Below are 57,671 nucleotides of genomic sequence, written 5' to 3'. Positions count from 1 at the left end.
CGTTTGCACTTTTCCTCTATGTTGTTTACATTTTAATTAATGAAGACTTTTAGGAGGGTGTAAGCATGTTATCAGAAAAGAAGATGAAACGTATTAATGAATTGGCGAATAAAAAGAAAACAACAGGTTTATCAATTGAAGAAGCGAAGGAACAAACGCTATTACGAAAAGAATATCTAGAAACATTCCGTTCTAGTATGCGTGAAACGATTGAATCTGTAAAAGTGATTGATGCTGAAGGAAATGATGTCACACCTGAAAAAGTTAAACAAGCAAAAGGAAATCAGAAGCCGCTAAATTAATGACTAGTAGCTGATTAACATTGTAATTTTTAGAAAAATTGACTACACTAGAGTAGGAATACGTACCATAAAACACTCAGATGAGACAGGACGGAAAGGATGTACAGAATGACCGAAAAGATCGATCAACTGGCAATAACGACAATTCGAACATTATCAATCGATGCGATTGAAAAAGCAAATTCAGGCCACCCAGGCTTACCTATGGGGGCTGCTCCGATGGCATACACGCTATGGACAAAACATTTACACCATAATCCGGCAAATCCACAATGGTTCAATCGTGACCGTTTTGTGCTGTCAGCAGGACACGGGTCTATGCTTTTATACAGCTTGCTACACTTAAGCGGCTATGGTTTAACAATCGAAGATATTAAGAATTTCAGACAATGGGATTCTAAAACACCTGGACACCCAGAGTATGGTCATACAGTTGGCGTAGAAGCTACTACAGGACCACTAGGACAAGGAATCGGAATGGCTGTAGGAATGGCTATGGCTGAGAAACATTTAGCTGCTACATATAATAAGCCTGGATTTGACGTTGTCGACCATCATACATTCGCCCTTTGCGGTGACGGTGATTTAATGGAAGGTGTGGCAGCGGAAGCGATTTCTCTAGCTGGTCATCTACAACTTGATAAGTTAATCGTACTATATGATAGTAACGATATTTCCTTAGATGGCGATCTAGATATGTCGTTTTCTGAAAATATTAAAAAACGTTTTGAGTCATATAACTGGAACTACGTGCGCGTAGATGACGGGAATAATATTGATTCTGTTAGTAAAGCGATTGAAGAAGCAAAAGGAAATACGGGTGGACCGACAATCATCGAAGTGAAAACAGTGATCGGTTATGGTTCTCCAAATAAATCCGGTAAAGCCGATGCGCACGGAGCGCCACTGGGTGAAGAAGAAATGGCTCTTACAAAAGAATATTATAAGTGGACGTTTGAAGAAGACTTCCATGTACCAACAGAGGTATATGATAACTTCAAACAAGCTGCAGAAGAAAATGGTGTTCAAAAAGAGCAACAATGGAATGACTTGTTTGAGAAATACGAAAACGAACATAAAGAATTAGCTGCACAATTGAAACAGTCGATTGCGAACGAACTTCCTGCAGATTTAAAAGAGCAAATGCCAGTATATGAACTCGGTCAATCGGTAGCGACACGATCTGCATCAGGAGATTCAATTAATGCAATAGCAACTGCTCTTCCTTCTCTATTTGGCGGCAGTGCTGATTTAGCTGGTTCTAATAAAACAACGATAAAAAATGCAGGAGATTTCTCTTCTGAAGATTATAAAGGTCGTAATATTTGGTTTGGGGTACGTGAATTTGCGATGGGAACTGCACTGAACGGAATGGCATTACATGGTGGTGTATCCGTCTTCGGTGGAACGTTCTTCGTCTTCAGTGACTATGTACGACCGGCTATCCGCCTTTCCGCGTTAATGGGCTTGCCAGTCACGTACGTATTCACACATGATAGTGTAGCGGTGGGAGAAGATGGTCCTACACACGAGCCAGTAGAACAGCTTGCTTCATTACGAGCGATGCCTGGTCTATCGATCATTCGTCCAGCAGATGGTAATGAAACGTCGGCAGCTTGGTATGCGGCAATCACATCAAAAGATACACCAACAGTTCTTGTCTTGTCTCGACAAAATCTAAACGTATTGCCTAATTCAAAAGAGTTAGCGCTGGATTCAGTTCAAAAAGGTGCATATGTTGTGTCTCCTGCTACGAAAGAGCAAGCGGACGGTATACTAATTGCTAGCGGCTCCGAAGTGAACTTGGCAGTAGAAGCACAAGCGGCCCTGAAAGAGCAGAATATCGACGTCAGTGTCGTTTCTATGCCGTCTTGGGACTTGTTCGAGAAACAAGATCAAGCGTATAAAGAGTCTGTGCTTCCTAAGTCAGTGAAGAAAAGAGTAACGATTGAAATGGGTGCTTCTATCGGATGGCATAAATATGCTGGTGATGAAGGTGCTGTGATGGCAATCGATACATTCGGTGCTAGTGCGCCTGGTGAGTTAGTCATTGAGAAATACGGCTTTACTGTAGATAACGTAGTGAATCAAATGACAGAACTTGTCAATAAATAAGTAGTTATCTAACATACTACACATCTCTCTTCGTAAGTAGACGAAGAGAGATGTGTTTTTTCATTGCAATTTCCATTCGTAGCTTTACGACAATAATAGTTAGGAAGTTTTCCGTGAAGTGACATGATTTTAATGTGACAAGCTCTATGATTAAGTTCAGGGGGTGTTCGTCATGAGGAAATACGAAATCTTTAAAATTAAGTCTGAATATCAATCCTTTATTATGGGACGTGAACGTTTATTATTTGAATTGTTAGCAGTTGGTCCTTCAACGAACTATCAAGAGATTGAATATTTATGTGATCAGCTGAATGAAATGGAAATCGATCAGATTATACGTCATAAATTAAGTAAATGCTTTGATAAGATAGATTCCCACCGTAATGAATATCGCTTGACGCATTTAATTAAAGGAGAAGTATTTATCAAGTTGGGGACCCATTGCATCGAGGTGTATTGCCAAGGTTCTCGCATGTTGGACTTGGATTTATTTGTAGCATTATCTACCGCAACCGACCGTTTTTTTGCGGTGATGAATGAACAGGAAGAGTGTGGTTGGCTAAAACCTGTCAAATATTCTGAGCGTATGATCCTAGAAAATACATTGGTGTGAAAACTTCCGCATAATTCAACAAGAGTCATTGCTATTCACTGCTGCTATGTTGTATAATCCTTCTTGGTAGTATATAATCGAATCATTTTTAGTGAAGGAGGTATAGCAGCAATGAATTTAGTACTAGCGATTGTCTTGATCGTCGTTGCATTGATCGGTGGAGTAGCACTTGGCTTTTTCATCGCACGTAGATATATGATGAAATATTTGAAGGAAAATCCGCCTATTAACGAGCAAATGCTTCGAATGATGATGATGCAAATGGGACAAAAACCTTCACAAAAGAAAATTAACCAAATGATGGCTCAAATGAACAAAGTACAAGATAAGCCAGATAAAAAGAAATAAGTAAAACTCCGTGATTAGCTAACGCTTACACGGAGTTTTTATTTTTGCGTACGTTATGATAGACGAAATCGATTTAAGAATGTCTGGACAACACGTTCATATTCTTCGGTATTATCATTATATGATTTCGCATGCGCACCTTTAGCGAACAGCTTTATCATTTTATCGCCTTCTTTTAAATCATACAGCTCTTCTGTCATATGCGGGAGGATGAACTTGTCTTCTAAACTGTGTATAAACAACACAGGCTTATCAATGAATTTCATGACTTCTCTTGGTGATACAGCAGCCGATGTGTAGCCGTCACGGATTTTCAAAAACAGATTGGCGACACGCAAACTCATGGAAGTCTTAAAAGGCATTTCCGTACGAATGATATGCAGTAGTTGTTCAGAGAAATCTGAGAATGGACAATCCGAAATATAGAAATCAGCTTCATCCTCATATGTTCCTGCATATAAAAGTGTCGTTGCGGCACCCATAGATTCCCCGTGAATTCCGACTAGGGCACGTTTCCCGACTCTCTTCCGTACAGCCGAAACGACTTCTTTTAAATCCATCTTTTCATAAAATCCAAAACTTGTTGTCTTACCACCTGAGTCACCATGCCGACGATGATCAAAAATGACAGAATTAAATCCTAATCGCTCAAATAGTCGTGCGTATTTAATGGAATTCACTTTGTTTTCGGTAACACCATGACAGATTACGACTGTTCTCGTCGTATCTAATGGGCGTAAAAAAATGGCGCGTAAATTATAGCCGTTCGGAGATGGAATCCACATATCATCTTTACGCACGGTTTCAAACCATTGGCTATCAAATCGTTTAGCAAGCATCTCTCGTTGCAAGATAAATTCTGAATCCTTGATTTTAAGGTACATCATTCGATTCGTCACAAGGATCCCAAAAATTGTGAGGATCGCAGTGAAGATGCTTGAAATAATACCTATAATAAAAATAAATCTTCGTCTCAACTAACATTCTCCTTTCTCTTATATAACTGGTACATGGCCGTTTCGATTGGTCGGGAAAGGTAGGGTGCTACTATATCAACGGCCCGGCAAATAGCCTCTTGATCTAAGCCGGTTTCAATGTGCAAAGTTTCAAGCAAGTAGAGTACGTCCTCAGTAGCTACGTTGCCAGTTGCGCCAGGTGCAAATGGACAGCCCCCAAGTCCGCCAGCTGATGTATCAAAGCGATCGATACCGGCCTGAAGCGCAGCGTAAATATTCGTCAGACCCAATTTACGCGTATCGTGAAAATGAGCGGTGATCAATAAGTTAGGAAATTGTTCTTTCAACGAATGGAATAGTGAATAGCTGGCTGTAGGATTTGCCATTCCGTCTGTATCGGCTACACTTAATTCATTAACACCCATGTCGCTGAATAGCCGACATAATTCCAGCGTTTTCTCTGGTGCAATAAATCCCTCATATGGACAGTGGAAAGCCGTAGAAATACAAGCGCGGACGAAATAGTTATCCATTTTTAATTGGTCAATTAATGGCCGTAACGAAGCGACACTTTCTGCAGTCGTTCGATTAATATTTTTTTGGTTAAACGTATCACTAACGCCGACAAAAACTGCCATGCTCTTGGCGCCAGCATCTTTGGCTAGTGCAATTCCTTTTGCGTTTGGCGTTAAGACAAGTTGTCGGCCATTTTTTTCTATTTGTTGCATAATCTCAGTGGAGTCCGCCATTTGCGGTACCCATTTAGGTGATACGAATGAAGTAACTTCCATTTCCTGAATTCCTGCTTGCTGTAATGTGTGAATAAAGGATAGCTTTGCTTCTGTCGGGATACTGTTTTTTTCATTTTGTAATCCATCTCGTGGTCCAACCTCGATTAGTGTCACGTTTTTTGGTAAACTGAACATAAACATCCCTCCCTATTTCTATTGTACGTAATAACGAAGAATAAGGGCAATGCAAAACACTTACTAAATTTGAGGTATGGAAAGAAATTGTGTCAGACTATATAAAACATTAGAAAGCAGTGATTAATATGGCTAAGAAAATGAAAAAGCAACATAACAAACAGCAGAAAAATAATGAAAAACAGATGGTAACAGATGAATCAGCTACTTCTCTTTCGGATTTAGTAAGCGATGACGTACTAGCAAAGTTGAAAAGTGCAAAGCAACAATTAACAGCGGTTGAAGAGAAGAAAAAAGAGAAAGAAAAAGAACGAAAGATTCAAGAACGGAAAGACCGTGAAAAGAATAAAAGTTTTGAAGAGTTACTGGAAGAGTATGGGGACGCAGGGACAAAATATTAAGTAAAATTCTTATATAGTAGGAAGTTGGTCTGTAATAAATTATAAAGAGACAATAGGTTTTTAGGTAAATTATTATGGGGGGGATTTCATGAAGTTTCTATATATGGTGTATTGTGAAAAAAACGCTGTTCATCACCTTCAGTTGTCTAAAACAATGATATCGAAAGTCCACCAAGCGCCAATTGAACATCCTATCGTAGAATGGATCAGAAAAAATACAGTGTTGCCAATAGAAATTGATGGCGTCCCATATTATGATTTTCCTAAAGAAAAGATAGAACTATTTTACGACATCCTAACAAAAGCGCATGCGGAACAGTTTGCAAATTCATCACGCCCATGGAAGTATCTACCCATTCCTGATGAAACCGAATATCCTTATAAAATAGCAGAGTATGAAAAAGAATATGGCTCAATTTACTATGAGTCATTATATAAATACAAAACTGCGCTTGGAATCATTTTGAATATCTTTGATTTTGAAAACAAACGATTACTCATGTGCATACATTGACAATTTTAGATTATCAATAGTTTACTGGGATTCGACCAGAAACTGCACATGCCTCAACAAAATTAAGTTTAGATTTTACAAATATCCAGACATGCAGTACACTGCAACGAGCATTTGAAAAAGAATTTAAGATTGTGGCAAATTAAAAAGCCGGGTCATTCCATTATTATTATGGAATGACCTGGCTTTTACGATTATTGATTCTTTTCTTGAAAGTCTAACATGAATTGTTGTAATGCTTGGCAAGCTGCATATGGAACCGCATTGTACGCAGATGCGCGGCATCCACCGACAGAACGATGACCGTTTAATCCTACAAATCCAGCTTCTTTTGCTTCTTGTAGAAATTGCTTTTCAAGTTGCTCATCAGCTACACGGAATGTGATGTTCATGCGTGAGCGGCTATTTTTTTCAGCATGTCCAGTATAGAAACCATTGCTGTTGTCAATTACATCATAAATTAGGTTGGCTTTTTCTTCGTTTTTCTTTGCGATTTTTTCTAGTCCGCCTTGTTGCTCCATCCATCCTAACACTTCACCTAACATATAAATCCCAAAAGAAGGTGGTGTGTTATACAAAGAATTATTTGAAGCATGTGTGCTGTATTTCAAGATTGCTGGAATTGATGAATTTGCATTTTCTAACAAATCTTTACGAATAATTGCAACTGTTACACCAGAAGGTCCTAGATTTTTTTGTGCTCCAGCATAAATCATACCGAATTTACTAACATCTAGTGGACGTGACAAAATATCACTGGACATATCAGCGATTAATGGGACATTTCCAGTCTCCGGAAACTCTTGGAACTGTGTACCGAAAATTGTGTTATTTGATGTGATATGAACGTATGCGTCGTGCTCGTCAAACTGAATTTCTTCGGCTGAAGGCACGCGGTTGTAGTTCGTTTCTTTCGTAGAAGCTGCTTCATAAACTTCTCCAATTGTTTTACCTTCTTTAAGTGCCTTATCAGACCAAGCGCCCGACATAATATAGCTTGCTTTTTTACCTTCTGCAAGGAAGTTCATCGGAACCATTGCAAATTGAAGGCTAGCTCCACCTTGTAAAAATAACACTTCATAGTTTTCCGGGATTGAGAACAATGAACGTAAGCGTGTAATTGCTTGATTATGTACTTCTTCGTAAGTCGCGCTGCGATGACTCATCTCCATGATCGACATTCCTGATTCTTTGAAATCGACAAGCTCCGACTGTGCCTTTTCTAACACTTCGCGTGGAAGGGCAGATGGACCCGCATTAAAGTTATATACAGACTTTTGATTACTCAACAAAATCACTCCTTAATAAATTTGCAACACTAAAGTAAAGTATATATGAAAAAACGAACATGTGGAATAGATAACTGTCGTTTCACAACAAATACATTTTAAATAGCGTAGTTCTCTTGTTTGCTCACGTAGAAAGTTGGGTAAATTGGTATCAACTGCAAGGCAAATAACAAATATAACTTAAGGTAAAACGAATTGAAAGGTTGGAGAAGGTGCGATGAAAACAGATGGGCGGAGAAAAAGTTCAAATGTGGAAGATCGAAGAGGGAGAATTGGTAGGGGTGGAGCTATTGCAATAGGTGGTGGAGGTCTCGGTATTGTCGGAATCATTCTTTTCTTACTATTAGGCGGAAATCCTACAGACTTGATAGATAAGAGTGCAACCACACAGGATCAGCCATATGTAGTAAATGAAGAAGATCGTGAATTAGCTGATTTTGTCTCTGTAGTGTTAGCGGATACAGAAGACATTTGGACAGAACTTTTCCAGCAAGAAGGTCTTCAATACGAAAATCCTACATTAGTTCTTTATACAGGACAAGTAGAAACGGCCTGTGGCTACGGAAGTGCTGCGGCGGGACCATTTTATTGCCCGGGTGATAGGAAACTCTATATTGATTTGGAATTTTACAATGAGCTACAGTCTTCATTCAAAGCCCCGGGAGACTTTGCGATGGCATACGTAATTGCGCATGAAGTGGGCCACCATGTACAAACCTTACTTGGTATTTCTGATCAAGTTATGCCTTTACGTCAAAAGTTGAGTGAAGAGGAATTTAATAAATATTTAGTACGTTTTGAGTTACAAGCTGATTATTTTGCTGGAGTCTGGGCGCATCATGAAAAAGGACGCGGATACTTGGAAGAGGGAGATTTACAAGAAGCGATGACAGCAGCAGGAGCGGTAGGAGACGACACGATTCAAAAAAGAGCGAGAGGCTATGTCGTGCCAGAAAGCTTCACCCACGGCTCAGCGAAACAACGTATCTATTGGTTCGAACATGGATTTAAGTTAGGCACAATTAAAGGTGGAGACACGTTTAATCAAACAGAAAAGTAAACAAAGACCACTCATTCATAGTCTGAGCGAGTGGCCTTTGCTATTATTTAGTTGCCGCGACTTGTGGTGGTGATAGACGGAACAATTCGTTTTTTGACCAAATACTCTAGCATCAATCTATGCTGGTAAGGGGAAAAGTGAAGCAAAATCGACTACTAAGTGGATAGTATTGTCAATTCACTCAGTTGTTAATATTGACTTTAACGAATTTTTCAATGATACCTGCGTTGCCTAGTTTAATTCTTTCAGGATGCGTGTACAGATTAAAATTTGAACCACGAATAAAACCGACCGTCGTAATTCCAAGATCTTCAGCTAGTGTTAATGCTAATTCAGTAGGAGCAGATTTTGATAAAACAATTTCACAGCCGATTTTTGCTACTTTCAATAAAATTTCCGATGAGATCCGACCGCTGAATACAATTACTTTATTACGTACAGAAATTTGGTTCTTTAAACAGTGTCCATATATTTTATCAAGAGCATTATGTCGCCCTATATCCATTCTAGATAAAAGAAGTCCATCTGGATCACATAATGCTGCATTGTGGACACCACCGGTATGCCGAAACATTTCTGCCTGTTCTTCCATTTCGTCCATCAAGGAAAAAATTTGTCCAGGCGTGAGCTGTACTGATATGTCATTCATTTTTTTAGCAGTCAACGCGTCACTTGCGAAGATAAACCCTTGTCTGCTCATACCGCAACATGATGTGATATAGCGCTTATTCTGTAATTGTTCAAAGAAAGGATAGACTTTTTCTGTTTGTACGTGAATAAAGCCATTTTCCAAATCTAAATGAATGTCTTTAATTTGCTCCCACTTTGGCACAACCCCCTCAGATGCCAAAAAGCCGACCGTCATATCTTCGATATACTCTGGTGTACAGACGATGGTCGAGAATTCTTGGCCATTCAGCTTAATGGTTACCGCAAATTCCGTAGCCACTTGATCATTTTTTACACTACATTGTCCGTTTTGGTAGCGAATAATCGTCCGTTGTTGCTCCATTTAGCTTCCTCCTTTTAATCAATTGAGCGATCAAATAGAAATACTGAAACGGCAATATCATCATCAATTTTAAAATCGCTGAATAAGTGTAAAAATTTTGCTTCCACTAGCTCTTCTAATCCTTCTGGAGGTTGTTCATCATAGACCGCTTGAATCATTGATGTGCGCGCTCCATGTACAATGTTTTTTCCTTCTGGCGTTCTTGCAATAAATTTTTCAGTCGGAGTTAGATTGCCATATAAAGTAGATACCGCCATATTGTCGATAAAAATTGTGTGAATTCGTTCAGGACCTTTACCAAATAGGTCTTTTCTTAGCTTGCGAATAATATCATTGAACTCGTGAACTTTTTTCATTTTATATCTCCTTATCTATATTTACAGAATAATCGGAAACTTGTTGTGTGAGCATTGTATTTAATGCTCTATTACTTTATACTAAACAAAGAGCTGTTGGAACCCTGGTACGTGAATGCTAGGCTTTCATCTGTCTACTTGTAATAGTAAATACGGATTGGTTCTTTAGCAAGTCCTGTTAAGAAACTATTCCACCATGAAAAAATGCCGTTTTAACCGGTTTTTTCATGGTGGATTTTTATTTGATAAGGAGGATACCGAGATGTCTATTTCAATAAATGATAAACTTTTTGACTTCGAGGCGGGGTCAACATTAATACAAATAATAAATGCAAATAAAATAGAGCATCCACAAATCTGTTATTTGCCTGAAGTCGATCCAATTCAAACATGTGACACATGTATCGTGGAAGTAAACGGAGTATTAACACGTGCTTGTTCCACGAAAGCGGTAGATGGCATGGATGTCCAATTGGCTTCTCCGCGTGCGAAAGCTGCACAAACGGAAGCGATGGATAGAATATTAGAAAATCATTTATTGTATTGTACCGTATGTGATAACAATAATGGCAACTGTAAAGTTCATAATACCGTGGCGTTGATGGAAGTGGAACATCAAAAATATCCATATGAACCGAAATGTTCAAAAGATGCAGTGGATTTTACACACCCATTTTATCGTTACGACCCTAATCAGTGTATCGCATGTGGTCAATGTGTGGAAGTGTGTCAGAACCTTCAAGTGAACGAAACGCTATCTATTGATTGGGAGCGCGATCGTCCAATTGTATTGTGGGATGGTGGCGCAAAGATTAATGATTCTTCGTGTGTTGGCTGCGGCCATTGTATTACGGTCTGTCCGTGTAATGCATTAATGGAAAAAACGATGCTCGGTGAAGCTGGGTTCATGACGAAGATGAGCGACGAGCTGATGGAGCCAATGGTTGATTTGATCAAAGAAGTCGAGCCCGGTTACAGCAGTATTATGGCTGTCTCGGATGTAGAGTCTGCTATGCGTGAATCAAAAATTAACAAAACGAAAACAGTTTGTACATTTTGCGGGGTAGGTTGTTCATATGAAGTATGGACAAAAGACCGTAAAATCTTGAAAATACAGCCGGTATCTGATGCACCGGTTAATCAGATTTCTACATGTGTTAAAGGTAAGTTTGGTTGGGATTTTGTGAATAGCGAAGAAAGAATCACTTCACCGCTAATCCGTAAAGGCGAAGAATTTGTTGAAGCCTCATGGGAGGAAGCGCTGGATCTAGTTGCGGAAAACCTTGGAAAGATTCGTGATGAACATGGTAGAGATGGAATTGGTGTCATTTCATCCTCTAAAATTACCAATGAAGAAAACTACGTTATCCAAAAGTTTGCACGACAAGTGTTCAAGACGAATAACGTAGATAACTGCTCACGCTACTGTCAGTCACCTGCAACGGATGGATTGTTCCGAACAGTAGGAATGGGTGGCGATGCTGGAACGATTAAAGATATTGCACAAGCAGGACTCGTCATTATCGTAGGGGCAAACCCTGCCGAGGGGCATCCAGTTCTTGCAACTCGTGTGAAACGTGCACATAAATTACATGATCAAAAACTAATTGTAGCGGATCTTCGAAAGCATGAAATGGCGGAGCGTGCAGATATCTTTATGACTCCTCAGCAAGGTACCGATCAAGTCTGGCTAATGGCAGTGACAAAATATCTAATTGATCAAGGCTGGCATGATCAGAAGTTTATCGAGGAGAACGTTTTACATTTTGAAGAATTCAAAGCGGTACTTGATCGTTATACGCTTGATTATGCGGAAGAAGTGACAGGGATTTCAAAAGAGGTCTTGATCCATACAGCGGAATTGATTCGTGATGCAGATGGAACATGTATCCTATGGGGAATGGGCGTAACGCAAAATACGGGTGGATCTGATACGTCGGCAGCGATTTCGAACTTATTGCTGGCGACAGGGAATTATCGTCGTCCAGGTGCAGGTGCTTATCCTTTACGTGGTCACAATAACGTACAAGGAGCATGTGATATGGGTAGCTTACCAGGTTGGTTGCCAGGCTATCAACATATTACCGATGACGCGGCGAGAGAAAAATTCGAACATGCTTACGGTGTAGAAATTGAAGGAAAGCCTGGACTGGATAATATCCAAATGCTTCATTCGATTGATGAAGGTGTAATGAAAGGCATGTATATCGTAGGGGAGGATATGGCGTTAGTTGACTCTAATGCTAACTATGTACATGATGTTCTATCGAAACTAGACTTCTTAGTTGTACAAGATATTTTCTTCTCACGTACAGCACAGTATGCAAATGTCATCTTACCTGCTGTCCCTTCGCTTGAAAAGGATGGTACATTCACGAATACAGAAAGACGTGTTCAGCGATTGTATAAAGCCTTGCCGAATAAAGGTAACTCTCGTCAAGATTGGTGGATTATTCAAGAAGTCGCAAACCGTTTAGGGCAAAACTGGAACTATACACATCCGCGTGATATTTTTGAGGAAATGACAAGTTTAAGTCCAATGTTTGGTGAAGCTTCATATGATGTACTTGAAGGTTGGGGTAGTTTTCTTTGGGGTAGTTTAGATGGAAAGAGTACCCCGCTGTTATATACAGAAGGATTTAATTTCCCGGATAAAAAAGCACGTTTTGCATTATCTGATTGGGTAGAGCCCGTGAAGTTCCCAGATGAGTTTGATCTCCATATTAATAATGGTCGGATGCTCGAACATTTCCATGAAGGGAATATGACGAATAAATCTGAAGGGATTCAAGAAAAGGTTCCACATATTTATGTGGAAATATCACCGGAGTTAGCACAAGAGCGTGGAGTAGTGACGGGGACGTACGTTCGTCTAATATCTCCATACGGTGCGTTAAAACTACCAGCCCTCGTGACCGCGCGTGTACAGAGGAACGAGTTGTTTTTACCAATGAACTCTGTAGATAAAAAATCGGCTATTAACTTTTTGACTGGCCCTGCAAAAGATCAACGGACGAATACACCAGCTTATAAGCAGACCAAGGTTCGTATGGAAGTATTAGAACAAATAGGTGATAATCCATTACCAAAGACCAATCATCGAGATAAGAAACGTCATCCACAAAATGGTGTAGAAGTGAATCGCAAGTGGAATAGACCAGGGTATGTCCAGTTAACGGATCAATAAATAGTGAGGTGAATAGGTATGGCAGCACCAATAACTTCTATCAAAAGGACAGAACGTACAGAAATGGAAGTACAGCAAGAGAAATTGGCTGATCTGCAGAAGTTGATGGCAGAGCAAGAAGAATCCTTGCAAAAGATTATGGAAATCACTGGTGAGTTGCATAGTATAGGAGCCTTGGACGCGCTACAGGCAATGCTCCAAGCAAAAGAAAAGATTGCTGGCATTGCAGTAGGTCAAGTCTCTAGAGAACCAGTCACGAATATGCTGAATAACTTGTTGGCGGCTGCAGGAACATTAACTGCAATTGATCCAGCGACAGTCCAGCAACTTTCTCAAAGCGTCCAGCAAGGATTGAACGAAGCAGAGAAAGGTGTGACAGAAGGACAAAAAATAGGTGTACTTCAATTGATGAAGTCCGTAAATGATCCAGACATTAATCGTGCTTTAACATTTGGAATGAACTTCCTCAAAGGTATGGGTAAAGGTTTAAATGATTCAGCCGAATAACAAATCTTTGCGAAAAGACAGCAGATGCTTCATACTATAGTATAAGCTTAAAAAGAATTTCTCTAGTTACCTTTCTCTATGGAAGGAAACTGGAGAAATTTATCTGATTAGAAGTAAACGAAGATTCAACTTAACTAGTAGGAGATGGAAAATATATGTCAAACAAAAGTCAGGTAGCAACACAGTTAGAAGAACAATCTGCAACACTTAAAAATATCGGAAGACTGCTCGTCAAATGTTCAGACAAACCGGGTATCGTTGCAGCAGTTTCTACGTTTTTGCTGAATCACCAAGCAAATATCGTGGAATCCAGCCAATATTCTACAGATCCTGAAGGCGGCATGTTTTACCTTCGTATCGAATTCCATGCGGATAATTTGTTGCAAAAGAAAGAACAACTTGAACAAGATTTTCACAAAGTAGCAGACGAGCATGACTTAGAATATCGCTTCTCTTACGCAGTAGAGTTAAAGCGTACAGCTATTTTTGTATCTAAAGAGCCTTATTGCTTAATGGAACTTCTATGGGAATGGCAAAATGGTGATTTAAATACCGATATCGTCGTAGTCATCAGTAACCACGAAGATGCACGGGGTATGGTCGAAGCACTCGGCATTCCGTTTCATTATATACCTGCCAATAAAGACATCCGTCAAGATGTAGAAAAGCAGCAAATCAAGTTAATGGAAGAGTATGACGTCGATGTACTCGTACTGGCACGTTATATGCAAATTCTAACTCCAGATTTCGTTAGTCATTTCCCGAATCAAATCATCAATATCCACCACTCGTTCTTGCCTGCTTTCATCGGGGCAAAGCCTTACGAAAGAGCATTCGGTCGTGGTGTAAAACTTATTGGAGCAACTTCTCATTATGTTACAAATGATTTAGATGAAGGTCCAATCATCGAGCAAGACATCGAGCGTGTCGATCACCGTGACGATGTCATTCAGTTAAAGAAAATCGGCCGTACGATTGAGCGTCGCGTTCTTGCGCGTGCAGTGAAATGGCATATCGAAGACCGCATTATTGTAGAAAACAATAAAACAATCGTCTTCCATTAATAATAGGAAAGATCCCGCCTCTATTCAGTGGCGGGATCTTTTTAATGAATAGGAGACTTAAATGTAGCACCGTGTGTTTCTTGTGTGTTCATAATCGTTAAAAATGCCGATGGATCGATGTCGGTGGCGATTTGTTTGAGCTTGGAGATCTCGAGTCGAGTGACTACAACATAGATTACATCCTTCTCATTATCGGTAAAGCCACCACGACCATGTAATTTTGTAATGCTTCGGCCGAGTCGCAAACGAATCGCTTCACCCATCTCTTCATATTCATCCGAAATGATAATGACAGCTTTTGTCTCGTCTAATCCTTGAATGACGATATCAATCGCTTTGGATGCGATGTAATAGGTAATGATGGAATACATTGCTTTCTCTGGACCGAGTACAAAACCTGCCCAACCGAAGATGAAGAGGTTGAAGAACATTACAAACTCTCCGACGCTATATGGTATCTTACGCGTCAACAAAATGCCGAGAATTTCTGTTCCGTCTAATGCACCCCCGTTACGAATGATCGTTCCAACACCCGCGCCGAGTAATAAACCACCGAATACAGTCGCAAGTAATGGATCCGTCACGAAAGGTCCCAATTTTTTAAGTGGAAATTCAACAATCGCAAGTAAAGTGATCGCATATGAGGAAGAGATAAAGAAATTCTTCCCTATATGTTTATAGCCGAAAAATAGGAATGGAAGATTGAATAGTAAGATTAGGATTCCAAAAGGTACGCCTGTTATGAAATTCAGTATAAGTGCTATACCAATAATACCGCCATCAATGACCGAATTCGGTATAAGAAATAAATCCAATGCAATCGCTGTGACGACTACCCCGATAGAAATGAATAGATAGCGTCTAAGCAAATGTCCTATAGTTTCCTTTTTATGTTGTTTACTCATAAAACTCCCCTTTTCCACACCTCGTACTTTCTATTTTAACGGAATGCAAACCAAGAACCTAGTAGGAATTAAAAGTAATTCATTTTCTTCTGAAAATCATTACGAATCATTTTTCTTTTATGGGCATAAGATGACATATCACAGCCTACTTGGAGGAGATACGTTGGATATTATAAATCAGCTGCATAACTATCGTAGAGAAGAAAATGAATTGAAGTGGGAAGGAACATTTAAAGAGTATTTGGATTTACTGAAAGAACGTAAAGAAGTTGCACAAACGGCTCATTCACGAATCTATGAAATGATTGAGAGTGCGGGTGTAGAAAAGCAAGATGGACGCAAAGTGTATAATTTCTTTAATAAAGAGTTGTTTGGTTTGGAAGAGTCCATTGAACGTTTAGTGGAAGAATATTTTCATCCAGCAGCGAAGCGTCTAGATGTTAAAAAGCGTGTTCTATTGTTAATGGGACCTGTCAGTGGTGGTAAATCTACAATCGTAACGATGCTAAAAAGAGGTCTAGAGCAGTATTCTCGTACAGATGAAGGTGCAGTGTATGCAATTAAGGGTTGTCCAATGCATGAGGATCCGTTGCATCTAATTCCGACTTCATTGCGGGAATCTTTTTATAAAGAATACGGTATTCGTATTGAAGGCAGTCTATCTCCATTAAATAGCTTACGTCTGGAAGAAGAGTATGATGGGAAGATTGAAGATGTAGTAGTGGAAAGAATTCTATTTTCCGAGGATCGTAGAGTTGGAATTGGTACATTCACACCGTCAGATCCAAAATCTCAAGATATTGCGGATTTAACTGGAAGTATCGACTTTTCTACAATTGCCGAATATGGCTCTGAATCGGATCCGCGTGCGTATCGATTTGATGGAGAGTTGAATAAAGCAAATCGTGGCTTGATGGAATTCCAGGAAATGCTTAAGTTAGATGAAAAGTTTCTTTGGCATTTATTGTCTTTGACGCAAGAAGGAAATTTCAAGGCGGGAAGATTTGCGCTTATCAGTGCCGATGAATTGATTGTCGCACATACGAACGAAACGGAGTACCGCTCATTCATCAGCAATAAAAAGAATGAAGCGCTACACTCCCGACTAATTGTCATTCCAATTCCTTATAATCTAAAAGTGAGCGCGGAAGAAAAGATCTATCAGAAGATGATTCAGGAAAGTGATATTTCTCATGTTCACATTGCACCACATGCGTTACGGGTAGCTGCGATATTCTCGGTCTTGTCACGGTTAAAAGCTTCTAAGAAACAAGGCGTTGACCGCTTGAAAAAGTTACGTCTGTATGATGGCCAAAGTGTGGAAGGCTTTAACGATGCAGATACCGAAGAGTTGAAGAATGAATTTGTAGATGAAGGAATGGATGGTGTCGATCCGCGTTACGTCATCAACCGAATTTCATCTGCCATCATCCGTAAAGAAGTGCCAAGCATCAACGCGCTCGATGTATTGCGGTCATTGAAAGATGGCTTTGATCAGCATGCATCGATTTCTGCTGAAGATCGCGATACGTATATGAATTATATTTCCATGGCACGTAAAGAATATGATGAAATTGCGAAAAAGGAAGTCCAGAAAGCGTTTGTCTATTCATATGAAGAATCCGCCAAAACATTAATGGATAATTATTTAGATAATGTAGAAGCGTTCTGTAATAAAAATAAATTACGCGATCCGTTAACAGGTGAAGAAGTGAGCCCTGATGAAAAGTTGATGCGCTCTTTAGAAGAGCAAATTGGTATTTCAGAGAATGCGAAGAAAGCATTCCGCGAAGAGATTTTAATCCGTATTTCTGCCTACGCGCGGAAAAGCCAGCGTTTTGACTACCGTTCGCATGATCGACTGCGAGAAGCAATTCAGAAGAAACTATTTGCCGATTTGAAGGATGTAGTGAAAATCACGACGACCTCAGCCACGCCAGACGAGACACAACTCAAAAAGATGAACGAGGTCGTCGCACGCCTCGTAGATGAGCATGGCTATAATTCTGTCTCGGCGAATGAACTGCTGCGTTATGTGGGGAGTTTATTGAATAGATAAGACGAGAAAGAGTGTGTGAGAAGGATGCCGTTACTTTGCGCTTCAGGCGGAAGCAGTTCAGGAAGGCCCGCGGTGAGCCAACCGTTTGCAAGCACCCCTTCTGTAGCGAGAGACGTAACGCGGAATGGCTTTGCTCTAAATCCCGGAGCACCCACAGAGTATCCGTTTTGAATAGTCGTATTTACTATGCACAAAACAAAAAAACAAGGTCCCTCACCGGATCTTGTTTTTTTGTTTCTTCACCATTTTGTCAATATTTATATAGCTGTCGCATAGGATAAGGAAACAAATTGTTCGAGAGATAGGCGGGGATTCGAATGGAAGAACAAGAGAACAGTCGATTTGTTGTTACTGAAGAAAATTGGACTCTCCATCGCAAAGGCCACCAGGATCAGCAACGCCATCTGGATAAAATTAAAGAAGTGTTGCAAAGTAACTTACCAGACTTGATTAGTGAGGAAAGTATCGTATTATCTAATGGAAAAGAAGTAATAAAAATCCCAATTCGCTCATTGGATGAATTTAAAATTCGTTACAACCACGATAAGTCCAAGCACGTTGGCCAAGGGCAAGGAGATAGTGCAGTTGGTGATGTAGTTGCGCAAGGAGAGCAACAGGCACAACCAGGGCAAGGCAAAGAAGCCGGGGATCAACCAGGTCAAGACATCTATGAAACGGAAGTATCAATGGAAGAATTGGAAGAAATGTTTTTCAAGGAATTAGAACTTCCAGATTTAGAACAAAAAGAACAATCGGTTACGACGATTGAAGACATTGACTTTACAGACATACGCAAAAAAGGATTGATTGGCAATATAGATAAAAAACGTACGTTGCTTTCGGCTATCAAACGAAATGCGATGAAAGGCAAAGCAGAAATTGCTCCAATTATGGAAGATGATTTGCGATTTAAAACATGGAATCCCGTTGAAAAGCCACAGTCAAAAGCAGTCGTTCTCGCAATGATGGATACAAGTGGTTCGATGGGGAAATTTGAGAAGTATATGGCAAGAAGTTTCTTTTTCTGGATGACGAAGTTCTTGCGTACAAAGTATGAGACAGTGGATATCGAATTTATTGCACACCACACAGAAGCGAAAGTCGTGACGGAAGAGAACTTTTTCAATAAAGGGGAGAGCGGCGGAACGAGGTGCTCCTCGGCTTATGAGAAGGCATTACAAGTGATTAAGGAATCGTATCCGCCAGCTAGTTATAATATTTATCCCGTACACTTTTCAGATGGTGAGAATATGACGAGTGATAATCGTAAATGTTTAGATTACGTTGATGAATTATTGGCAATCTCCAATATGTTTGGTTATGCGGAAGTCAATGAGCACCGAAGAATGTCAACACTCATGTCGGCTTATAAATCAATCGAGCATCCAAAGTTTAATTACTATATTTTGCAGAAAAACCGCGATGTCTACTTTGCGCTGAAGAAGTTTTTTGAAAAGCGAAAGGAGGGATTCCGCTGACTGAACAACTAGCCTTAGAACGTGCGATTGCAGAGATTACGGAAATTGCCAGTGGATTTGGATTGGATTTTTACCCGATGCGCTATGAAATTTGTCCAGCAGATATCCTCTATACATTCGGTGCGTACGGCATGCCAACGCGATTTACACATTGGAGTTTCGGTAAACAGTTCCATAAAATGAAACTCCAATATGACGTTGGATTAAGTAAAATTTATGAGTTAGTCATTAATTCGAATCCTTGCTACGCGTTTTTATTGAATACGAATAGCTTGATCCAAAATAAATTAATCATTGCGCATGTACTCGCGCATTGCGACTTCTTTAAGAATAATATTTACTTCTCCAAAACACGTAAAGATATGGTAGAAAGTATGGCATCGACTGCAGAGCGCATTGCAGACTATGAAATTCGCTATGGCAAGCAACGTGTGGAAACATTTTTAGATGCGGTACTAGCGATTCAAGAGCATGTTGATCCAAGTTTGTCAAGAGATGCAAAGCCGGCCTCTTCTTTATTTGATCAACCGAAGCCTAAACGCGCAGCGTATGATGATTTATGGGACTTGGATCATCGTCCGATCATTGGACAGCAGGTGATTGAAATGAATAAGAAAAATCCACCGCAGCAAGAGAAAGATGTATTGCTATTTATTTTGGAAAACAGCCGAAACATAACAAATTGGCAAGCGGACATTTTGACGATGTTACGCGAGGAAATGCTTTATTTTTGGCCACAGTTAGAAACGAAAATTATGAACGAAGGCTGGGCATCCTACTGGCATCAGCAAATATTACGGCAAATGGACTTAACGCCAGCAGAGACAATTGAATTTGCAAAGCTCAACGCTAACGTTCTACAGCCTTCTAAGACTACGATTAATCCGTATTATCTCGGTGTGAAAATGTTCGAAGATATCGAGAAGCGCTATGATGCGTCGGCTAAAGAAGCAGAGCTTCGTGGAGAACGGACAACAACAGGACGTGAGAAAATTTTTGAAGCACGTGAAATTGAAAATGACACATCGTTCATCCGCAACTATTTGACCGATGACTTGATCAAGCAAGAAGATATGTACGTCTTTCAAAAGCAGGAGAATCTTTACAAAATATCAGACAAGCAAACTGACGCTGTCCGCAACCAGTTAATCGGCATGCGCGTCAATGGAGGCTTTCCTTATATAGTCGTAGAAGATGGGGATTACATGCGTAACGGAGAACTCTACCTCGTTCATCGATACGAAGACACTGAACTAGACCTACCTTACTTGGAGCATGTATTACCTCATATACACCATCTGTGGGGGCGTATCGTGCATATAGAGACTGTGCTAGAAAATAAGGCGCTAGTATTCTCATATGATGGCCATAAAGTGTTTAGACGGTCTAAATAAAATGTTCGACTAAAGAATAGACATCGGTCTATTCTTTTTCTATGCAAAAGTTATATTAATTAATGAGGTAAAGGCTTTTCATTTCTTCCGACTAATGTTATTTTTAAAGTATATTAACTCATTAACGCGATAAAGAGTTAGAAATAGGGGGAAACAAAGTGAAGAAAATAGCCTTTGCATTATTGGTATCTGCAATGCTTTTAGTAATTGCAGGCTGTTCGGACAAGTCTTCTGACGGAGATCAGTCAACGGATGCTGGGAAAGCCAAAGAAATCATCGTCGGCGTTGACGATAAGTTCGCACCAATGGGCTTCCGTGATGACAAGAATGAATTAGTCGGATTCGATATCGAAATGGCAACAGCCGCGGCTGAGCATATGGGTGCTACAGCGAAATTCCAGCCAATCGATTGGAAGACAAAAGAAACAGAACTAAGCAGTGGCCGTATTGATTTGATTTGGAATGGCTACACGATTACAGATGAGCGGAAAGAAAAAGTATTATTCACAAAACCTTATTTGGATAATAATCAAGTTGTTGTTACACTAGCTGACTCAAGCATCAACGCAATTGAAGATCTAGATGGCAAGGAAGTCGGTGTACAAGCACTGTCTTCTGCAGGTCCTGCACTAGAAAGTCACCCAATCCATGAAAAAGTGAAAAAAGTCACGGAGTTCGCGGATAATGTACTTGCATTAACAGATTTGAAAACAGGTCGTTTGGATGCAGTCGTTATTGATGAGGTAGTTATCGATTACTACATTACATCAGAAGAAGGTGTATTTAAGAAGTTAGACGGTTCATTAGCTGTTGAAGAATATGGAATCGGCGTTAAAAAAGGTAACGAACAATTGCTTGAAGATCTTCAAAAAGCATTGGATACAATGAATGAAGACGGAACAGCAGCGGACATCTCCACAAAATGGTTTGGTGAAGATAAAGTCCTTCGTTAAGTTATAAGAAATTATTATATGCCACGGAAGGCTAATGAGAGTTAACTTTCTGTGGCATTATATTATGAAGAAGTATAATGAACCGCAGAAGGTTTTTTGGAGGAATTTAAAATGACTTATGAATATTTCATGTCGATGCTGATCCCAATGCTTGAAGGAGCTAAAGCGACCGTTTTATTGTTCGTGCTCGCCATTGTGCTTTCGATTCCACTTGGTTTCTTGTTGACACTTGCCGTAAGAAGTAGTATTAAACCAATTTCTTTTTTGGCGCAGACCTATATTTATGTGATGCGTGGGACTCCTTTGTTATTGCAGCTATTGTTCTTTGTATTTGGTTTACCACTTCTTCCGGTAATTGGAGAATATTTAGTGTTAGATCGTTTTGTAGCTGCGACGCTCGCGTTTATTTTGAACTACGCAGCATACTTTGCTGAAATCTTTCGTGGTGGGTTACTGTCTATCGATAAAGGTCAATATGAGGCTTCACAAGTACTTGGGTTATCTAAATGGCAGACAACCGTTCGTGTCATTTTACCGCAAATGTTCCGCGTGACTTTGCCCCCGATTGCCAATGAATCAGTTTCATTAGTAAAGGATACGGCTCTGTTATATGCAGTGGCGGTTCCAGAATTGCTTCACTATGCACAGACCGTGGTCAATCGCGATTTCACGATCATTCCGTTTTTCATTGCGGCAGGGATTTATTTGCTAATAGCCTTTGGGTTGACGGTTGTGTTCAAATATTTAGAGAGAAAGCTGCAATACGATTGAGGGGAGAAAACTATGTCTTTCATTGAAGTGCGTAATTTACAAAAATCATTCGGATCACTAGAAGTTTTAAAAGATATTTCGTTTGATGTAGAACAAAATGATGTCTTGGCCATCATCGGACCTTCAGGATCAGGGAAAAGTACGATGCTTCGTAGTTTGATCCAGTTGGAGCAAGTCGGTGGTGGCAGTATTTTAGTTGATGGCGATTATTTGGTGAACAATGGAGTTTACACAAGTCCAGCAGATAGTAAAAAGATCAATGCAAAAATGGGAATGGTATTTCAGCAATTTAATCTATTTCCGCATCTGACTGTCAAACAAAACTTAGAGTTAGCACCAAAACTTGTGAAAAAAGAAAAAGCTAAAGAATACAGTAATCGAGCGATTGAACTGCTTGATAAAGTAGGTCTTGCTTCAAAAGCAGATGAATTTCCATCAAGGTTATCTGGTGGTCAAAAACAGCGTGTGGCGATAGCGCGGGCGTTAATGATGAACCCGGAAATACTATTATTTGATGAGCCAACTTCTGCACTTGATCCGCAGTTGACGAAAGAAGTGCTACACGTTATGAAAAATCTAGCAGAAGAACATATGACAATGATAGTCGTAACACATGAAATGGAATTCGCAAGCAGCGTAGCGAATCGTGTGATTTTTATGGACGACGGAATGATCGTCGAGTCGGGCAGTCCAGATGAAATATTTAAAACACCAAAAGAACAGCGTACGAAACAGTTTTTGAATTATGAAATGAATGAGTAAAATCATAAAAAGTAGCTTGTCGCATAGTAGTTTCTGCGATAGGCTGTTTTTTTTTGAGAATTTATTTGCAATATGGAATATTCCATTGACGGATAGCAAAGTAACGTGTAGGATTACGTATAATTATTGCCTTTTCTGAATATACCGACAGGCGATAGATATTATGTTAGGAGGATTTTGAATGATGAAACGTTGGGTGACTTATGCGACGGCACTTTTTAGTATTGTGCTCATTCTAGCTGCGTGTGGTGGGGAAAAGGAGTCATCAGGTTCAGCAACAGACGACCAAAATGATGATAAAGAGAATGGTAAACAAAAATATACGATTGGTGTTACGCAAATCGTTGAACACCCATCTTTAGATGCTGCGCTAGAAGGTTTCCAAAAAGCGATTGAAGATGCTGGTTTGGAAGTTGAATACGATAAGCAAAATGCGCAAAATGATAACAGTTCGAACGTAACAATTGCAAACAACTTAGCAGGCGCAGGAGTTGACTTGATTTTTGCAAACTCTACACCAAGTGCACAAGCAGCAGTAAGTGCAACACAGGATATTCCGATTATCTTCACTTCAGTAACGGATGCGGTTGCAGCAGAATTAGTAGCTTCTAACGAAGAGCCGGGGGGCAATGTCACAGGAACAATTGATAATCATCCGGATGCAATTTCAAACACAATGAAGTTTTTGAAAGATAGCTTGGGTACAAAAAAAGTGGGTATGATCTTCAATTCTGGAGAGCAAAATTCACGTCTACAAGTCGATTCAGTAAAAGAAATCTTGAAAGATATGGATATGGAAGTAGTTGAGGCGTCTGTTGCAACATCAGCTGATGTAAAACAAGCGGCAGAATCATTGATTGGATCTGTAGACTCATTCTATATCATCACAGACAACACTGTTGTTTCCGCTTTGGAATCTGTGATTTCTGTTGCGAATGACAATAAAATTCCGATGATGGTCGGCGAGTTCGATTCAGTTAAACGTGGTGGACTTGGTGCGTACGGTTTCGAGTATTATGACATCGGTTATGAAGCAGGACAGATGGCAGCGCAGGTTCTTACGGGAGAAGCAAAAACAGAGACATTACCTGTGCAAGTACCTCAAAACTTGAAATTACTGTTGAACCAAAAGACTGCAGAAGCAATCGGTCTTGAAATTCAAGATGATTGGAATGCAGAAATTGTAGAATAAACTAGGAGATGGTCGTGCATGTTTTCAGCTGTATTTGGCTCAGTTGAGCAGGGCATCATCTATGCGATTATGGCACTCGGAGTGTATCTTACATTCCGAGTGCTTGATTTTCCGGATTTAACAGTGGATGGAAGTTTTGTAACAGGTGCAGCTGTAGCCGCTACGATGATCGTTTTTGATTATCATCCGCTTGTTGCAACATTAACCGCTATTGTGGTCGGTTTTTTTGCGGGATGTATAACTGGATTATTACATACCAAAGGAAAAATCAATCCACTTTTATCCGGAATACTTATGATGATAGCTCTTTACTCGATAAACCTTCGGATAATGGGACTGACTACTGAAAGCTCAGTAGGACGTCCGAACATTCCACTTTTAAACGCAGAAACGATTTTTAGTAAGTTTCAAGGATTTTGGAGTAACCTTGGGGTAGACGAAGTGATTAATGGCTTATTGTCTGGGCTAGGAATTGAACATCTTCCTTCCACATGGGGTACATTGTTCTTGATGATTCTTGTAACGATTATTATTAAATTTATTGCGGACTGGTTCTTACAGACTGAATTAGGTCTAGCGATTCGTGCAACAGGTGATAATAAAAAGATGATTCGTAGTTTTTCTGCGAATACAGATACGCTAGTCATTCTTGGTCTAGGAATTTCCAATGCACTCGTCGCATTTTCAGGTTCACTGATTGCTCAGTATGGTAAATTTGCGGATAACGGCATGGGAATCGGTATGATTATTATCGGTTTGGCTTCTGTCATTATCGGAGAAGCAATCTTTGGAACGAAGACGATTTTCCGCACAACGTTGGCTGTCATCATCGGTGCAGTTATTTACCGAATCGTCTTGGGACTATCCTTGCGTGTGAAAATTCTTGACTCAGGGGATATGAAACTGATTACTGCGGTGATTGTAATCGCGGCTTTGATCATTCCACAGATTTTGGACAAGAGACGCGAAAAAGCGAGGAAAGCAAAAAGGCAAGCTGAACGAATGGAAATGAAAGCATCACAAGGAGGTCATCGCGTTGCTGAAACTGGACAACATCAATAAGATTTTCAACGAGGCGACCCCGGATGAAAAAGTGGCGCTAGATCAGATCAATCTTCATTTAAGACCAGGTGACTTCGTAACGGTGATCGGGAGTAATGGTGCAGGAAAGTCAACGATGATGAATATGATTTCGGGTGCATTGACTCCAGATTTCGGTTCTATCTGTATTGATAATAAAGACGTTACTCGTTTAGCAGAGTTCAAACGTTCGAAGATGATTGGACGTGTGTTCCAAGATCCAATGGCTGGAACGGCCCCAACGATGACGATTGAAGAGAATTTGGCGATGGCCTATTCACGCAATAAATTACGTTCACTACGTAGCGGAGTAGATAAGAAGCGCAAAGATTTATTCCGAACATCGCTTGAAACTTTGCACTTGAACTTAGAGAATCGGATGATGGCGAAAGTAGGATTATTGTCAGGTGGAGAACGTCAAGCACTTTCTTTGTTGATGGCGACGTTCACTCAGCCGTCTATTCTCTTGCTAGATGAGCACACGGCTGCACTTGACCCTTCACGTGCGGAGTTGATCACAGATCTGACTAAGCGTCTAGTCGAGCAGGATAAGCTCACGACGTTAATGGTGACGCATAATATGCAACAGGCGCTCGACCTTGGAAATCGTTTGATCATGATGGATAAGGGACAGATCATTTTGGAAGTCGAAGAAGAGCAAAAGAAAGATTTAACCATTGCGAAGTTGATGGCTGAGTTCCAGCGTATTCGCGGTGAACAATTAACGAGCGACGCTGCACTATTGTCGGTATAATACATGAAAGCCCCTGTTCCGTTGTTTAGGAAGAGGGGCTTAGTTTATTATTCAATTCTATTTATGCAAGTTTAGCTACCTGCTTTTTGATTACGTGTACCCAGCCAAAAGGATCTTCTTCTGCACCGGTTTGAATATGTGTCAATGTATTGTAGAGCTGTTGAGAAAGTTTGCCGGTCTCGCCATTGCCGATGACCATTTTATAGCCATCCCAGTTTAATTCGCCAACTGGGGAAATAACAGCGGCTGTGCCGGTGCCGAAAATTTCTTCAAGTTCACCATTTTCATAAGCATTTTTAATTTCTTCCATTGAAATCTTTCGTTCGGCTACTGGTATATTCCAGTGACGCAATAACTGTAGGATGGATTTTCGTGTGATACCTTCTAAAATACTACCGTTGATTGCAGGGGTAACAACTTCACCGTTGATTTTGAAGAAAATATTCATACTTCCAACTTCTTCAACATACTTTCGTTCTACACCGTCAAGCCATAGTACCTGTGAATAGCCTGCCTGAGCGGCCGCTTCTTGTGCTTTTAATGCAGAAGCATAGTTGCCTGCAGTTTTTGCACTACCCGTACCGCCCTTTGTTGCACGGACGAACTCATTTTCTACAAGGATTTTTACGGGGTGAATGCCTTCTTTATAGTAGGATCCAACAGGTGATAGAATCATAAAGAATTGATACTTTTTAGCTGGGGCAACGCCTAGGAAAGCTTCCGTTGCAATTACAAATGGGCGAATATATAATGAAGTCCCGTCTAATGTAGGAATCCAATCTTGCTCGATTTGAAGTAATTGATTGAGTGCGTAGAGCGCGTTTTCTTCATCGATTCTTGGCATGCACAGACGATCGAGTGAATAGTTTAGACGTTTCATATTTTCTTCTGGACGGAACAAACGAATTGTTCCTTCTTCCGAGCGATAAGCTTTCATCCCTTCAAATACGGTTTGACCGTAATGTAAGACGATGGCTGCAGGATCTAGAGTCAGAGGAGCGTATGGAACGATACGATGATTGTGCCAGCTTTTACCTTCTTCGTAATCTATGATGAGCATATGGTCCGTGAATGTCTTTCCGAAAATAAGGGTGGACGGGTCCGGTTTTTCCTTTTTGCTTTGTGTTAGTTGGACTTGCATAGGTAATCTTGTCATAATCATCAGATCTCCTCGGAGTGTAGAATATTCCGAAATCTTTTATTTCGAATAAAATAATTATACAGCTTTTCCCGAAAAAATAAAGTGAAAAGTTTGTTGAACTTGAAATGTATACAGTAAGGAGTGGGGTTTTTTGAAGAAAATTGTCATTATCGGTGCAGGAATTGTCGGAATTTCGACGGCTTATCATCTATCTGCAACAGATACAGAAGTGATTGTTGTAGATAGACAAGAGCCTGGCCAAGCAACGAAAGCAGCTGCGGGTATCATTTGTCCTTGGGCGTCGCAAAGACGTAATAAAGCCTGGTACGCACTGGCGTCAGCTGGGGCCGCATATTATCCTGAGCTGATCCGTTCATTGGAAGAAGAGGGAGAAAAACAGACGGGATATAAAAGAGTAGGTGCGCTAGCGATCCACACCGATGTGGAACGACTTCGTAAAAAGATGAAGTTACTTGAAGAACGAAGAATCTCATCTCCTGAAATTGGGGAAGTCCGCTTACTAGATGCCGGGCAGGCAAGAGAATATATGCCAATACTTTCTGATGAATATTATGCGCTTTGGATTTCGGGTGGAGCGAAAGTAGAAGGTAATAAATTGCGTGATGCATTGGAACGCGTGGCCAACAAGCGTGGTGTTAAGATTTTGAAAGGCACTGCCAAACCTTACATAGAAGAAGGAATCGTTTGTGGTGTTATCGTTGCTGATGAAATCATACGGGCAGATGAATTAATCGTGGCAGCTGGTGCATGGGCTCCTGAATTTATAGCGCCACTAGGTATAAAACTGCAAGTAGCTGGACAGAAGGCGCAAATCCTTCATTTGCAGACGAAACATGCGTCTTCTGGGGAGTGGCCAGTCATTATGCCGCCAAGCACGCAATATCTCGTACCGTTTCAACAGGGGCGCTTTGTAGCGGGGGCTACACATGAAGATACAGATGATTTCGAAATTCAGCCAACTGCAGGTGGTATACTAGAAGTATTGACGAATGCTTTACCGCTTGCGCCTGCTTTAAGTGAAGCGGAAGTTGCAGAAGTCCGCGTAGGGATTCGACCGTATACACCAAACTTTATGCCAGTAATTGGTGCGCTACCTGGTCATTCTAACATTTGGATAGCAAACGGATTAAGTTCATCTGGGTTAACCGTCGGGCCATTACTCGGTAAACTTTTATCCCAGTTGGTACTCGATAAGCCAACAGGATGGGATTTGGAAAACTATCAGATTTTGCAGATAATATAAGCGGACCATTGACTACATCTGTAGAATGATTATTATAAATATATAGATATTGATCGGTTAGGGGGAAGATTGAGTTGAGAAGATATGTTTCGTATTCAGATGAAGTTATTGAAGCGATGAAATATGATAAACCATTAGTCGCGTTGGAATCGACAATTATTACGTACGGTATGCCGTACCCGGAAAACGTTAGGGCGGCGCGTGAAGTCCAGCAAATCGTGCGAGATAATGGGGCGGTACCTGCAACGATTGCTATTATGGATGGTAAAATTAAAATTGGTTTATCAGATGAGGAATTAGAACGCTTTGGCGATAGCAAAGGTGTCGTGAAGGCATCAAGACGAGATATTAGTTATTTAATCGCAACGAAGCAACCAGGTGCGACGACTGTAGCTGCATCGATATTCTTTGCGGACTTGGCGAGAATTCGCGTGTTCACAACTGGTGCAATCGGTGGTGTGCATCGTGGTGTAGAAGAGACGATGGATATTTCGGCAGACTTGGATGAGTTCGCACGTACGAGTGTAGCGGTCGTCTGTTCAGGGGCAAAATCTATTTTAGATTTAGGAAAAACGCTAGAGTACTTAGAAACCAAAGGTGTACCAGTGATGGGTTATCAGACGGATATTTTTCCAGCGTTTTATACGAGAAGTAGTGCGCATCATGTAGATTATCAAGTAGATGACGTGGATATGATGGCGGAAATGTTGCGTGTGAAATGGAATTTAGGACTTGAAGGAAGTGCAATCATTGCCAATCCAATTCCAGAACAATATGCGATGGATGAACAGTATATGGAAAATATTGTTGCTGAGGCATTGGAAGAAGCAAGTCAACTAGGGATCAGTGGGAAAGAACTAACACCGCATATGCTGAAAAAAGTACAGGAACTTACAGGTGGAAAAAGCTTGGAAGCAAATATTGCATTAGTAAAATCTAATGCCGAACTTGCAGCGAAACTTGCAGTTAGTTTTAACGGCAATTAATAGTCGATTATTAGATGTGGATAGGTCGTGTTATGTTGAAAGTAGTTTCTTGGAACGTCAATGGTATTCGGGCGTGTGTGAAAAAGGGGTTTTCAAAGTTTTTTGATGAAATGGATGCGGATATTTTCTGTGTGCAGGAGATCAAATGCCAAGAAGGACAGATTGAATTGCCTTTTGACGGGTATTATCAATATTGGAATTATGCAGAGAAAAAAGGTTATTCAGGTACAGTGGTTTTCACGAAGCAACAGCCGCTGTCGGTGCAATATGGGTTAAATGATCTAAATCACGAACCAGAAGGCCGCGTGCTTACGTTAGAATTCGAACAGTTCTTTCTAGTGAATAGCTATACGCCGAACGCTCAAAGAGATTTAGCGCGTTTACCGTATAGATTGCAGTGGGAAGACGACATGCTTGCTCATTTAACTGCGTTAGATGCGAAAAAGCCTGTTGTCTACTGTGGTGATTTTAACGTTGCGCATGAGGAAATTGATATTTGCAATGTGAAATCAAATATAGGAAATTCAGGCTTTACCAAAGAAGAACGAGGGAAGATGACGCGTTTGCTTGAAAGTGGTTTTGTCGATACTTTCCGTTATTTGAATCCTACGACCGAAGGAGCTTATACGTGGTGGTCCTATATGCGAGATGTACGTGCCCGAAATATCGGCTGGCGCATTGATTATGTAATTGTTTCCAATCGATTGCAGTCGCTACTAAAAAGGGTTTCAATCCATGCAGAAGTACTCGGCAGTGACCATTGCCCTATTTCTGCTGAGTTAGATTGGTAAGTATACAGTTTCGCTTCATTGAACTAGTATGTTTTCCTGAATAGTGAATGAAGTGTTCAGCTATTTACTTGATTTTTGAATGTGAACTTAAAGAAAGCATCGTAAAGTTAATAAGTCATTTGATAACTACAATGAGTTATCAAAGTGCTTGTGGTCAGATCCCGGATCACTCATACGTTTCATATCCAAACGAAAGAGGCTAGGACAAAACCTCGAAAATGCATGAAGGACAATTAAATTGCCTCCATGCATTTTTCTTTTTGACTACGTATTTATAAACGTATCTTTTTTAAGAAACAGGAGCGTAAGGGAAGGGACTATTTTCTAGTAATGTCCCAGTCTGTTTTAGTTATAAAGCTTTTTCATTTGGAAATAGAAGTCGATCTTTTCCTGCACCCAGACCACTGATGAACAGTAATAACGCGATGAATAAAAATACATAAAGTGGAACGGTCCATGAGCCTGTCCAGTCATGCAAGTAACCGAACAGAACAGGGCCAACTGCAGCGAGTAAATAACCAACCGATTGCGCCATACCAGATAACGAAGCGGCTTCTTCTGGTGTTCTTGATCGCAATGTGAAGAACATCATCGATAAACCGAACGCTGCTCCGCCTGCTAGGCCGATAAAAATCATCCATAAAGCAGTTAAGCTCTCACTGCCAAATAAAACCCCACCATAACCAATTACATAACAAGTGAAGACTGTCACGACGAGTCCTTTTTGGTTGCGAACTTTATCCGCAATTACTGGTATGATGAAAACCATAGGTAATTGTGAGAACTGGACGAGCGATAACATCCAGCCTGCTGCTTCATCGGACATGCCACTATCTTGCAACACGACCGGCATCCAAGAGGAAGTCGTGTAAAATAGAAAGGATTGTAAACCCATAAAGAACGTAACGAACCAAGCGACAGGTGATTTCCAAAGTGGAATGGTTACTTGTACTTTCATCGTTTTGTTGATTTCCTTCTCTATTTCTCGCTTCACTCGGATTTGTGGAATCCATACAATGATTGCGATAAACGTAATGATACCCCAAATACCAAGCGCACCTTGCCAACCGTAAGACGTTTCGTTGGCGATTGGCACCGCAATACCTGAAGCGAGCGTTGCGGATATATTCATGGATACGGAGTATAAACCGGTCATCAAGCCGATATGTAGTGGGAAACTTAATTTTAATAAGCTTGGCAATAAAACGTTGGCAAAAGCGATACCGACACCGATTAAAAACGTGCCAAGTAGCAGTAAATTGCTCGAACCTTCAGAGCGTAGTAAAATACCTACCATTAAAATTAAAAGGGAATAAAAGAGCGTAGGCGCTAGTCCGAAACGTTTGGTTAGTCGCGGTGCAAACGGTGAGACAATCGCAAATGCAAGTAATGGAATTGTCGTCAGAAAGCCCGCAAGTGAATTGGATATGTGCAGTTGCTCGCGGATAGATCCGATAATTGGACCGACCGAAGTGAGCGGAGAACGAATGGTAGCAGCGATGAATAAGATGCCCGCTAATAAGATCCACTGACTCTTCGTGAAATGCAGATGTTTCGTAAGTTTCTCTTTTTCTAAATTCACCAAGATGAAGCCTCCTAAATTCTATGAAGATTATTCTGAGAAGCATATAGTTGCAACAGCCGAAAGGAGAGTCCTTTGTGGGGTACTTACTCATAGTCTTTGTAAATGTTATCACACCGATGTTAATTTTATTAGCAATTGGCGTAGTTTTGCAAATGAAATTTACTTTTAACGTCAAAGCATTAGGAAATATATTAACCTATTGCCTCATTCCAGCAGCAGTCTTTATGAATTTATACTATACCGTAATCAATGTCGAAGTTTTTCTCGAAGTGTTGATGTTTGTCGTATTATTTTCGACAACACTGATGTTCATCGGTCATTTATTTAGTAAAATGTTGCGGCTCAACCGTCAACAAACAGCTGTGCTGAAGAATAGTATCGTACTCATCAATTCAGGAAACTATGGATTACCTGTTAGTCAGCTAGTGTTCCATGCGAATCCACTTGGTGTATCGATTCAAATTGTCTTGATCGTTTATCAAAATCTGCTAACGTATTCTTATGGATTATATAATTTAGTTTCTTCTACACGGTCGGGTCCGGACATTTTTAAAGAATTCATCAAAATGCCAATTATTCATGCATTATGGCTAGGTGCGCTATTAAATTTGGCAGATATTCGACTGCCTAATTTTATTGAGTTGCCAATTGGTCATTTATCTGACGCTTTTATCGCCATTGCATTAATTACGCTAGGTGCACAATTAGCACAAATCCGAGTGAAAACGCTTTGGAATCGATTAATATTTTTAAGTGCTTTCGGAAGACTCTTTTTATCACCTGCAATTGCACTTGTTTTGATTGTAGTATTAAAAATCGATGGTGTCACCGCACAGTCATTATGGATTGCAAGTTCGTTCCCGACATCAAGAAATAGTTCTACATTAGCATTGGAGTATGATGTGGAATCGGAATTAGCGGCTCAAATTGTACTATTTAATACGGTAGCTAGTAGTTTCACAGTCGGCTTTATCATCTATCTTTCATCTATTGTATTTGTATGAATGGGGATTGAAAGTACTTCGATATCTGTCGTGATTACTAAAAAGGGGTGGCTGGTAAGGCGGTATTTTCCGCTCTGGTACACTCCGGTATCTTAAAAAAAGATACGTTTATAAATACACAGTCAAAAAGAAAAATGCATGAAGGCGAACTTCATGCATTTTTGAGGTTTTGTCCCAACCACTTGAATTACGGAAGAAAGGGTAAGGAAAGTGAAAAGGATGCCGTTACTCTGCGTTTTAGGAAGTCGCGTGTCTTTTGGGCCCGCGTCGAACCAACTGTCGGGTTGACGCTCCCAAAGTCGCTACCTAACACTTTACTTCGCTAGTGTTTTCTTCTGAAGTCAGTGTGTAAAATTATCAGCTTTGGATTTTCAGTTTTGTTGTAAACTTAAATAGTAGCGAACGTATAGTAAGTTGCTTGATAGCTACAATCTAATCCGGAATCACTACCTACTTTGAATCACAATAGTTACTTCTTACTACACTTTTTAGTTTCCCAGTCGATGTTGTTCATAGCGATGCTGAGTTGTTGCCTGCGTCAGTAATTTGACTAGTTGTGGATCGGTTGCTGTGTGATATGCATCGAGTGATTGTTGTAGTTGTTCAGCTGTGCGTGAGCCAATGAGCGCAGATGCTACGGTAGGCCGTTTGAGTGCGAATGCTAACGTGTATGCGTGTAAGTTGTCCGTTTGCTCCAATAAGGCTTGTACGGTTCGCTGTAGTTCGCTTTGTGCATAGGAAGCAAAGACATCCATCTTGGCTGCGCGTTTATTTCCTTCATTTGTCAACAACCCTTTTGCTAAGGTACCTCGTGTGACGACGGATGCGCCAAGTTTTTCAATCATCGAAAAATACTCTTCCGGACGGCGATCGAGTAAGTTATATTGCATCATTACAGAAACTGCATTGCTGTTTTTCAAAAAGCGTTCGATGACAGTCGGTCGAATGGAAGAAATACCGTACTCCCGTATGACGCCTTCTTTTTTTAATAGTTCAAATGCCTCAATCGTCTCATCTACGGAATCTTCCATCGTGCCACCGTGAAGCTGATACAGATCGATATAGTCTAGTTGTAATCTACGTAGACTTTCTTTCACTGCATGCATAATATGTTCTTTTGAAGGGTCCCATGTCCAGCCATCTTTTCCAGCTATCCATTTATTACCCGCTTTCGTCGCAATGATTAAATCATGTCTTTTTTCTTTTAGCACCTTACCGACAAGTTCCTCGTTTGTGCCTTTGTCGTATAGATCGGCTGTGTCGAAATAATTAATTCCACCTTCTACCGCAGCATCAAGTACAGAACGGGCCGCTTCTAGTTCGGTTGGCAAAGACATACAGCCTAGACCTAGTTCAGAAACATGCAATTTACTAGCCCCAAGTTTTCGCAACTTCATTTGCATCACTCCCTTACCTTTCATGGTACAATGAATAGTAGGTAGAAAACCAACGGAAAGGGTTGAAGATTGTATGAAATTTGAAGAGCGGACCCTCTCGACAGAACAGATATTTACAGGTAAAGTCATTTCCGTGCAAGTAGATGAAGTAGAACTACCAGACGGAAAAATCGCCAAAAGAGAATTAGTGAAACATCCAGGTGCAGTCGCGATTATCGCGCTGACAAGTGAAGGGAAACTGGTTTTAGTTGAGCAGTTTAGAAAGCCCCTTGAACGCACGATGATTGAAATCCCGGCAGGCAAAATTGAGCCAGGTGAAGAGCCTGAACTTACAGCGATTCGTGAATTAGAAGAAGAAACAGGCTACCGTGCCAATTCATTTACATACTTGCAGACCTTCTCGACCTCCCCAGGCTTCGCAGATGAAATCATTCACTTGTATGTAGCGAAGGATTTAGTCAAGGTGGCTCAGCCGGCTATAGGCGATGAAGATGAGTTTATAGAAGTACTGGAAGTATCTGTACAAGAAGCTGACGAATTAATCGCAAATGAACGAATTTATGATGCCAAAACAGTTGTAGCGGTATGGTACGCGAAAAGTCTATGATCTGAAAAAAATTGAGCTATTTCCTTCTGGACAAGCATATGTTGTACAAACGATGCGGAGGTGTCCTATTTATGGCTCGATCATTGTCTTTTATCTATTTATTCGTTATACTCGCAATCAGTTATATCGGAGGCGCTTTATTATTTAGGGAATGGCCAATTACATCACTCGAACAAATCGTTGGTTTATATGATCAACGTGTAGTGAAGGGAGCAGATGCGTCCATTTGGTCACCGATCATTGTAACGTTCAGTTTTATCACGCTGGCCATGATTCTTTCAAAATATAAAAGAGTCCGCTTTATCATTATGTTTATCGGTGCAGCGAAATGCGTATTGTTCGGTCTGTCGTCCACGTACTTTTTGTCGACAGGTATGAAATTGGTGATGTACACGGTTTGGTGGTTCCCATTTCAATTTATGGGGTGCTTAGTATTCCTAATCTTGTGCACCGTATTGAATCCGCCGTTCTTCACTTCACCGGCACATAAAAAAGATCGTCCACTATCTACTGTTCCGCTGTTGATTGGTTTACTTTTGATCATTCAGCTACTCGAATTAACAATCTATCATTTTATTACTTAATCTCTATAACAAGCTGAACGTTTCCTTTCTATTGTCATCTGGAAAGTCAGTTTGGTATACTAGAGACAATTGAGGGGGGCGTCGTATGGAAAGCCGAATTGAACGCATAAAGAAGCAATTGCACGGGGCCAGCTACAAGTTGACGCCTCAGCGTGAAGCGACTGTAGCGGTTCTTCTGGAAAATGAAGAAGATCACTTAAGTGCGGAAGATGTATTCCTTCTCGTAAAGGAAAAAGCGCCAGATATCGGGCTTGCTACTGTCTACCGTACATTGGAATTACTTACAGAATTAAAAGTAGTAGATAAAATTAACTTTGGCGATGGTGTGGCACGCTATGACCTTCGCGAAGAAGGTGCAGCGCGTTTCCACCATCACTTAATCTGTCTTGAATGTGGTATTGTAGACGAAATTCAAGAAGACTTGCTTGGAGAAGTGGAGAAAGTCGTGGAAAGCCGTTATGGATTTACAGTAAAAGACCACTGGCTAACTTTTCACGGGATTTGTAGTCGTTGTAAAGACGCAGAGAAAAAGAAAGAGGACAAGGGGATGGCATAAGTGCTATCCTTTTTTACTTTTCAAAAGAAAGGAGCACGGAGAGATGAAGGAAGCACATTTTGCATTGGAAGATTATTTGCACTTTCTAACAGTGGAGAGGCAGCTGGCACAAAATACAATCAAATCGTATAAGCGAGATCTAACAGCGTATATCCGTTTCATAGATAACCTGCCATTGGATATGCTTAATTCGATTGAACGTCCAACAGTTCTACAATATTTGCAGAAGCTGAAAGATAGCGGGAAATCTAGCAGAACCCTTTCAAGACATATATCCTCAATCCGCTCATTTCATCAGTTTTTAGTGCGGGAACAAGTGACGACACATGATTGTACGATTCACATCGAGCTACCGAAAATCGAACAGAAGTTACCTGATGTGTTGTCGATTCCTGAAATTGAACAGTTGTTGGATTCGATTGATTGCACAAACGCAAGAGGAATTCGTGACGTTGCCTTGCTGGAATTGTTATATGGGACCGGAATGAGGGTAAGTGAATTGATAGCGATCGATTTGGCTGATCTTCATTTGACGATGGGATTTGTCCGTGTGTTCGGAAAAGGAAGTAAAGAGCGGATTGTGCCTTTAGGTCGTTCGGCAGTAGATGCATGCACCCGCTATTTGAATGAATCGCGTTCTGTTTGTATCGGTTCTGGACAGGATACAGATGCATTATTTCTGAATATGCATGGGAGACGGCTAACTCGCCAAGGCTGTTGGAAGATTCTTAAGGATGCGGGACAGGAAGCGGATATTCAAAAGGTGATTACTCCCCACTTACTTCGGCATTCATTTGCTACGCATTTGATTGAAAATGGAGCTGATTTACGAGCGGTACAGGAGATGCTTGGTCATGCCGATATTTCCACTACGCAGCTATATACGCATGTCAGTAAGAAACGTTTAAAAGATGTATACAGCTTGTATCATCCACGAGCGTAAACTATTATTTGGAGGTTTTACTATGAAAAATTTACGTTATAATCGTATTCATTTAATCGTGTTAGACTCTGTAGGAATTGGTGAAGCGCCGGATGCAGCGGCTTTCGGTGATGTTGGATCGAATACACTCGGCCATATCGGTGAAGAGATGAACGGACTTAAACTTCCGAATCTTGAACGCTTAGGACTAGCGAACATTGGTCCGATTAAAGGATTAGCTGCGCAAGAGCAAACGCAAGGTTTCTATACGAAAATGGAAGAAGCATCTGTCGGTAAGGATACGATGACAGGACATTGGGAAATAATGGGTTTACTAATTGATAAGCCGTTTAAAGTGTATCCAAATGGTTTTCCAAAAGAATTAATTGACGAGCTAGAAGAGAAAACAGGTCGCAAAGTGATTGCAAACAAGCCGGCAAGCGGAACGGAAATCATTGAAGAACTAGGCGAAGAACATATGAAAACAGGCGCGCTCATCGTCTATACGTCTGCGGATCCTGTATTACAAATTGCAGCGCATGAAGATATTATTCCTATTCAAGAGCAATACCGTATTTGTGAAATTGCGAGAGAACTGACATTGCGTCCTGAATATTTAGTAGGTCGAGTCATTGCTAGACCGTTCGTTGGTGAACCCGGATCGTTCAAACGTACAACGAATCGCCATGATTATGCATTGAAGCCTTTTGGTAAAACGGTGATGAATGAACTAAAAGATCAAGACTATGACGTCATCGCGATCGGTAAAATTGCTGATATTTATAATGGGGAAGGCGTGACGGAAGCTGTTCGTACGAGTGGTAATATGGACGGTGTCGATAAATTAGTTACAGTAATGCAAAAAGAATTTGAAGGGCTTAGTTTTGTAAATTTGGTCGATTTTGACGCATTGTATGGTCACCGTCGTGATCCGATTGGTTATGGTAAAGCGTTAGAGGAATTCGATGCGCGTATACCGGAAATCATGGCCGCTCTTCAACCAGATGATTTATTGATTATCACAGCAGATCATGGGAACGACCCGGTTCACGAAGGTACGGACCATACGAGAGAATATGTTCCTCTATTGGTCTATTCCCCTTCCCAAAAAAATTCCGGAGCACTTCCAATTCGTAAAACGTTTGCGGACATTGGTGCAACAATTGCAGATAACTTCCAAGTTAATCCACCAGAACATGGCGAAAGTTTCTTATCTTTATTGACTGAGGAGGACTAAGAACTATGCTACGAATGGTAGATATTATTGAGAAGAAACGTGACGGGGGCTTGCTGTCAAAAGAAGAAATTGAATTTTTTGTTACAGGCTATACTGAAGGCTCAATTCCTGATTACCAGGCGAGTGCATTTCTAATGGCGATTTACTTTCAAAAAATGACCTCTGAAGAACAAGGATATTTGACGATGGCGATGGCTGAATCAGGTGATCAAATTGATTTGTCAGCTATTGAGGGTATTAAAGTAGACAAGCACTCCACGGGTGGCGTAGGCGATACGACGACGTTGATTTTGGCTCCACTCGTCGCGGCTTGCGGTGTTCCAGTTGCCAAAATGAGTGGGCGCGGACTGGGCCACACAGGAGGTACACTCGATAAGCTTGAAGCGATTGAAGGCTTCCACGTGGAAATTTCCACTGCGCAATTCATTCAGCAAGTCAATGATTTGAAAATTGCTGTTATCGGGCAAAGTGGTAATTTGACACCTGCGGATAAAAAGTTATACGCGTTACGAGACGTCACAGCAACTGTAGATAGTATTCCGCTTATAGCGAGTTCCATTATGAGCAAAAAGCTAGCTGCAGGTGCAGATGCGATCGTTCTTGACGTTAAAACAGGTGTTGGTGCATTCATGAAAACTTTGGAGGATTCCAAACGACTAGCGGATGCAATGGTTGCAATCGGTAATGAAGTCGGACGCAACACAAGCGCGGTCATTTCGGACATGAGCCAGCCGCTAGGACTAGCAATCGGCAATGCGTTAGAAGTTAAAGAAGCTATTGACACACTACAAGGCAAAGGCCCAGCAGACCTGACTGAACTATGCCTAGTGCTCGGGAGCAAGATGCTACTAGCTGCTGACAAAGCCACTGATGAACAAAACGCGCGTGCTCAGTTACAACAGGTCATGGAAAACGGTGACGCACTTCGCTTATTTGGTGAATTAATTCGTGCGCAAGGCGGCAATGCAGAAGTCATTACCAATCCAAACCTTCTACCACAAGCACCATTCCAAATCGATGTTCCTGCTAAACAAAGCGGTTACATTAGTCAAATTGACGCAGACGAAGTAGGAGTAGCGGCTATGCTCTTAGGAGCAGGACGCGCAACAAAAGAAGACGTAATCGATCTAGCAGTCGGTATCATGCTAAAGAAAAAAATAGGTGACTACGTGGAAGCAGGGGAATCAGTAGCTATTCTCCACTCAAACAAAGAACATGCAGACGACTCCATCAAACTACTACAAGACCATATCCACATTTTAACAGAAAAAACACAAGCACCCCCATTAATCCACATAATCTAATCAATAAACGCCATGTATCTGATGTATTCCAAGCAATTGGAACCTTCCAGACACATGGCTTTTTTTGACCTCCATGTGTAAATCCTACATTCCATGTCCATACTCTTGAATAGCTCCAGCTTTGAAGGTGCCCACGTTTAGAAAATAGTAGTAGTGAGTTTAGTTCCCTAAAGTTACTAAGTGGTTTTATTGTTCGTCAATGAGCAACAAAACTAAACTGTACTCAAAAGTGAAGGCGCAACTGCGGGGGCGGCCGAAGCCTTGAGACAGCTAGCATTTTTTTCTAGTTGGCCCATGGCGGGAGGCAATCCCCCACGCGCCGTAGCGATGAGAGGAAGTCAACTTTATTTAACTTCGGTATCTGCAAAAAAGTCGAGTAACGACAACAATCCAAGCAAGAATTCATTGTCACAAACTAAGAAGCTTTGTGGATAGGTGACTAGTTTTGTCAAACGTAAAGGATTCTGGTTCTAAATGTGCGACAATGCCTTCATGAAGGAGGCGTTTTTAACACATGGCAACTATTAACCAATTGGAAAACGGCATCGTCTTGATCACATTAGCTGGTGAACTAGACAACCACGAAGCCAACCAAATTAGAGCAGAAGTATCTACCGCAATCTTCACAGGACAAACACGCGCAATCATATGGGACCTCTATCAATTAGGATTCATGGACAGCGCGGGTATTGGACTCATCCTAGGAAGAATGCGTGATTTGGCACCCGTCAATGGAGAAACATTGATCCTGAATCCTTCCCCCACAATGGAGAAAATATTTCAATTTTCAGGCCTTGGGGATGCCATAAGACACTGCACAGTCGAAGAGGCAATCGACGAAATCGGAGGGGTTGTACATGAAAAATGAACTGACACTATCCTTTCTAGCGATAGAACAAAACGAAGCACTCGCAAGAATGGCATTGACTTGCTTCATCACACCACTAGATCCGACTCTTGAAGAAATATCTGAATTCAAAACCATCGTCTCGGAAGCTGTAACAAACGCGATTATACATGGCTATGAATGTGATGGCAAAAGCTTAGTTACTATCCATGCGACGATTGATGACCGATCGGTGAAAATGACTGTGACGGACGAAGGCATGGGGATTTTCGATGTTGAGCAAGCGATGGAGCCGATGTTTACAACCAAGCCGCAAATGGAGCGATCGGGTATGGGCTTCACCATTATGGAGAGTTTCTCTGATTGTATCCGTGTAGATTCTACCCTTGGAAACGGGACTATCGTGACATTTGAAAAGAGATTTTCACCTGTCACAGAAGTAAGTAGAATGAGGTGACATATGGAAGCATCTGTTGAGAAGCAACACGCTCTACTGTCACAAGAAAAAATGAGAGAACTCATCAAAGAATCACAAACGGGTGACAAAGAAGCTAGACGAATGATGGTAGAAGGTAATACAAGGCTTGTCTGGTCCATCGTTCAACGATTCGCTTCGCGTGGTGCGGATTTAGAAGATTTATTTCAAATAGGCTGTATCGGCTTGATGAAATCAATAGATAAGTTCGATCTTTCATATGAAGTGAAGTTTTCAACATATGCCGTGCCGATGATTGTTGGAGAAATTCAGCGCTATTTACGGGATGATGGTATGGTGAAAGTAGGACGAACGATTCGCGAGTTGAGCTATAAAATCCGACATGCGACAGATGATTTTATTAAGAATAATGGTCGCTCACCTTCTATTTCTGAAGTGGCGGAAATCTTGGAAGTGTCTGTAGAGGATATTATTTTAGCTACGGATGCGTTGCGGGATCCAGCTTCCTTGCACGAACAATTGTATGAAAGTGAAGGAGATAGCCTAACGCTGATGGATCAGCTTCGCGATGATCGTTCGGAGCGGGTGTTTGATCATATTCCATTGCGGGATATCATTTCACGTTTGAATAAACGTGATCAAACGATTATCTATATGCGCTTTTATTTGGATTACACACAAAGCGATATTGCCAAACGAATTGGCATCTCTCAAGTGCAAGTATCGCGATTAGAGAAGAAGATCCTAGCGCAGATGAAAACATGGATGGGAGTCAATCCGGAAGAGTTATTGGAAAATAGGAGGACATAATGTGACCACTACTCTATTTACGTCTATAAGAGAAGGGGAAAGGTGGTTCATCAACCAATTCGGCAAAGGTGAAACATTTGATGCGACGAGTCGGTTGATCCACCTGTGGGATAAAGAAGTACTTCTTCTCTATATGAATGGACTAGTAGATGGGGAGGTCTTAACAACCTTACTAACTGAAATGCAGTATCGTAATGAATTATTTAAACGAGGAACGTCAGAAGAAACAGATCATGCGATGATGGAGTATTTTCCGTATCATGCACTGGAAATTGTTGAAACCGAAGATCAATTAGCGAAGTTCATTTTAAGTGGATTAGCGGTTTTCATCATGCGAGATGGTTTTACGTTCACGTTAGACGTCCGCTCATATCCAGGAAGGCAACCGGAAGAACCGGATACGGAAAAAGTTATTCGCGGGTCGAGAGACGGTTTCACGGAAAATATTTTAACGAATACGACGCTGATCCGCAGGAGATTACGCACGACTGATTTGCGATTTGAAATGCATGAGACATCTGTAAAAGGAAAAACAGATATAGTCATTGCATTTTTAAAAGGTGCAGTAAATGAAGAACATTTACACTTTGTTCGAGAACGTCTTGACCAACTCAAGACAGACGGCCTGACTATGACGGATAAATCATTGGAAGAGTTTTTGTTCAAACAAGGATTTCATCCGATGCCGTTTGTGCGCTATACCGAGCGAGCCGATATTTGTGCCGCGCATTTGTTAGAAGGTCATATTGCGATTATCGTTGATACGTCACCTTCTGTTATTTTGGTGCCTGTCACACTCTTTCATCACTTACAGCATGCAGAAGAGTATAGACAAGCACCGTTGATCGGAACATTTATACGTGCTGTGCGATTTATTGGGACATCTTTTAGTTTGGTAATGTTACCTTTTTGGTATTTATTATCAACAGAAAAACAATTTGTGCCTAGCGCCATTAAATATATTGGCCCGAATGAGTGGGGGGATGTGCCGCTCTTTGTGCAACTCTTATTGGCTGATGTCGGTATTGAGATATTGCGGATGGCTGCCATTCATACACCGACTCCGCTCTCGACCGCCATGGGTCTTGTCGCTGCCATTGTAATTGGACAAGTGGCCATTGACGTAGGATTGTTCTCGTCGGAAGTTGTACTCTATGTAGCAGTCAGTGCGATATTGACGTTTGCGATCCCGTCATTCGAGCTAAGTATTACGACAAAAGTGTTTCGGGTTTTCTTATTAGTATTGACTGCTTTATTTGGCGCACCTGGATTCTTTATCGGGCTTGCGATCACGTTTTATTACTTAGCCTCTTTAAAACCGATGAATGTGCCTTATTTGTGGCCATTCACTCCGTTTTTCCCTAAAGCAATGTTGCGTGTGCTAATACGTTTCCCTATGACTGTAGACGATCCCCGTCCATTTATTACAAAATCACCAAAGCGTGACAGGATGTCGTAAGGTGTTGATTCATTTCATTCTAACATTGCCTCTCTCACTATTCTTATGATAAAGTTATCAAAGAGAATTCGGGAGGGGTATATAAGATGCATCTTTATGGAACGCAGTCAGTGAATGAAAACGGTCACTTAACAATCGGGGGAGTCGATGTTTCCGAACTAGCTTCGCAGTATGGGACACCTGTCATGGTTTATGATACGGAATTGTTCAAACAGCGTGCACAAGGTTTCAAAGAGACGTTTGAGAAGAAGGGAATGCATGCGCAAGTTGCTTATGCGAGTAAGGCTTTTTCTTCGATCGCAATCTATCAATTGGCAGAGCAACAAGGACTGTCTTTGGATGTCGTGTCTGGAGGAGAATTGTATACGGCAGTAGTAGCGGGATTCCCTCGTGAACGCATTCATTTCCATGGTAACAATAAAAGCAGAGAAGAAATTTTGTATGCGTTTGAAGAACAAATAGGCTGTATCGTAATTGATAACTTTTTGGAGATCGAACTCATCAAGGCTATTGCGACAGAACGAAAGCAGAAAATGAATGTCCTAATCCGTGTAACGCCAGGAATTGAAGCGCATACCCATGATTATATTACAACAGGGCAGGAAGACTCTAAATTTGGTTTTGATTTAAAAAATGGACAAACAGATGAAGCGTTTGAAGCATTGCATACGCATGAATTCATCAATTTCCTCGGTATGCATTGTCATATCGGTTCGCAAATATTCGAAACGGATGCCTTTCGTTTTGCTGCGGAAGTTTTGATGGAGAAAATGGTAGCATGGCGCACGACACATCAGTTTATCTGTCCTGTATTGAATTTAGGTGGCGGCTTTGGTATTCGCTATACAGAAGAGGATCAGCCACTTGAGCCGGCTGTGTATGTAGAAGAAATGGCAGATGTCGTGAAATCGATGGCGGAGGAATGCGAGTATCCAATTCCGGAAATTTGGATTGAGCCTGGTCGCTCACTTGTAGGGGATGCAGGAACAACGATTTATTCATCTGGCAGTACGAAGGAAGTGCCGGGTGTTCGCACGTATGTGGCTGTCGACGGTGGAATGTCGGATAATATTCGTCCCGCTTTATATGATGCGCACTATTCAAGTGCTATTGCCAATCGCATGAACGAGCCTCATGACCAACAATGGACTGTTGCAGGGAAGTGCTGTGAGTCAGGTGATAAGCTGATTGAAAACGCCTCATTACCAAAAGTGGAAACTGGGGACTTACTGGCAGTTTTTTGTACAGGTGCGTATACGTATTCCATGGCCAGCAACTATAATCGTTTGCCACGACCAGCTGTTGTATTTGCGGAAAACGGTCAACATCAACTTGTGGTGAGAAGAGAAACATATGAAGATATCATCAAATTGGATCTCCCGTTACATCAAGAGGAGAAGGAGATTTCCCGATGAAAAAGAAAAATCTCATCCTCTTTTTAGCTATAGTTGTGATGGCGTTAATTTGGGGAGTTGTCTATTGGTATTTAGTCGTACCCATAATTGATCCTCGTTAACGATGATGTGATGAGTTGAAAAAAATGGAATGTTCGTGTAAACTGTACAAAGGATTTCCGAAAAGAAGGGGTTACTATTGAAGCTTATTCGTTTTAAGAAAGCGCAAGAAAAAATTGCTATGGGCTTTTTATCTTATATCCCTAGTGAGAAAATGTTACGAAAACTGCAAGAAACCGTTCAACAATATATATGTGATGAACACTGGCAACTATTTCTCTACAAAGAACTTGAAGATTACATTGGATTGATCGGTGTAGAAGTAAATGACGAAGCACGTACGTACACGGTACAGCATGTATCTCTGAACCCATCATTTCGTGGGGAAGGTATTGGCTTTAAGATGCTGAAGGAATTGCAAAACATTTATCCTGGCTATCGTTGTCAAAGTACGGACTTTACAGAGCCGTTTATAGCTAGTTGTCTACGAAAAGAAGAAGGCGCAGATCGTTAACGACTGCCCTTCTTCTTTTCTTCGCGTTGTAAGAGAATATCTGACCGGTCTCTTTGCATATGTTTATGAATAACGGCTGCACTGTTTTTTGGAAGTAATTGCATAGGTTGTTCATTTTCAGCAGCGTGTTGCAAGGCGGTGGAGATTGGTAGAGGGAATGCAGTGAAGCACTCGCCAGACTCAATGCGATCAAGCGATTTCTCTAGCTGTTGTATCACTTGATCAACCGCAACCTCTTTTTTGTAGTCACTATAGATGGCGGGCATTTGTTGGAATCTACAAAGCGCATTTCGCAATGTTCGTGTTGCACCTTTGATATTGCCGCGTCGCCAGTGATATAATCCGGTTGCCATAAGAATATAGCCAGTCAATGGATGTTCTTTCGAGAAATCCTGTTGTCCTTTCCAATATTCTTCTAGCACTTCATGACATTCGAAATAATCTTGATTGTCATTGAAATACACAATAAAATGTAGAAAATGAGGATGGTAGTACGGATGCATTCTACATCATTCCTTTCAAGTTAGGTAGGTAGTGAAAATGAGTTATAGTGTGAAATTAGAAGTATTTGAAGGGCCGCTTGATTTATTATTACACTTGATCAATCGACTGGAGATTGATATTTACGATATCCCCATGGCGGAATTGACTCAACAATACATAGAGCATCTGCACGCTATGCGCGTCCTGAAGTTGGATGAGTTGAGTGAGTATCTTGTGCTTGCGGCCACCCTTTTAGAAATAAAAAGTAAAATGTTACTGCCTGTCAATGAAGAGGAAACGTTTGATGATGAATTTGATTACGAAGAGGAAGATCCGCGTGAAGAACTCATTGCTCGCTTAATCGAATATCGGAAGTACAAAGAAGCGGCCAACACGCTACGTGAGTCTGCTGCAGATCGCGATGAACACTTCACTAAGAAACCTGAAGATTTATCCGATTATGGGGAGCCGCTTGTACAGGAGACGACAGAGCCGTTAAACGTCTTTGACTTAATTGGTGCGTTCCAAAAGATGCTACAACGAAAAAAGCTGCGCTTACCTCTAACAGCGAGTATAACAAAAAGGGAGCAGTCTGTCGGTGATAAGATGTCAAGTATCATGAGTAGGCTTGAGACGTGTGGAGGCGAATGTGAATTCCACGAGCTATTTGAGATGGTGACCACACCGGAGCTCGTGCTGACTTTCTTATCATTGCTCGAGCTGATGAAATTGCAAGAAGTGAATGTACGCCAACAACGTAATTTTAAAGAGTTACTAATCTCATTGATTTGAAGGGATGTGTGCAATGGATATGGAATCCAGGCTTATAGGAATGACGGAAAGTTTTTTATTCGTGGCGGGTGAAGAAGGTATGACATTAGCTGAATTAGCCGTATTGCTTGAATGCAGCGATGAGCAGGTAATCGAAATAATGAACGCTTTGCATGAACAGTATGAGCAAGATGAAAAGCGTGGAATCACATTAAAAAGCTATGGTGGTAGCTATCGCTTAGTGACGAAAAGTGAATGGGTAGATGATATTAAAAGAATGCTTGAGAATCCAAAACCTTCAACTTTTACACAAGCGGCTCTAGAAGTACTTGCAATCATTGCCTACAAGCAACCGGTGACTCGGGTAGAAGTGGATGATTTGCGCGGTGTAAAGTCTGAACGTGCGCTGTCTTCTTTAACTGGTAAAGGATTCGTTGAGGAAGTTGGACGTATGGATGGACCTGGACGACCTATTTTATATGGGACGACGGATTTCTTCTTGGACCGCTTTGGCTTGGCATCCGTTGCAGATTTACCACCACTTTCACTAGAAGAAGAGTCAGAACCAGAAGATACGGATTTATTTATGACGAAATTTCAGGAAGCCTTTTCAATCCAAGACGAAGGAGGACAAGATGATTGAGAAAGACTTCGGTCATAGCTTCGTTGTTTCTAGCGCTATTGTTAGTAGCACCTGCTACCATCCATGCAGCCGGCTCGTCGTGGGCGGTGATAGATGCGGATACTGGTAGATTATTGAAGGGTGAAAATGAGCACTACCCATTACCTATCGCAAGTTTGACGAAAATGTGGACGGCCTATACATTTTTGGAATTAAAGTCAGAAAGCGAAGAAACGATGATTTCAGCAGAAGCGGCGACCGCTGAAGGTTCGTCTATTTATTTGCAACCTGGTCAAGTGATGCAGACTGATGATTTGCTACATGGGCTAATGCTGCGTTCAGGAAATGATGCTGCGCAAGCGCTAGCAGAACATGCTGGCGGCTCAGTAGAAGGTTTTGTTTATTTGATGAATGAAAAAGCAGAACACCACGGATTGGAGCAAACGTACTTTACGAATCCGTCAGGGTTGCATCATGAGCGCCACTTGTCTTCAGCGTATGACACCGCGAAAATGTTGTATTTTGCAATGAAAAATCCCAAGTTTCGGAAAATTGCTACAACGAAAAATCATTCGTATGAAACGGATAAAGGGAAGAACAGCTGGCAGAATAAGCATCGATTGCTACTGTCGGAGCCTTCTGCAATTGCAGGCAAGACAGGCTTCACAAAAGCAGCGGGTCGCACACTCGCAACCTACTTTGAGAAAGATGGCAAATCAGTCATTGTTGTGACATTGAATAATGGAGACGACTGGAAAGTACACAAGCATTTATCACAGCAAATATTTACAGAGTACAAGCGCTATACCGTCGCAAAAAAGGGACGGTATCAAATCTTTCCTCATATGACAGCAACACTAGAGGATTCTATTACATTGCTCGTAAATAAAAATGAAAAAAAGTCACTATCCAATGTTTTGCAAATACCTCAAACAGAACAAGCACAGAAAAAAGGCTATTGGTCTGTCTACTTAGACACTGAGCCGATCAAGACTGTAGCTGTAGATATCGACACGAAAAAGTAAATAGATTACTCACTATTTCGAAGATTGTCCTCTCTAGGACAGTCTTCTTTTCATTTGACTCAAAGTATGACATAATTTTTTCAGTATGTAACACCAAGGAGGAAGTTATGGAAAGATTACAAAAGGTATTAGCGCAGGCTGGTGTGGCTTCAAGAAGAAAAGCAGAGAAGCTCATCCTAGACGGCTTAGTTAAAGTAAATGGCGAAGTAGTAACAGAACTAGGTACAAAAGTTAGCAGAATGGACACAATTGCTGTAGAAGGCGTTCAATTGACGAAAGAAAAGCCTGTCTATTATTTACTTTATAAACCTAGAGGCTACATCTCGACGGTGGCTGATGATAAAGGACGTAAAACGGTCATCGATTTAGTGCCGGAAATTGAAGAACGGATTTTCCCGGTTGGTAGATTGGACTATGACACGTCAGGTGTCTTGCTTTTGACAAATGACGGGGACTTCTCTTACTTAATGACGCACCCGAAATTTGAAATTCAAAAACGATATGTTGCAAAAGTTAAAGGGATCCCGACGCGGGAGAACTTGAAAAAGCTAGAAACAGGAATTGAGTTAGACGATGGAAGGACGGCGCCAGCTCATGTCAAAATGACTACAGTCGACAAAAAGACAAACTCCGCTATTGTTGAAATTACAATCCATGAAGGTCGTAATCGTCAAGTGCGTAGAATGTTCGATGCGATTGGTTGTCCTGTGACGAAGCTAAAACGTGAACAATTTGCTAATTTAACGACACGTGGTCTCAACGCGGGGGAAGCACGACAATTGACGACACATGAAATAAAGCAATTACGTGTGCTCGCAGAAACGGGTAAAATCGGTTAATAAAGCCTTGAAAGTTCACAAACCTATCACGACTGCGGCATCAACTGATTTTCCCTTTTGGTATAATGAATTAGGAACGAAAATTTGACAGGAGGTTACATGATTGGTCAAAAAGAAAAATAAAAAGACTATCCGGCTAATTAGCAGGACAGCCCTTCTATTAATTTTAGCAGCCATCATTGTTTACGCGATTACTTCAAAAGATAAGGTAAAAGTATTAGCTGAAGGAGATAAAGCTCCTGACTTTGAGCTTGTGGATTTAGAAGGGAATGCACATCGACTGTCTGACTACAAAGGACAAGGTGTGTTCTTGAACTTTTGGGGGACTTGGTGTCCACCGTGTAAAAAGGAAATGCCGTATATGGAAGACCTGTACAAAGACTTCGAAGCGAAGGGCGTACATATTCTAACAGTTAACGTTGGAGAACCGAAAGTGAAAGTGGAACTCTTCCGTGATGATATGAATCTAACGTTTCCTATGTTGTGGGATAAGAATAAAACAGTGATGGACTTGTATAATATTAAGCCATTGCCTACGACTTTTTTGATCAATCCTGAAGGTAAGATCACGAGAGTTATTAAACAAGGAATGACAAAGCAGCAGATTGTGGATTATTTAGAAAGCATTCAACCAAAATAAGGAGTTTGATACTCAATGAGCAAAATAACATGCCAATGTGGTCATGAAAATCCTTATGGCACGGAGCTTTGCGAGCAGTGCGGACGTCCATTATCTGAAAAAGCAAAGGAAAGTGACATTGTTGATATGCGTTACGAGGGATCTTCAAGAAGATCCCAGACGTATAAAAGTTCAATAGTCGATAAAATATGGAACTTTTTCTCCAGTGTCAAAATTGGCGTCGGCATTATTGCGGCTGTGTTAATCGCTTCTGCAATTGGGACTGTTTTTCCACAGAAATTCTATGTACCCGCATCAACTGATGCAGAGTATGCGGAATACTATGAGCGTCTCTATGGTGTCGTAGGGAAAATTTATTATCAATTAGGTTTTTATGATATGTATAATAGTTGGTGGTTTAAAGTACTGATCGGTATGCTCGCGACTTCTATTATTATCGCAAGTATTGACCGAGTCGTACCACTTTATAAATCACTTAAAAAGCAACGTACACGCCGCCACCCATCTTTTATGAAGCGTCAGCGGATTTATGGGGAAGGCACAATTGAAAATACAGCTGAATCTTTTGCGAAAGCAGAAGAAGAACTAAAAAAAATGCATTACAACGTAAAAACAGAAAACGGGGCAATTTTAGCCGAAAAGCATCGTTTCTCTCGTTGGGGCCCGTATGTAAACCATACAGGACTCATTATCTTTTTCGTCGGCGTATTACTTCGCGGTATTCCAGGTTTCTATGTGGATGAAGCGATGTGGATACGTGAAGGTGAAACACGTAATATCGTCGGTGCGCCAGGATATGTACTTGAAAACAAAGGCTTCACATTAGAGAACTATACTAAAGAAGAAGCAGAAGAAGTTTTTGGTGCGGCATTAGATAAAGTGGGTTCCATCGTGAAAACGTATAGGACCGATGTTACATTGTATAAAGAAAAAGAAGGTTCTTTACCTGGTAGTGATAATCTTGAAAAAGTTGAGGATTACGCAATCGTTGTGAATAAACCATTGAAATTTAACGGTTATAACGTCTTCCAAATGGACTACAAACTTGATGAACTAAAAACAATGACGTTCCATTTAGTGGAGAAATCGTCTGAGGAGTCATTAGGTGAATTTACGGTCGATTTAAGTAATCCGGAAAAAAAGTATGATTTAGGTAAGGGTGCGTCTGTAAATATGCTTGGATTTTATCCGGACTATGACGGGATAAAAGATGGTGAACCATATTCGAAGTCGCCGGTTCCAAACAACCCTGCATTCATCTTCCAAATGAACACACCTGAAAAGCCAGAAGGCGAGAAAAGTTTTGTTGCGATTCGCCAAACGCTTGAAGTGGAGCAAAATGATTATGCAATCAAGTTTGCTGCTGCTGAAACACGTAATATTTCGGGTTTAACGATCCGTAAAGATAAAACATTGTATATTTTGCTACTTGGTGGTCTAGTCTTTATGATTGGTGTTATTCAAGGAATGTATTGGCAACATCGTCGAATTTGGATTCAAGAAGGTGCGGATGGTCAAGTATTGATCGCTGCTCACACGAATAAAAACTGGTTCTCTTTACGTAAGGAACTAGATAAACTAAGAGAATCTACCGCCTTGCCTGCTTATAAAGATCGTCAGGATCCTGAGTTGGACAAGCCAGAACAGGAAGGGGACGAAGAAATATGGACTTAGTTACTATCAGCAGTAACTTATTACTAATATCATTTATTGCGTACTTAGTAGCGACTCTATTTTTTGGTGGAGCCATTAAAAAGTCAAAAACAGAAAAAGCCTATCACAATAGTAAATGGGGAACGATTGGTCTTGTCATTACAATCATCGGATTCCTTACACATATAGGTTATTTCGCCACGCGATGGATTGCATCGGGCCACGCACCACTCAGTAATATGTTTGAATTCACAACGGCATTCGGTATGATGCTTGTCGGTGCATTTATTCTGCTGTACATCATGTACCGAACGCCTTCTCTTGGGTTGTTTGCTTTACCGATTGCGATTATTATCATTTCCTATGCAACGATGTTCCCACGGGAAGTTACTCCGTTAATCCCTGCATTGCAAAGTAAATGGTTGTTCATCCACGTAATTACAACGGTAATTGGTGAATCCATTCTTGCTATAAGTGCGGTAGCTGGATTAGTGTTTTTAGTGAAAAACATTGATATGACGAAAAAATCTAAACAACGTTTTTGGATTGAAGCCGTCATGTTTACGCTCGTCCTTGTTCTAGGTTTTGTCGTAACATCTACAACTTTCAAGACGATGGGCTATGAAGCGGAATTCACGTATATCGATAAAAACGAAGCGCCTGCAGAAATTACTTATCATATTCCGCCACTATTCGGAATGAACGAATACGAAGCGATGACACCAGGTGCAATGAAGCCTTGGGTAGAATTGCCGCCAATTATTAACGCGCAAAGATTAACATCTCTAACCTGGTCCGTTGCAGTAGGGGCTGTACTTTATTTACTATTGCGCCTCATAGCGCGCAAGCCGATCGCTGCCGTGTTCCAGCCGCTAGCGAAAAAAGCAAATTCTCAGTTGATGGATGAGATCGGATATCGTTCCGTATTAATCGGATTCCCGGTGTTTACTCTCGGCGCGTTGATATTCGCTATGATTTGGGCGCATGAAGCTTGGTCGCGGTTCTGGGGTTGGGATCCTAAAGAAGTATGGGCGCTCATCACGTGGTTATTCTACGCTGCGTTCCTTCACCTGCGTCTATCTAGAGGTTGGGAAGGTCAGAAGTCTGCTTGGCTAGCTGTGATAGGTTTTGTAATTATTATGTTTAACTTAATTGCAGTTAACTTGATTATTGCAGGCTTGCACTCCTATGCGTAAATTTTGACTGCATGGCAACTATTGTCATGCAGTCTTTTTATTTCTTTTTATACTGCATAATAGGTACAATAGAGATAGAAGATTGTCGAAAGGGGTAATTTTATATGGAAGAGACTGTGAAGCTATTAGTAGTGGATGACGAGGATCGGATTCGCCGATTGTTAAATATGTATTTATCACGTGAAGGTTATGAAATCGATGAGGCTATTGATGGGGTGGAGGCTTTAGAGAAAGCGTTCGCTGAGCAGTACGATTGTATCTTGCTCGATGTCATGATGCCTGAAAAAGATGGGCTAGAAGTACTCGCAGAACTTCGTGAGAATAAGCAAATGACACCTGTTATTTTGTTGACAGCTAAAGGTGAAGAAGCGGACCGTGTAGGAGGCTTTGAAAGTGGTGCGGATGATTATATCGTTAAGCCATTCAGTCCGAGAGAAGTCGTGTTGCGAGTCAAGGCGATGCTTAGAAGATCTGTGTCATTCCCAAATGTTTCATCGAATACATCATCAAAAGATTTGGTTGTGTTCCCTCAACTGACGATCGATCACGATGCACATCGTGTGACAGCGGAAGGGAAAGAGGTCAACTTAACACCGAAGGAATATGAACTACTATATTTCTTAGCAAAGTCCCCTGACAAAGTGTTCGATCGAGAGCAATTATTGAAAGAAGTATGGCATTATGAGTTTTTCGGTGATTTACGTACTGTCGATACGCACGTTAAACGGCTTCGTGAGAAATTAAGCCGCGTTTCAGATAGGGCAGCGAAAATGATCGTTACGGTATGGGGTGTCGGCTACAAGTTCGAGGTTCCGAACGAATGATCAGAATATGGAATTCAATTGTCGGGAAGCTATGGGCCACCATATTGCTTCTCGTTTCATTTGTACTGTTTATCGTGACATTGCTACTGCTAGAGTTCCTAGATAATTTCCATACGAAACAAGCGGAAGAATCATTGCAGAGGGAAGCTGCCACCATCAGCAAAATTGTCAATGATACCGAAGAACAAAGTAGGAATTCCATGTATGTGATTATAGATGATATTTTGGATAAGGAAACAAATGCCATAGTCGTTGATCAACAAGGGACGATACTTTATTCGTTCCATACGGCCGATAGTAAGGAAGAAATTGAGAAAAAGTTACTCTCTGAAACTAGTTTGTTTGAATCACCGGAAGTTGGAAAGCAGAAAGTGAAAGAAATGATCTTGCCCTCATTAACTATAAATGAAGTGATGGAGCAATATTTACTTTTTTCCTATCCGTTTGAGCCGGCGCCTGGGGAAATCGCCAGCGTGTTGATGTATCAGAGTTTGGATGCTATACATCGGACGACGAAAAGTACGACGAACATCGTGTTCTTATCAGCATTTATTGCGTTTATTTTAACTACATTTTTCGCCTTTTTCTTATCGACACGTATTACATTACCACTGCGGAAGATGAAACAGGCGGCTTTTGAGTTGTCTAAAGGAAATTTTAATACGCATTTACCTGTTGCGCAAAAAGACGAAATCGGGCAGCTAGCAACAGCTTTCAATCAAATGGGCCGACAGCTGAAATATAATATTGAATTGATTAAACAAGAGAAAGAACAATTATCAAGCATTCTAACATCGATGACAGATGCAGTTATTACATTCAATCAAGATTACTCGATTTTATTGAAAAACCCGCAAGCTGAATTATTGTTGAAGAAATGGTATGGCTATAACGCGAAAAAGAATCATCCGTTACCAAAAGAAGTGTTTCATATGCTTGAGCATGCGATTTCATTTTCTGAGCAAGTAGAAGATGAGTTGGAGCTAGGTGGACAATTTTATGTTATTTCAATCAGTCCGTTGTACAGTGAAAACAGTATTCGTGGAGCGGTTGCTGTATTCCGTGATATGACCGAACAACATAAGCTTGATAAATTGCGTTCGGACTTCATCGCCAACGTCTCCCATGAGCTACGAACACCTATTTCAATGCTCCAAGGCTATAGTGAAGCGATCATTGATGATGTTGTGAGCAGTGAAGAAGAACGTATGGAAATGGTGCAAATTATTCATGATGAATCGAAGCGAATGAGCCGATTAGTGACGGATTTGCTGAATCTAGCACGAATGGAATCTGGGCATATTCAATTAAACCAAGAGCCATTGCCTGTCGTAGACTTCCTTAATCGCCTGGTTACTAAATTTTCACAAGTCGCGAAGGATGCGGAAGTGGATTTATCGTTGAAGACGGATGAATCAACGGGTCTTCTTGTGAATGCGGATGAAGACCGTTTGGAACAAGTATTTACGAATCTAATTGATAATGCCATTCGCCATACTCCTAACGGTGGAGCGGTGACATTAGGTGTTTACCGATCAAAGGGTATGCTAGATATAACCGTTGCTGACACGGGAGTCGGAATACTAGAAAAAGATTTGCCGTTTGTCTTTGAGCGTTTTTATAAGGCGGATAAAGCACGAACGAGAGGGAAAGGTGGTACTGGGCTTGGCTTAGCAATCGCAAAAAATATTATGGAAGCACATCGTGGATCTATCCTTGCAACACGCGGAGAAGTTGCAGGTACAATCTTTATATGTTCACTTCCATTTGATCAGTCAATAAACTGAAACTTTTTTTGATATGAATCGACTACTTAATAGAGCGAGGGGATTGAATGGAGGAATCCGTATTTCTGCGTTTATACGAAGACTATAACCGAGATGTATTTAGTTTTTTGATCTATCTCACTCGCAATCGGGATATAGCAGAAGATTTAATGCATGAAGTGTACGTTCGTGTACTTAAATCATATGGGAATTTCGAAGGTAAAAGCTCGGAAAAAACATGGTTATTCGCTATTGCAAAAAATGTTTCCATTGATTACTTTCGTAAACAAGCAACGATTAAAAAACATACGAATTTCCACTTTGATTGGGAAACGACAGAATTAGTTGCGACAGATCGCCTTCCTGAACAGTTAATCGAAGTGGATGAAGAAAAACGAGTCATGTTAGAAGCGTTGCATAGTTGTACTGGTGATCAGAAAATGGTCATTCTTATGCGGTTTTTCCAAGACCTAACGATTGCTGAAACAGCGGACGCGTTAGAGTGGACAGAGAGCAAAGTGAAAACAACACAGCATCGTGCGATCAAAGCACTGCAAGCAAAGGTAAGAGAGGGGGATAGGGCATGAGTAAAAAGAAGTGGGATGAAGAAAAAATTGACAAGACTTTACGTGAAATGCCAACAATTGAGGATCGACGCTCGAAGGAAGACGTGTTGCAAAGGCTGAAAAATGATTCGAGACTAGTTGCAAAGCAATCGAAGAAAAAAGCGTCTAAAGTAAACTGGATGCCAATTATTGTGGCTGCTGCAGCGGTTCTTTTGCTCACAATCTTAGTGCCTACATTCCTTAATCAAACCGAACAAACAGCAATGGATAAAATAACTTCACAAGACGCATCAGAATCCATGAAAATAGAAAGTCGCTCCATAATAAGTGAGGAAAGTGCAGAAAGTACAGAAAGTACAGAAAGTACAGAAAGTACAGAAAGTACAGAAAGTACAGATAAGGTAATGTTTTCGAATGCTACAGAAATACATTACGCAGCTTATGCTGACAGTACGCAGATACCTTTTCATATAGGTCTTGCTACTGATCAGGCGACGATTATACCTGTTACATTCTTATTGCCTAAAAAACAGGTAATAAGTGATCTTCATTCGAGTGAACCGGATGCTGTAGCTTTATACAATATGTACGCAGAGAAGATAGACGAGGAAGCACTTGGCTTCACAGCATATCACCCATATGACGCGGAAGTTTCATCCGAAAACGATCAAGTGGTAATGAAGTTTCCTGCGCATCACTCGTATGATCTAGCAAGTGCTACACTTGAAATGTTGAATCTTTCTGTTCAAGCGACGTTTCACGGCATGGATGAAGTGGTATTTTTTCAAGAAGACGGCTCACCTATTACGTTTGATCAAGTAGGTGAAGTAGATGAACCACTAGTGCTATCTAGTAATATAACGCATCAAGCATATTATCGATTTACGCAAAAAAATGCAGAACAGCTTCTTTCCTCGAATTTCGGACAGTCTTATGCAGCAGTAGAAGAAGCGTTAAAGGCAATGAAAGAAACGCCGAATGATATCTATTCTAGCGTTGTGCCTGAAGACGTAGATTTTGCGGTGACTGAAGAGCAAGGAATTATACATGTGAAATTCACACAACAACTAGATCTTGACAGTTTGCAACAGGAAGATGCTATGCAGTTGATTGAAGGCATCTTACTAACAGCTGCAAGTTTTGATCAACAAGTTCAGTTTGGTCATATAGTACAAGAGAACTGGATGGGTTTTGATTTTACACAACCGCTAGAAAAGCCAATCGGAGCCAATCCAAAGCAATTGATTATCGAATGAAGCTGTTTTGTAAACTCGTGTAGTTTACAAAACAGTTTTTTTACGCTACAATATGAATATAACTAAATATTGATTCATCTTCGGGGCAGGGTGTAATTCCCGACCGGCGGAAATAAAATAGGTTTCTATTTTTAGCCCGCGAGCGTAACAGCTGATTCTGGTGAGATTCCGGAGCCGACAGTATAGTCTGGATGGGAGAAGGTGAAGGTGCAGCCATCTTTTTTGTGTACGCAAAAATGGTGCTTGTTTACGGCCGGATAAATGTATTTTATTTATCTGTACTTAAAAGTGCATTTAACTCTCCCTAAAGCTTACTCGCTTTAGGGATTTTTTAGCGAAGCAACGGATGTGCGAGCCTTTCCTCTTTTGAAGTGAATCGCAAAAGGAGAGAGGAACAAGTGAATAACAAAAGGTTACACAAGTTGATTTTGGTGGCTATATTAGGTAGTATCTCAACGGTTTTAATGCAGTTCAATTTTCCAATCCCGGCTATGCCTGGGTTTCTGAAAATTGATTTTAGTGAAATTCCGGCGGTCATGGCAATCATGACGATGGGCCCAGTTGCAGGAATTGGCGTAGAGTTTTTGAAGAATGTCATACATTGGTTTTTATCAGGAAGTCCTACTGGTGTTCCAGTGGGCGAGATCGCAAACTTTGTGACGGGTGTATTATTCATCATGCCAATTTACTGGATTTTCATGAAATACCGTTCAGCGAAAGGTTTAGTGGTAGGTTTGATCGCGGGTACAACAGCCATGGCGGTTGGTATGAGTTTGTTGAATTACCTAGTGTTCTTGCCGATGTACACGTATTTTCTAGGTATGCCTCCTGTCACAGGTAATGCATTGTATCAAATGATTATTTTAGGAATTTTGCCATTTAACTTGATCAAAGGTGTCATGTTGTTGGCTATTTCGTTAATGTTATATAAGAGTATGGAAAAGTGGATTTTCCAGCAGCAGAAGAAGTTGTTGTTCTAACAAAAAAGACAGTCTCCTAGTTATAAACTGTACCCTTTGTAAAGGACAATTAAAAAAAGCCTATGCTAGTTGTTGAAGTTGCTGCCTGTATTTTGCAGGCGGCAACTTTTTTAAATTCCATTGCCCACGATAATGATTGTAGTACGTCATATAC

Annotated in this window: 58 protein-coding genes and 1 riboswitch; of the genes, 47 read left to right on the top strand and 11 right to left on the bottom strand. The window is 40.9% G+C overall.

All coding sequences use genetic code 11. The features are described from left to right. Positions 1 to 65: 65 nt before the first annotated feature. From CSV79_RS00285 to CSV79_RS00270, 4 genes are all read left to right on the top strand, one after another. Complete coding sequence (locus CSV79_RS00285) at positions 66 to 302, top strand: DUF896 domain-containing protein (protein WP_099687034.1); 237 nt, start codon at positions 66 to 68, stop codon at positions 300 to 302. A gap of 108 nt (positions 303 to 410) precedes the next feature. Then, positions 411 to 2,417 (top strand): transketolase, encoded by a 2,007-nt coding sequence (gene tkt, locus CSV79_RS00280; protein ID WP_099687033.1) that lies wholly within the window; start codon positions 411 to 413, stop codon positions 2,415 to 2,417. A gap of 172 nt (positions 2,418 to 2,589) precedes the next feature. Further along, positions 2,590 to 3,030 (top strand): sporulation inhibitor of replication protein SirA, encoded by a 441-nt coding sequence (gene sirA, locus CSV79_RS00275; RefSeq protein WP_099687032.1) that lies wholly within the window; start codon positions 2,590 to 2,592, stop codon positions 3,028 to 3,030. Positions 3,031 to 3,141: 111 nt separating this feature from the next. Next, a complete protein-coding gene (locus CSV79_RS00270; RefSeq protein WP_099687031.1) occupies positions 3,142 to 3,378 on the top strand; it encodes a YneF family protein in 237 nt (78 codons plus the stop codon). 53 nt (positions 3,379 to 3,431) lie between these two features. Here CSV79_RS00270 and CSV79_RS00265 read toward each other — a convergent pair whose 3' ends face one another. Both CSV79_RS00265 and CSV79_RS00260 read right to left on the bottom strand, forming a co-directional pair. Beyond that, the gene (locus CSV79_RS00265; RefSeq protein ID WP_099687030.1) at positions 3,432 to 4,355 is read right to left on the bottom strand and encodes an alpha/beta hydrolase; all 924 of its coding nucleotides are present in this window, start codon (positions 4,353 to 4,355) and stop codon (positions 3,432 to 3,434) included. After that, a complete protein-coding gene (locus CSV79_RS00260) occupies positions 4,352 to 5,260 on the bottom strand; it encodes a hydroxymethylglutaryl-CoA lyase (RefSeq protein WP_099687029.1) in 909 nt (302 codons plus the stop codon). Before CSV79_RS00260 ends, CSV79_RS00265 begins: the two co-directional genes overlap by 4 nt. 128 nt (positions 5,261 to 5,388) lie before the next feature. On the opposite strand from CSV79_RS00260, the gene CSV79_RS00255 reads away from it, so the two are divergent. After that, positions 5,389 to 5,661, top strand: a complete 273-nt coding sequence (locus CSV79_RS00255) for a YqkE family protein (protein WP_099687028.1) — start codon at positions 5,389 to 5,391, stop codon at positions 5,659 to 5,661. Positions 5,662 to 5,749: 88 nt separating this feature from the next. After that, positions 5,750 to 6,175: a hypothetical protein gene (locus tag CSV79_RS00250; RefSeq protein WP_099687027.1), complete on the top strand. Its 426-nt coding sequence runs from the start codon at positions 5,750 to 5,752 to the stop codon at positions 6,173 to 6,175. A 194-nt stretch (positions 6,176 to 6,369) separates the two neighbouring features. Here the strand turns inward: CSV79_RS00250 and serC are convergent, their stop codons facing one another. Beyond that, positions 6,370 to 7,467: a 3-phosphoserine/phosphohydroxythreonine transaminase gene (serC, locus tag CSV79_RS00245; RefSeq protein ID WP_099687026.1), complete on the bottom strand. Its 1,098-nt coding sequence runs from the start codon at positions 7,465 to 7,467 to the stop codon at positions 6,370 to 6,372. A 214-nt stretch (positions 7,468 to 7,681) separates the two neighbouring features. On the opposite strand from serC, the gene ypfJ reads away from it, so the two are divergent. Then, complete coding sequence (gene ypfJ / locus CSV79_RS00240; protein WP_099687025.1) at positions 7,682 to 8,524, top strand: KPN_02809 family neutral zinc metallopeptidase; 843 nt, start codon at positions 7,682 to 7,684, stop codon at positions 8,522 to 8,524. 181 nt (positions 8,525 to 8,705) lie between these two features. Here the strand turns inward: ypfJ and fdhD are convergent, their stop codons facing one another. After that, positions 8,706 to 9,536 carry a formate dehydrogenase accessory sulfurtransferase FdhD gene (fdhD, locus tag CSV79_RS00235; protein ID WP_099687024.1) on the bottom strand — a complete coding sequence of 277 codons (831 nt, stop codon included), beginning with the start codon at positions 9,534 to 9,536 and terminating at the stop codon, positions 8,706 to 8,708. Positions 9,537 to 9,550: 14 nt separating this feature from the next. Next, positions 9,551 to 9,892: a Na-translocating system protein MpsC family protein gene (locus CSV79_RS00230; RefSeq protein ID WP_099687023.1), complete on the bottom strand. Its 342-nt coding sequence runs from the start codon at positions 9,890 to 9,892 to the stop codon at positions 9,551 to 9,553. 262 nt (positions 9,893 to 10,154) lie between these two features. Between CSV79_RS00230 and fdhF the strand changes: the two genes are divergently transcribed. From fdhF to purU, 3 genes are all read left to right on the top strand, one after another. Beyond that, positions 10,155 to 13,079, top strand: a complete 2,925-nt coding sequence (gene fdhF, locus CSV79_RS00225) for a formate dehydrogenase subunit alpha (RefSeq protein WP_099687022.1) — start codon at positions 10,155 to 10,157, stop codon at positions 13,077 to 13,079. An 18-nt stretch (positions 13,080 to 13,097) separates the two neighbouring features. Continuing rightward, entirely contained in the window at positions 13,098 to 13,586 is a 489-nt protein-coding gene (locus tag CSV79_RS00220) for a helical membrane plugin domain-containing protein (RefSeq protein ID WP_143560517.1), read from the top strand. A 155-nt stretch (positions 13,587 to 13,741) separates the two neighbouring features. Next, positions 13,742 to 14,650 (top strand): formyltetrahydrofolate deformylase, encoded by a 909-nt coding sequence (purU, locus tag CSV79_RS00215; protein ID WP_099687020.1) that lies wholly within the window; start codon positions 13,742 to 13,744, stop codon positions 14,648 to 14,650. Between the two features lie 41 nt (positions 14,651 to 14,691). On the opposite strand, the gene CSV79_RS00210 is transcribed toward purU, so the two are convergent. Further along, on the bottom strand, positions 14,692 to 15,555 hold the full coding sequence (locus tag CSV79_RS00210; protein WP_099687019.1) for a YitT family protein: 864 nt from the start codon (positions 15,553 to 15,555) through the stop codon (positions 14,692 to 14,694). Between the two features lie 163 nt (positions 15,556 to 15,718). Between CSV79_RS00210 and CSV79_RS00205 the strand changes: the two genes are divergently transcribed. The 9 genes from CSV79_RS00205 (at position 15,719) to CSV79_RS00165 (ending at position 25,998) form a co-directional block, all read left to right on the top strand. Next, positions 15,719 to 17,614 (top strand): PrkA family serine protein kinase, encoded by a 1,896-nt coding sequence (locus tag CSV79_RS00205; protein WP_099687018.1) that lies wholly within the window; start codon positions 15,719 to 15,721, stop codon positions 17,612 to 17,614. Positions 17,615 to 17,931: 317 nt separating this feature from the next. Further along, positions 17,932 to 19,092, top strand: a complete 1,161-nt coding sequence (gene yhbH, locus CSV79_RS00200) for a sporulation protein YhbH (RefSeq protein WP_099687017.1) — start codon at positions 17,932 to 17,934, stop codon at positions 19,090 to 19,092. After that, a complete protein-coding gene (locus CSV79_RS00195; RefSeq protein ID WP_369824895.1) occupies positions 19,089 to 20,486 on the top strand; it encodes a SpoVR family protein in 1,398 nt (465 codons plus the stop codon). The genes yhbH and CSV79_RS00195 overlap by 4 nt, the downstream gene beginning before the upstream one ends. 158 nt (positions 20,487 to 20,644) lie before the next feature. Then, positions 20,645 to 21,439, top strand: a complete 795-nt coding sequence (locus CSV79_RS00190; RefSeq protein WP_099687015.1) for an amino acid ABC transporter substrate-binding protein — start codon at positions 20,645 to 20,647, stop codon at positions 21,437 to 21,439. 111 nt (positions 21,440 to 21,550) lie between these two features. After that, positions 21,551 to 22,210: an amino acid ABC transporter permease gene (locus CSV79_RS00185; RefSeq protein WP_099687014.1), complete on the top strand. Its 660-nt coding sequence runs from the start codon at positions 21,551 to 21,553 to the stop codon at positions 22,208 to 22,210. A 12-nt stretch (positions 22,211 to 22,222) separates the two neighbouring features. Then, on the top strand, positions 22,223 to 22,972 hold the full coding sequence (locus CSV79_RS00180) for an amino acid ABC transporter ATP-binding protein (RefSeq protein WP_099687013.1): 750 nt from the start codon (positions 22,223 to 22,225) through the stop codon (positions 22,970 to 22,972). Positions 22,973 to 23,153: 181 nt separating this feature from the next. After that, complete coding sequence (locus CSV79_RS00175) at positions 23,154 to 24,164, top strand: ABC transporter substrate-binding protein (RefSeq protein ID WP_099687012.1); 1,011 nt, start codon at positions 23,154 to 23,156, stop codon at positions 24,162 to 24,164. Positions 24,165 to 24,182: 18 nt separating this feature from the next. Next, positions 24,183 to 25,226 (top strand): ABC transporter permease, encoded by a 1,044-nt coding sequence (locus CSV79_RS00170; protein ID WP_099687011.1) that lies wholly within the window; start codon positions 24,183 to 24,185, stop codon positions 25,224 to 25,226. Then, the gene (locus CSV79_RS00165) at positions 25,201 to 25,998 is read left to right on the top strand and encodes an ABC transporter ATP-binding protein (protein WP_099687010.1); all 798 of its coding nucleotides are present in this window, start codon (positions 25,201 to 25,203) and stop codon (positions 25,996 to 25,998) included. Before CSV79_RS00170 ends, CSV79_RS00165 begins: the two co-directional genes overlap by 26 nt. Before the next feature lie 61 nt (positions 25,999 to 26,059). On the opposite strand, the gene CSV79_RS00160 is transcribed toward CSV79_RS00165, so the two are convergent. Next, entirely contained in the window at positions 26,060 to 27,154 is a 1,095-nt protein-coding gene (locus CSV79_RS00160; RefSeq protein ID WP_199171840.1) for a branched-chain amino acid aminotransferase, read from the bottom strand. 136 nt (positions 27,155 to 27,290) lie between these two features. Here CSV79_RS00160 and CSV79_RS00155 point away from each other — a divergent pair, with 136 nt between their 5' ends. The 3 genes from CSV79_RS00155 to CSV79_RS00145 all read left to right on the top strand — a co-directional run bounded on the left by CSV79_RS00155 (position 27,291) and on the right by CSV79_RS00145 (position 30,180). Continuing rightward, positions 27,291 to 28,403, top strand: a complete 1,113-nt coding sequence (locus CSV79_RS00155) for an NAD(P)/FAD-dependent oxidoreductase (protein WP_099687008.1) — start codon at positions 27,291 to 27,293, stop codon at positions 28,401 to 28,403. A gap of 74 nt (positions 28,404 to 28,477) precedes the next feature. After that, positions 28,478 to 29,389, top strand: coding sequence for a pseudouridine-5'-phosphate glycosidase (locus CSV79_RS00150; protein WP_099687007.1), 912 nt, complete (start codon positions 28,478 to 28,480; stop codon positions 29,387 to 29,389). A gap of 35 nt (positions 29,390 to 29,424) precedes the next feature. Next, positions 29,425 to 30,180, top strand: a complete 756-nt coding sequence (locus tag CSV79_RS00145; RefSeq protein WP_099687218.1) for an exodeoxyribonuclease III — start codon at positions 29,425 to 29,427, stop codon at positions 30,178 to 30,180. 349 nt (positions 30,181 to 30,529) lie between these two features. Here CSV79_RS00145 and CSV79_RS00140 read toward each other — a convergent pair whose 3' ends face one another. Further along, the gene (locus CSV79_RS00140; protein ID WP_099687217.1) at positions 30,530 to 31,762 is read right to left on the bottom strand and encodes a CynX/NimT family MFS transporter; all 1,233 of its coding nucleotides are present in this window, start codon (positions 31,760 to 31,762) and stop codon (positions 30,530 to 30,532) included. Between the two features lie 77 nt (positions 31,763 to 31,839). Here CSV79_RS00140 and CSV79_RS00135 point away from each other — a divergent pair, with 77 nt between their 5' ends. Next, on the top strand, positions 31,840 to 32,769 hold the full coding sequence (locus CSV79_RS00135; RefSeq protein ID WP_099687006.1) for an AEC family transporter: 930 nt from the start codon (positions 31,840 to 31,842) through the stop codon (positions 32,767 to 32,769). Positions 32,770 to 33,257: 488 nt separating this feature from the next. Here CSV79_RS00135 and CSV79_RS00130 read toward each other — a convergent pair whose 3' ends face one another. Then, positions 33,258 to 34,166: an aldo/keto reductase gene (locus CSV79_RS00130; protein ID WP_233201327.1), complete on the bottom strand. Its 909-nt coding sequence runs from the start codon at positions 34,164 to 34,166 to the stop codon at positions 33,258 to 33,260. Between the two features lie 73 nt (positions 34,167 to 34,239). Between CSV79_RS00130 and CSV79_RS00125 the strand changes: the two genes are divergently transcribed. The 12 genes from CSV79_RS00125 (at position 34,240) to CSV79_RS00070 (ending at position 44,896) form a co-directional block, all read left to right on the top strand. After that, positions 34,240 to 34,773, top strand: coding sequence for an NUDIX hydrolase (locus CSV79_RS00125; protein ID WP_099687004.1), 534 nt, complete (start codon positions 34,240 to 34,242; stop codon positions 34,771 to 34,773). Positions 34,774 to 34,844: 71 nt separating this feature from the next. After that, entirely contained in the window at positions 34,845 to 35,357 is a 513-nt protein-coding gene (locus CSV79_RS00120; protein WP_099687003.1) for a hypothetical protein, read from the top strand. Between the two features lie 85 nt (positions 35,358 to 35,442). After that, entirely contained in the window at positions 35,443 to 35,913 is a 471-nt protein-coding gene (fur, locus tag CSV79_RS00115; RefSeq protein ID WP_099687002.1) for a ferric iron uptake transcriptional regulator, read from the top strand. 43 nt (positions 35,914 to 35,956) lie between these two features. Further along, complete coding sequence (xerD, locus tag CSV79_RS00110) at positions 35,957 to 36,856, top strand: site-specific tyrosine recombinase XerD (RefSeq protein WP_099687001.1); 900 nt, start codon at positions 35,957 to 35,959, stop codon at positions 36,854 to 36,856. Positions 36,857 to 36,878: 22 nt separating this feature from the next. Then, complete coding sequence (deoB, locus tag CSV79_RS00105; RefSeq protein WP_099687000.1) at positions 36,879 to 38,072, top strand: phosphopentomutase; 1,194 nt, start codon at positions 36,879 to 36,881, stop codon at positions 38,070 to 38,072. Between the two features lie 5 nt (positions 38,073 to 38,077). After that, positions 38,078 to 39,376 carry a pyrimidine-nucleoside phosphorylase gene (locus CSV79_RS00100; protein ID WP_099686999.1) on the top strand — a complete coding sequence of 433 codons (1,299 nt, stop codon included), beginning with the start codon at positions 38,078 to 38,080 and terminating at the stop codon, positions 39,374 to 39,376. 514 nt (positions 39,377 to 39,890) lie between these two features. Continuing rightward, the gene (locus CSV79_RS00095; protein ID WP_099686998.1) at positions 39,891 to 40,244 is read left to right on the top strand and encodes an STAS domain-containing protein; all 354 of its coding nucleotides are present in this window, start codon (positions 39,891 to 39,893) and stop codon (positions 40,242 to 40,244) included. Further along, positions 40,234 to 40,680 carry an anti-sigma F factor gene (gene spoIIAB, locus CSV79_RS00090; RefSeq protein WP_099686997.1) on the top strand — a complete coding sequence of 149 codons (447 nt, stop codon included), beginning with the start codon at positions 40,234 to 40,236 and terminating at the stop codon, positions 40,678 to 40,680. Before CSV79_RS00095 ends, spoIIAB begins: the two co-directional genes overlap by 11 nt. Positions 40,681 to 40,683: 3 nt before the next feature. Continuing rightward, on the top strand, positions 40,684 to 41,469 hold the full coding sequence (locus CSV79_RS00085; protein ID WP_099686996.1) for a SigF/SigG family RNA polymerase sporulation sigma factor: 786 nt from the start codon (positions 40,684 to 40,686) through the stop codon (positions 41,467 to 41,469). A 1-nt stretch (position 41,470) separates the two neighbouring features. Beyond that, a complete protein-coding gene (locus CSV79_RS00080) occupies positions 41,471 to 42,928 on the top strand; it encodes a spore germination protein (protein ID WP_099686995.1) in 1,458 nt (485 codons plus the stop codon). An 86-nt stretch (positions 42,929 to 43,014) separates the two neighbouring features. After that, a complete protein-coding gene (gene lysA / locus CSV79_RS00075; protein ID WP_099686994.1) occupies positions 43,015 to 44,343 on the top strand; it encodes a diaminopimelate decarboxylase in 1,329 nt (442 codons plus the stop codon). A gap of 178 nt (positions 44,344 to 44,521) precedes the next feature. Then, positions 44,522 to 44,896 (top strand): GNAT family N-acetyltransferase, encoded by a 375-nt coding sequence (locus tag CSV79_RS00070; RefSeq protein WP_099686993.1) that lies wholly within the window; start codon positions 44,522 to 44,524, stop codon positions 44,894 to 44,896. Here CSV79_RS00070 and CSV79_RS00065 read toward each other — a convergent pair. Further along, positions 44,893 to 45,399 (bottom strand): DUF309 domain-containing protein, encoded by a 507-nt coding sequence (locus CSV79_RS00065; RefSeq protein WP_099686992.1) that lies wholly within the window; start codon positions 45,397 to 45,399, stop codon positions 44,893 to 44,895. The genes CSV79_RS00070 and CSV79_RS00065 overlap by 4 nt on opposite strands. A gap of 37 nt (positions 45,400 to 45,436) precedes the next feature. Here CSV79_RS00065 and CSV79_RS00060 point away from each other — a divergent pair, with 37 nt between their 5' ends. From CSV79_RS00060 to CSV79_RS00005, 12 genes are all read left to right on the top strand, one after another. Then, complete coding sequence (locus CSV79_RS00060; RefSeq protein ID WP_099686991.1) at positions 45,437 to 46,171, top strand: segregation/condensation protein A; 735 nt, start codon at positions 45,437 to 45,439, stop codon at positions 46,169 to 46,171. Between the two features lie 13 nt (positions 46,172 to 46,184). Beyond that, on the top strand, positions 46,185 to 46,793 hold the full coding sequence (scpB, locus tag CSV79_RS00055) for an SMC-Scp complex subunit ScpB (protein ID WP_369824890.1): 609 nt from the start codon (positions 46,185 to 46,187) through the stop codon (positions 46,791 to 46,793). Further along, complete coding sequence (locus CSV79_RS00050; protein WP_099686989.1) at positions 46,790 to 47,797, top strand: D-alanyl-D-alanine carboxypeptidase family protein; 1,008 nt, start codon at positions 46,790 to 46,792, stop codon at positions 47,795 to 47,797. The genes scpB and CSV79_RS00050 overlap by 4 nt, the downstream gene beginning before the upstream one ends. A gap of 107 nt (positions 47,798 to 47,904) precedes the next feature. After that, a complete protein-coding gene (locus tag CSV79_RS00045) occupies positions 47,905 to 48,636 on the top strand; it encodes a pseudouridine synthase (RefSeq protein ID WP_099686988.1) in 732 nt (243 codons plus the stop codon). 103 nt (positions 48,637 to 48,739) lie between these two features. Next, on the top strand, positions 48,740 to 49,276 hold the full coding sequence (gene resA / locus CSV79_RS00040) for a thiol-disulfide oxidoreductase ResA (RefSeq protein WP_099686987.1): 537 nt from the start codon (positions 48,740 to 48,742) through the stop codon (positions 49,274 to 49,276). 15 nt (positions 49,277 to 49,291) lie between these two features. After that, positions 49,292 to 50,950 carry a cytochrome c biogenesis ResB family protein gene (locus tag CSV79_RS00035; RefSeq protein ID WP_099686986.1) on the top strand — a complete coding sequence of 553 codons (1,659 nt, stop codon included), beginning with the start codon at positions 49,292 to 49,294 and terminating at the stop codon, positions 50,948 to 50,950. Continuing rightward, positions 50,941 to 52,125, top strand: coding sequence for a c-type cytochrome biogenesis protein CcsB (gene ccsB, locus CSV79_RS00030; protein WP_099686985.1), 1,185 nt, complete (start codon positions 50,941 to 50,943; stop codon positions 52,123 to 52,125). The genes CSV79_RS00035 and ccsB overlap by 10 nt, the downstream gene beginning before the upstream one ends. 104 nt (positions 52,126 to 52,229) lie before the next feature. Beyond that, positions 52,230 to 52,949 carry a response regulator transcription factor gene (locus CSV79_RS00025; protein WP_099686984.1) on the top strand — a complete coding sequence of 240 codons (720 nt, stop codon included), beginning with the start codon at positions 52,230 to 52,232 and terminating at the stop codon, positions 52,947 to 52,949. After that, the gene (locus CSV79_RS00020) at positions 52,946 to 54,736 is read left to right on the top strand and encodes an ATP-binding protein (protein ID WP_099686983.1); all 1,791 of its coding nucleotides are present in this window, start codon (positions 52,946 to 52,948) and stop codon (positions 54,734 to 54,736) included. The genes CSV79_RS00025 and CSV79_RS00020 overlap by 4 nt, the downstream gene beginning before the upstream one ends. Positions 54,737 to 54,783: 47 nt before the next feature. After that, positions 54,784 to 55,302: a sigma-70 family RNA polymerase sigma factor gene (locus CSV79_RS00015; RefSeq protein ID WP_099686982.1), complete on the top strand. Its 519-nt coding sequence runs from the start codon at positions 54,784 to 54,786 to the stop codon at positions 55,300 to 55,302. Then, on the top strand, positions 55,299 to 56,537 hold the full coding sequence (locus CSV79_RS00010; RefSeq protein ID WP_099686981.1) for a GerMN domain-containing protein: 1,239 nt from the start codon (positions 55,299 to 55,301) through the stop codon (positions 56,535 to 56,537). Before CSV79_RS00015 ends, CSV79_RS00010 begins: the two co-directional genes overlap by 4 nt. Before the next feature lie 72 nt (positions 56,538 to 56,609). Then, positions 56,610 to 56,744: riboswitch (FMN riboswitch) on the top strand. A 191-nt stretch (positions 56,745 to 56,935) separates the two neighbouring features. Beyond that, a complete protein-coding gene (locus tag CSV79_RS00005) occupies positions 56,936 to 57,517 on the top strand; it encodes an ECF transporter S component (protein WP_099686980.1) in 582 nt (193 codons plus the stop codon). Positions 57,518 to 57,577: 60 nt separating this feature from the next. Here CSV79_RS00005 and CSV79_RS17380 read toward each other — a convergent pair. Beyond that, positions 57,578 to 57,671, bottom strand: a 94-nt coding sequence (locus CSV79_RS17380; protein WP_369824894.1) for an IS3 family transposase, incomplete at its 5' end; no start/stop codon positions are given.

Origin of the sequence: Sporosarcina sp. P13 (genome assembly GCF_002743055.1) — a bacterium.
Classification (GTDB): domain Bacteria; phylum Bacillota; class Bacilli; order Bacillales_A; family Planococcaceae; genus Sporosarcina.
The sequence above is the reverse complement of the archived record's forward strand: the minus strand, read 5'-3'. Positions and strand labels throughout refer to the sequence as shown.

What these genes read in the sequence shown, in the direction of transcription:
- CSV79_RS00285 (WP_099687034.1), top strand. Translation starts at nt 66, where the DNA reads ATGTTATCAGAAAAGAAGATGAAACGTATTAATGAATTGGCGAATAAA.
- tkt (WP_099687033.1), top strand. Translation starts at nt 411, where the DNA reads ATGACCGAAAAGATCGATCAACTGGCAATAACGACAATTCGAACATTA.
- sirA (WP_099687032.1), top strand. Translation starts at nt 2,590, where the DNA reads ATGAGGAAATACGAAATCTTTAAAATTAAGTCTGAATATCAATCCTTT.
- CSV79_RS00270 (WP_099687031.1), top strand. Translation starts at nt 3,142, where the DNA reads ATGAATTTAGTACTAGCGATTGTCTTGATCGTCGTTGCATTGATCGGT.
- CSV79_RS00260 (WP_099687029.1), bottom strand. Translation starts at nt 5,260, where the DNA reads ATGTTCAGTTTACCAAAAAACGTGACACTAATCGAGGTTGGACCACGA.
- CSV79_RS00255 (WP_099687028.1), top strand. Translation starts at nt 5,389, where the DNA reads ATGGCTAAGAAAATGAAAAAGCAACATAACAAACAGCAGAAAAATAAT.
- CSV79_RS00250 (WP_099687027.1), top strand. Translation starts at nt 5,750, where the DNA reads ATGAAGTTTCTATATATGGTGTATTGTGAAAAAAACGCTGTTCATCAC.
- ypfJ (WP_099687025.1), top strand. Translation starts at nt 7,682, where the DNA reads ATGAAAACAGATGGGCGGAGAAAAAGTTCAAATGTGGAAGATCGAAGA.
- fdhD (WP_099687024.1), bottom strand. Translation starts at nt 9,536, where the DNA reads ATGGAGCAACAACGGACGATTATTCGCTACCAAAACGGACAATGTAGT.
- CSV79_RS00230 (WP_099687023.1), bottom strand. Translation starts at nt 9,892, where the DNA reads ATGAAAAAAGTTCACGAGTTCAATGATATTATTCGCAAGCTAAGAAAA.
- fdhF (WP_099687022.1), top strand. Translation starts at nt 10,155, where the DNA reads ATGTCTATTTCAATAAATGATAAACTTTTTGACTTCGAGGCGGGGTCA.
- CSV79_RS00220 (WP_143560517.1), top strand. Translation starts at nt 13,098, where the DNA reads ATGGCAGCACCAATAACTTCTATCAAAAGGACAGAACGTACAGAAATG.
- purU (WP_099687020.1), top strand. Translation starts at nt 13,742, where the DNA reads ATGTCAAACAAAAGTCAGGTAGCAACACAGTTAGAAGAACAATCTGCA.
- CSV79_RS00210 (WP_099687019.1), bottom strand. Translation starts at nt 15,555, where the DNA reads ATGAGTAAACAACATAAAAAGGAAACTATAGGACATTTGCTTAGACGC.
- yhbH (WP_099687017.1), top strand. Translation starts at nt 17,932, where the DNA reads ATGGAAGAACAAGAGAACAGTCGATTTGTTGTTACTGAAGAAAATTGG.
- CSV79_RS00185 (WP_099687014.1), top strand. Translation starts at nt 21,551, where the DNA reads ATGACTTATGAATATTTCATGTCGATGCTGATCCCAATGCTTGAAGGA.
- CSV79_RS00180 (WP_099687013.1), top strand. Translation starts at nt 22,223, where the DNA reads ATGTCTTTCATTGAAGTGCGTAATTTACAAAAATCATTCGGATCACTA.
- CSV79_RS00175 (WP_099687012.1), top strand. Translation starts at nt 23,154, where the DNA reads ATGATGAAACGTTGGGTGACTTATGCGACGGCACTTTTTAGTATTGTG.
- CSV79_RS00170 (WP_099687011.1), top strand. Translation starts at nt 24,183, where the DNA reads ATGTTTTCAGCTGTATTTGGCTCAGTTGAGCAGGGCATCATCTATGCG.
- CSV79_RS00160 (WP_199171840.1), bottom strand. Translation starts at nt 27,154, where the DNA reads ATGACAAGATTACCTATGCAAGTCCAACTAACACAAAGCAAAAAGGAA.
- CSV79_RS00130 (WP_233201327.1), bottom strand. Translation starts at nt 34,166, where the DNA reads ATGAAGTTGCGAAAACTTGGGGCTAGTAAATTGCATGTTTCTGAACTA.
- CSV79_RS00125 (WP_099687004.1), top strand. Translation starts at nt 34,240, where the DNA reads ATGAAATTTGAAGAGCGGACCCTCTCGACAGAACAGATATTTACAGGT.
- CSV79_RS00120 (WP_099687003.1), top strand. Translation starts at nt 34,845, where the DNA reads ATGGCTCGATCATTGTCTTTTATCTATTTATTCGTTATACTCGCAATC.
- fur (WP_099687002.1), top strand. Translation starts at nt 35,443, where the DNA reads ATGGAAAGCCGAATTGAACGCATAAAGAAGCAATTGCACGGGGCCAGC.
- xerD (WP_099687001.1), top strand. Translation starts at nt 35,957, where the DNA reads ATGAAGGAAGCACATTTTGCATTGGAAGATTATTTGCACTTTCTAACA.
- deoB (WP_099687000.1), top strand. Translation starts at nt 36,879, where the DNA reads ATGAAAAATTTACGTTATAATCGTATTCATTTAATCGTGTTAGACTCT.
- CSV79_RS00100 (WP_099686999.1), top strand. Translation starts at nt 38,078, where the DNA reads ATGCTACGAATGGTAGATATTATTGAGAAGAAACGTGACGGGGGCTTG.
- CSV79_RS00095 (WP_099686998.1), top strand. Translation starts at nt 39,891, where the DNA reads ATGGCAACTATTAACCAATTGGAAAACGGCATCGTCTTGATCACATTA.
- spoIIAB (WP_099686997.1), top strand. Translation starts at nt 40,234, where the DNA reads ATGAAAAATGAACTGACACTATCCTTTCTAGCGATAGAACAAAACGAA.
- CSV79_RS00085 (WP_099686996.1), top strand. Translation starts at nt 40,684, where the DNA reads ATGGAAGCATCTGTTGAGAAGCAACACGCTCTACTGTCACAAGAAAAA.
- lysA (WP_099686994.1), top strand. Translation starts at nt 43,015, where the DNA reads ATGCATCTTTATGGAACGCAGTCAGTGAATGAAAACGGTCACTTAACA.
- CSV79_RS00065 (WP_099686992.1), bottom strand. Translation starts at nt 45,399, where the DNA reads ATGCATCCGTACTACCATCCTCATTTTCTACATTTTATTGTGTATTTC.
- CSV79_RS00060 (WP_099686991.1), top strand. Translation starts at nt 45,437, where the DNA reads ATGAGTTATAGTGTGAAATTAGAAGTATTTGAAGGGCCGCTTGATTTA.
- scpB (WP_369824890.1), top strand. Translation starts at nt 46,185, where the DNA reads ATGGATATGGAATCCAGGCTTATAGGAATGACGGAAAGTTTTTTATTC.
- CSV79_RS00045 (WP_099686988.1), top strand. Translation starts at nt 47,905, where the DNA reads ATGGAAAGATTACAAAAGGTATTAGCGCAGGCTGGTGTGGCTTCAAGA.
- CSV79_RS00035 (WP_099686986.1), top strand. Translation starts at nt 49,292, where the DNA reads ATGAGCAAAATAACATGCCAATGTGGTCATGAAAATCCTTATGGCACG.
- ccsB (WP_099686985.1), top strand. Translation starts at nt 50,941, where the DNA reads ATGGACTTAGTTACTATCAGCAGTAACTTATTACTAATATCATTTATT.
- CSV79_RS00025 (WP_099686984.1), top strand. Translation starts at nt 52,230, where the DNA reads ATGGAAGAGACTGTGAAGCTATTAGTAGTGGATGACGAGGATCGGATT.
- CSV79_RS00020 (WP_099686983.1), top strand. Translation starts at nt 52,946, where the DNA reads ATGATCAGAATATGGAATTCAATTGTCGGGAAGCTATGGGCCACCATA.
- CSV79_RS00015 (WP_099686982.1), top strand. Translation starts at nt 54,784, where the DNA reads ATGGAGGAATCCGTATTTCTGCGTTTATACGAAGACTATAACCGAGAT.
- CSV79_RS00010 (WP_099686981.1), top strand. Translation starts at nt 55,299, where the DNA reads ATGAGTAAAAAGAAGTGGGATGAAGAAAAAATTGACAAGACTTTACGT.